This is a genomic window from Blautia sp. HCN-20427 (genome assembly GCF_037890365.1).
Classification (GTDB): Bacteria; Bacillota; Clostridia; order Lachnospirales; family Lachnospiraceae; genus Blautia.
Map to the genome: position 1 here is coordinate 1 of NZ_JBBKBX010000015.1, position 57,671 is coordinate 57,671.

Genomic DNA, 57,671 nt, shown 5'->3' on the forward strand with positions numbered 1-57,671 from the left:
AGATACAAAGAATAGACTGCTATCTCTCGACGGATTTACGGACAGCGAGGGGAATCCTCTGGACTTTATCACTGATGAAGCGGTGGACATTGCAGAAACCGTTGTCAATGCGGTCATGGTGGACAGGCTGAAAGCCGCCCTGCCTTTGCTGTCGGATAGTGAACAGGAGCTGATACAGGCAATCTTTTTTGACGGACTTTCCGAGCGTGAAGTCGGGGCGAGGTTGGGCATAACCCAGAGCGTTGTAAACAAACGCAAAGCCAGAATCCTAATAAAACTAAGAAAGATAATAGAAAATTAAAATTTAAGGCGTTCAGCCCCCTTGTTTTTTCCTTTGGGAAGATGAGGGGGCTTTTCTCTGCCCTCTCAATCAATTCTGATTGGAGGAAGTAAGAATGGCATACAACCACGGACGGGAGGACAGGAAATGGCGTATCTGGAAAGAAGCGGAGGAAAAGCTGCTGCGTGAGTGCGGCGTTGATGAAGCGACCATTGAGCAGATACGCATGGCGGACAGGGCAGACTTCAATTCCAACAGGCGGTTTTACCGATGGACGAATGACGTTGCGGAATATCTTGAGGACATGGCAGGCAGGGAGCGGCAGGCGGAAGTGGGTACGGTTGCGGAGTTACTGGAAGAGATTGAGAGCGAAAATCTCTATCAAGTATTAGTCACGGTGGACGGGCGTACCTTGAAAATCGTCCTGCTGAAAATGCAGGGGTATTCCACAAAGGAGATTGCCCCGCTTGTGCATTTGACGACTGGTGCCATCTATGCGAGGTTAGACCATCTGCGGAAGAAGCTGCGGAAAATTTTATAGCTTCTAAAACAGCCTGCCATCCTGCGGGCTACTGGGTGAGGGATGGAAATCCCCTCACTCATTTTTTGCAGGAGGACAACAGGATGGCATACAGGGTTAAGGCATACACGCTTCGGGAGGAATCCACGGAAAGCGGCACAAGGTATTTTATCAGCTTTAAGGACGGGCAGGGCAAATCCCACGAGTTGGAAGTGTCGGAACAGTTCTTTATGGAGTTTCGGCAGATGGAGCGCAGGAACAGGAATCTTTTCTAATGGGACGAGCGGCACAGGGAGTTTAACGAGGTATGGGACGAAACCCTTTACAGACGGGCGTTGCGTGTGCCTAAGAGCCTTGATGAACGCATGGTTGAGGAAGAACGGAATGAAACGCTCTATAAGGCGGTTGGGAGCCTTCCAGAGATACAAAGGCGGCGTTTCCTGCTCTACTACGAGTATGAGTTCAATTTTTACCAAATCGCCGCTATGGAGCATTGCACCGCTTCGGCAATACAGAAATCTGTTGCGATTGCAAAGGAGAAAGTAAAGGCGGAAATTGAAGAAATATCTCCAACCGTGACCGACACCGCCCGAAAAAGAAATCTGTTTTTTATTTGTGTGGGATTGGCGGCATTACATACTCTCACTTTTTTCCGTGGGAGTAAATCTATTTTTAAGGAGGTCAACGCCTATGTGCAACGAAAACAAAGACACCGCCCGAAAGGAGGAAAGCCATGCAGAAGTTACAGACAGTCAACGCCGAAACGCTCCTTTATGAACCGCTTGAGAAACCATCCTTTGTGGTGGACAGCCTTATCCCGACAGGCTTATCGCTGTTCTGCGGCTCACAGAAGATAGGCAAAAGCTGGCTCATGCTGAAGCTATGCTTATGCGTGTCGCAGGGAATCCCTTTATGGGATATGCCGACAATGGAGGGCGATGTGCTTTACCTCTGCCTTGAGGACACGTTCTGTCGCATACAGGACAGGTTATTTCGTTTGACGGACGAAGCAAGCGGGCGGCTCCACTTTGCCGTGGCAAGCTGCAAGCTGTCAGACGGTCTTATCGTGCAGCTTGAAGATTATCTGAAAGATTACCCAGACAGCAGGCTCATTGTCATTGATACCTTGCAGAAAGTCCGTACAGCTTCAAAAGACAATGCCTATGCAAGCGACTATGGGGACATCTCCCTCATCAAAGACTTTGCCGACAGGCACTCTCTGGCGGTCATTGTCGTACACCACATCCGAAAGCAGAATGACAGCGACGTGTTCAACAAGGTGTCTGGGACGACAGGATTAACGGGGAGTGCGGACGCTACCTTTGTTCTGGAAAAGGAGAAACGTGCGTCTGACACCGCCAAGCTGTATGTGACGGGCAGGGACACGCCTTATCAGGAATACACGCTGCGTTTCCGTGATTGCCGTTGGGAGCTTGTGGAGCGGAAAACGCAGGAGCAGCTTGCGAAAGAAACGATACCAGATGTCCTTTTTCGGTTGGTGGATTTTATGAGGGATAAGGAAGAATGGATAGGCACGGCAACGGAACTGTTAGCCGCTATGGGGGAAACGGAAACCATACCCACGGTGATTACGAAATGGCTGAATGAATACCGCACCACATTTTTAAGCGAGAACCGTATCTGCTACCAGTACAGCCGCAGGAAAGACGGCAGGCGGATTGCCCTTGCAAGGAGGGCGGGTGACAGCGGTGATGGTGGTGACAGCGATATTAGGATACCCCCCTGTTACTGTCATTGACGCTTAAAGCCATGTAAAGCTGGCGGCTCTGCCCTGCGGGTGACAGCAGTGACGGTGGTGACAGTGATTTTAGGATACCCTGCCGCTGTCATCCCTACGGGAGAACACCCCGTAAACGCAAAATGCAGGCGTGAGATTTACTCGCCCTTTTCGGTCGTGTAAAACCACCCCTGCGGTCAGAAAAATCATTCCGATTTTTCCGACTGCGTTTACAGGGTGTAACACACTACACTTTGCCCTGCAAAGTCGTGTGCCAGACGTTCCCTCTGGACTCCCTTAAGGCAGGGCTGTGCCCTGCTATCCTACGCCTTACGGCTTCGGATAAAAGAATGGCGGCATGACGGTGACGGCTCTTGCGAGGGGGGTATCCCAAAAACACCGTCATCATCGACATGACCGTCATGCAGGGGGTGAGGGTGACAGTTGCGGCAGTCGGCAGGGGGTATCCCAAAACTGCTGTCACCACCGTCACCGCTGTCACCCCAAAGGACGGTCACCCGCCGAAAGAAAGGAGGAATCCGCCTATGCCTTATGCAATCCTGCGTTTCCAGAAACGAAAAGCGGGCGGCGTTGCGGCTTGTGAACGCCACAACGAGCGGAAGAAAGAAGCCTACAAAAGCAACCCAGATATAGATATGGAACGCTCTAAAAACAATTACCATCTCATAGCACCACCAAAGTACACCTACAAGAAAGAGATTAACCGCATGGTAGCCGAAGCGGGGTGCAGGACAAGGAAAGACAGCGTGATGATGGTGGAAACGCTCATCACAGCTTCACCAGAATTTATGAACCAGTTACCGCCCGAAGAACAAAAAGCGTATTTCCAGACGGCTCTTGACTTCATTTCGGAGCGTGTTGGAAAGCAGAATATCCTCTCCGCTGTCGTCCATATGGACGAGAGAACGCCCCATATGCACCTCTGCTTTGTGCCGATTACGCCAGACAATAAGCTGTCAGCGAAAGCTATCTTAGGCAACCAGAAATCATTATCCGAGTGGCAGACCGCCTACCATGAGCGGATGTCCTCACGGTGGAATCAGCTTGAACGGGGGCAGTCCTCAATGGAAACCAAGCGGAAACACGTCCCCACATGGCTCTATAAATTAGGCGGCAGGCTTGATAAACAGTATGAAGAAATCGTGTCTGCCCTATCCGACATCAACGCCTTTAACGCAGGGAAGAAAAGGGATAAAGCGTTAGATTTACTCTCTGCATGGCTGCCAGACGTGGAGAAATTCTCTAAGGAAATCGGGAAACAGCAGGCGTATATCGACAGTTTGAAAGAGAGAATTGGGCAGGAATCAGACTATGCGGGGCGTATGCGTGATGAAAAGTACGAGCAGGAACTAAAGGTGCAGAAAGCGAATCAGAAGATATTTGAATTGCAGAGAACCAACGAGCAGATGGGGCGGCTGCTGTCAAAAATACCGCCCGAAGTGTTGGAAGAATTGCAGAAAAATCATAGAAGCAGAGCGAAAGAAAGGTAGATATGTGAATGAAGAAACAGGATTTTAAGGTGTTAAAGACCAAAGACTTGTACCCGTTCCCCGACAATCCGTTTCATGTGGCAGAAGATGAAACACTGTCAGAGTTAGCGGAAAGCATCAAGGAATTTGGCATTGTCACGCCGATAATCACACGCCCGAAAGAGGACGGGGACGGTTATGAAGTGATTGCAGGACAGCGGCGTGTCCGTGCTTCTGAACTTGCAGGGATAAATACCGTGCCTGCGTTTGTCCTGCCCTTAGACCGTGACCGAGCCATCATCACCCTTGTAGACAGCAATTTGCAGCGTGAGAATATCCTGCCATCGGAGCGGGCGTTTGCTTACAAGATGAAATCCGAAGCCATGAAGCGGCAGGGTTTCCGCACAGACTTAACCTCGTCACAAGTTGTGACGAAGTTGCGGACGGACGACAAGGTGGCACAGGGCTTCGGCGTGGGCAGGATGACCGTGCAGCGTTTTATCCGCCTGACGGAACTGATACCGCCGATTTTGCAGATGGTGGACGAGGGGAAAATCGCCCTCACGCCTGCGGTGGAACTGTCCTTCTTGAAGAAAGACGAGCAGGAAAACCTCTTTGCCACGATGGAGAGCGAAGAAGCAACGCCCTCACTCTCACAGGCACAGCGGATGAAACAGTTAAGCCAGAGCGGGCGGCTTGACATGGATACGATATTTGCGATTATGACGGAGGAAAAGGGCAACCAGAAAGAAACCTTGAAAATCAACACAAGCAAGCTGAAAAAATACTTTCCGAAGAACACAACGCCGAAGCAGATGGAGGAAACCATCATCAAACTTTTGGAGCGTGAGTTGCAGAGGAAACGCAACCGTGACAGCCGCTAATCTTCTTTTTTCGGGAAGTAAATACAGAGAGTTGAGGTATGGAGAATGAGAGAAATCCAGTATGAAATCGTAAAGGAAATCGCAGTATTGTCTACGGGCGACAGTGGCTACACAAAGGAAATCAATCTCATTTCATGGAATGGGAAAGAGCCGAAGTATGACATCCGCAGCTTTTCCCCGAACCGTGAAAAGTGCGGCAAGGGAATCACGCTGAACGCTGATGAAGCGGCGGCACTCCTTAAAGCATTACAGAAAGAATTAAACAGCGAGGATTAATGGTATCTGATTGGCAGGGCGGGGACATTTCCAAACTCTTCCCTGCCCTGTCTGGAAAGGAAGATTTAAGTATGGGCGAGGATAAGAAAGCAGATAAAAAGAGAAAGCGTATCGTGCCAAAAGCACCAGTGCAGATGATAATCAGCCGTGAATATGTCGGCACACAGACCGTTACAGAAGCGTTTGTCCCGATTATCTCCGAGGATATTCGGAAGAAGATTGCCGAGGGCGACACCTTCGACAATGAGGGGCTGTCCGCTTAGAATGTACGCAATGGGACATGAAAACAGATAGGACAGATACGGAGGTTTTACAGTATGGCAGGAATCAAAGAAGAAAAGAAAATCTATTTAGTCGGCATTTATTGCCGCTTATCTAAAGACGATGGTACGGATAACGAGAGTGCGAGCATTGCGACACAGAAATCCATCCTCACGGATTATGTGAAAAAGCAGGGATGGCACATAGCAAAAACGTATGTGGACGATGGTTATTCTGGTACAAATTTCCAAAGACCAAGTTTCCAGAATATGATAAAAGACATTGAAAGCGGTCTGATAAACTGCGTGATTACGAAAGATTTATCCCGTCTGGGGAGAAACTATCTTGATTGTGGGTTATATCTGGAAGTTTTCTTCCCAGAGCATAACGTGAGGTATATAGCGGTCAATGACGGCGTAGATACCTTGAATAAATCTGCTATGGACATCACGCCTTTCCGCAACATTTTAAACGAAATGTATGCCGCTGACATATCTGTTAAGATAAAATCGGCATATCGGGCGAGGTTTCAACAGGGGAAATTCATGGGAACTACCGCCCCTTATGGCTATATCAAAGACCCTGCCGACCACAACCATCTGCTGATAGATGATAAAGTGGCACATGTTGTAAAAGAGATATTCGACCTTGCATTAAAAGGGAATGGAGTTGCCAAAATTTGCAGACATCTTAATAAACAGCATATCCTACGCCCTGCCGCTTATGCGGCGGAGCGTGGCGAAACAGGCTTTGAACGTCATTTTGAGGGGAACGAGGACAAACGCTATATTTGGAGTGGGAACAGCGTGAGGAGCATTTTAAGAAGCCCGATATATGCGGGAAATCTTGTAGGCTACAAACGGATTGCCGCCAATATGAAAAGCAAGAAACGCCCCTCTAAGCTGCCCGAAGAATGGGAAGTGATACCCAATACCCATGAGGGAATAGTCACGCAGGAGGAATTTGATATTGTCCAACAGCTTATTACAAGTCGTAGGCTTCCACAGAACAAGGGAGGATTTGTAAATATTTTTGCAGGCGTTATCAAGTGTGTGGACTGCGGATGTGCTCTGCGGGCAATGAACGTACACAGGAGGAAACGCCCAGAGATTATCGACTGTGTACAGTATTCATGTAATAATTATGCAAGAAACGGAAGAAGCGAGTGTAGTGCCCACAATATAGAAGCAAGGGATTTATTCAATGCCGTTCTTGCCGACATCAACTGTTTTGCGGATATGGCAGTGAATGATGAAAAGGCGGTCAGGGCCATAGAAAAGCGGCTCACGGAAACAGACCAGAGCAGGGCGAAAGCATTAGAGAAAGAACGTAAGAAGCTGAACAAACGCCTTGCGGAACTGGACAGGCTGTTTTCCTCTCTCTACGAGGATAAGGTCATGGAGCGTATTACCGAGCGGAATTTTGAGATGATGTCGGGGAAATACCAGAAAGAGCAGCTTGAAATTGAAGCAAGGCTGAAAGAGGTGACGGAAACTCTTAATGAAAGCTACGAGAAATCACGGGGAATCCGTGACTTCCTCGCCCTTATCCGAAATTATCAAGGCTTAAAAGAACTGGATGCAACAGTTATAAACGCACTCATAGACAAGATACTTGTTTCGGAGCGTGAGAAGATGGCAGACGGAACAGTGAAGCAGGAAATCAAGATTTACTATAAATTCATCGGCTTTGTCGATGAATTACATATCATACCTACAAAACGGTGGGCAGCAATGCCCGCTAAAAATTGTACGGTGTGCGGCGTTGAATATGTCCCGGGCTCTGGTGCATCAAGGTATTGTCCTGCTTGTGCCAAGAAGATACGGAGGGAGAAATCAAACGAGAGCAAACGCAGGAGCAGAGAACAGAAAAGGATAGCATGTATGAACTGTCCGCAAAAAATGACCGACTGAAGCGGCTCAGCCTGTACCGGTGATTCGGGAGAGCATTTCGCTGCAGGACATAGACAGAAAGAAATGCTATTTCAATCCGGGCTGCGCTTTAGGGCTGTACAAACCGGAGGTTCCTGAAAAAATGCTGAAACTTCTGCAGAAATATTTCGGAGAAGTAAAAATGCACAATATTTGCTGCAGAAACAATCCGAAACTGGAAGAAGGTTCTGTTATCATTAATAATTGTGCAGGATGCGACCGCCGCTTTCGTTCTTTGTATGAAGATATCTGCACAATTTCATACTGGGAAGTGTTGAATGGCATTGCAGACTTGCAGCTGCCGGATTATACAGGCCTTACAGTGTCTGTTCATGATTCCTGCGGTTATCGGCATAAGCCGCAGGTACATCGCGCAGTCAGAAATCTTTTGCGGAAAATGCATGTGGAAATCGTGGAAGAGGGGCTTACAGGGACTAAATCCGTGTGCTGCGGTGACAACTTTTACGGACTGGTTCCTAATGAGCAGGTGGAGAAACGGATACAGCTGCGGGCTTCCCAGCTATCCTGCCAGGATGTGGTGGTATATTGCATTGGCTGCGTGCGGGGGATGAATGCGGCGGGGAAAATCCCCCATTATCTGCCGGATATGCTGTTTGGCCGCAAGACAGAACTGATGTCGGATTCTCTGAACCAATATCACACAAAGCTTGCAGATTATATTGCGCGGCATTAAGAGAGGAATCATTTATCTGGTTTTGATAAGCGATGTCCATGGAGAAGCAAGGAGAGAAAAGCAATGATTCTTTTAATTACAGGCGCCTCTCACACAGGAAAGACCCTGTTGGCACAAAAACTTCTTGAAAAATACAAATACCCGTATCTGTCCATAGACCTTTTAAAGATGGGCTTAATCCGAAGCAAAAATACAGAGTTGACGCCCGAAGACGACGAAGAACTGGAGACATATCTGTGGCCCATTGTGCGGGAAATGGTGAAAACAGCCATTGAAAATAAGCAGAATCTGATTGTGGAGGGCTGTTACATTCCTCTTAACTGGAAAGAAGATTTTTCAGAAAAATATGCCAGGGAAATTCAGTGTTATTGTCTGGTGATGAGCAGAGATTATATCGAAAAAAATTTTTCGGATATAAAAAAGTATGCGAATGTGATTGAACAGCGCATGGACGACTGTGCGTGTACCAAAGAAATGGTCATGGCAGACAATAAACACTATTTAGAACAATGCAAAAAGTATGGCTGTAACTATATTTTGATTGAGGACGATTATCAGATAGAGGTAAGGCTGTAAAGACAGAAACGAAAATTTGGACAGGAAAAGGAGGTGGCTCTATATGAAAGAGCGGGAAGAAATCATTCGTCTGTGGTTTGCCATGTGGGTTCAGCAAAAAGATATGGGAATTCATAAAATCTTTACGGAAGATGTAGTATATATTGAAAGCTGGGGACCAAAATACACAAATTGCACTACGGTAAAGCACTGGTTTCAGGAGTGGAATGCCAGGGGACGAGTGCTTATATGGGAAATAAAACAATACTTCCATAAAGACAATCAAACGATTGCAGAATGGTATTTTAAAAATGAGATGAAGAATGGCAGCATAGACGAGTTTGACGGAATGTCTCTCATAGAATGGACAGCGGACAACAAAATCAAACTGCTGCAGGAATTTGGGTGTAACCGCAATCATTATAATCCTTATGAAAACAGCGCAATACCCAGATTCCGGAATGAAAAAGTGAATTGGTTTTAGCAAGGCAGGGAAAGAATAAAACATGAAAAAAGGCTTGATTTCCTCTTGACAGAACTTCTAAATGGGTTCATACTAAAAACACCTTTAAAACATTTTCTGAGTCTGTCACATTTAGTACATATCGAGAATATGGCTTCCTGTAACAGCTCCAACCTTTCAGTTTCAGACGGCATTCGCCGCAAAATCCACCTTATAAAAATAAAAGACAGGCAGGTGATTTCTGTGAAAAACAGTTGACAAGCAGGGAAAAGTGTACTATCATGAAATATATAAACGAACATAAGTTCGTGGTTTGAGAGCAGCAGGAAAAGGAGATTAAATATGGCACAGATGGTCAAAGAAGATAAATTAAAGGCTCTGGATGGAGCACTGGCACAGATTGAAAAGCAGTTTGGAAAAGGTTCTGTGATGAAACTGGGAGATTCCACAGCCAATATGAATGTGGAAACCGTTCCTACAGGTGCGCTGAGTCTGGATATTGCCCTTGGTCTGGGCGGGATTCCAAAGGGAAGAATTGTAGAGGTTTACGGACCGGAGTCCAGTGGTAAGACAACCGTAGCTCTTCATATGGTAGCAGAGGTACAGAAAAGAGGAGGAATTGCAGGATTTATTGATGCGGAGCATGCTCTGGATCCTGCTTATGCAAAAAATATCGGAGTAGATATCGACAATTTATACATTTCCCAGCCGGACAATGGCGAGCAGGCTCTGGAAATTACAGAAACCATGGTGCGTTCCGGCGCTGTGGACATTATCATTGTGGACTCTGTAGCCGCACTTGTGCCAAAGGCAGAGATTGAAGGCGATATGGGAGATTCCCATGTGGGGCTTCAGGCACGTCTTATGTCACAGGCTTTGAGAAAGCTGACAGCTCATATCAGCAAATCCAACTGTATTGTTATTTTCATTAACCAGCTTCGTGAAAAAGTGGGTGTTATGTTTGGAAATCCGGAAGTTACTACGGGTGGACGTGCACTGAAATTCTATTCTTCTATCCGTATGGATGTGCGCAGAATTGAGACACTGAAACAGGGCGGAGAAATGGTAGGAAACCGAACCAGAATCAAAGTCGTAAAAAACAAGATTGCGCCTCCGTTTAAGGAAGCCGAATTTGACATTATGTTTGGAGAAGGAATTTCCAGAGAAGGGGATATTTTGGATTTGGCGGCTAATATCGGCGTAGTGAATAAAAGTGGTGCATGGTATGCTTATAATGACGGAAAAATTGGACAGGGACGTGAAAATGCCAAGAAATATTTAAAAGAAAATCCGGAAATTTCCGAAGAAATCGAAAAGAAAGTGAGAGAATTCTATAGTCTGATTCCGAAAGAAGAAGGCGCGGAGGCGCAGAATGCAGACAGTACAAATACGGAGAAATCCGTAGAGGGTCTTCAGCCTGCAGAGCGTAATAAAGAAGATTAAGGAGGGGAACTTCCATGACGGTTACAGAGATAAAAGCTGTAACAAAACAGAAGTTTCAGGTGGAACTTGACGGGCAGGAGACCTTTGTTTTATACAGGGGTGAGTTGTCCCGCTATGGAATTGAGGAGGAGAGGGAACTTTCTCCGGAAGTATACCGGGAATTGGTGGAGGAGGTGCTTACAAAGAGGGCAAAGCTTCGAGCCATGCACCTTCTTCAGAAAATGGACCGGACAAAAGCAGATTTAAGAAGAAAACTGGAGCAGAGCGGTTATCCCGTCCAAGCCGTGGAAGCGGCTCTGGATTATGTGGAATCCTTCCACTATATTGACGATGCCCGCTATGCAGCCATGTATATAGAAAATCAAAAGAGCCGAAAAGGTATGGCGAGAATCCGCATGGAACTTGTACAAAAAGGCGTATCCTCAGAAATTATACAGCAGGCCTTTGAAGAAGCAGAGGAAAAGACAGATTCCAGGAGTGTCATCCGGCAGATGCTGGAGAAAAAACGAAGAGGGGAAGGCCCTTTGGAGGAAAAAGAGAAGCAGCGGTTATATGGCTTTTTTATGCGGAAAGGTTTTTCTTCTTCTGATATTTTGGCAGTTTTTCGCGAATTGTGAAATTACACAGAAATACGGTTTTTACTTCATGGTTTTCTGTTGACTTTTTTCAAAATTCAGTATAAAATTATACTGTTGTATCCGTACAATGAAAACTAAATAAGGAGGTGCTCCTGTGATAAGCTATGTAATAATTGCAATTGTTGCTGTAGCTGTTTCACTGCTGATTTCCATTCCGGTGACTGCAAATATTTCAGTGAAGAAAAAAGCGGAAAAAGATGCGGAAACTATCGGTACAGCGGAAGTGAAAGCAAGAAGCATTATAGATGAAGCATTGAAGACTGCTGAAACAAAAAAACGTGAAGCTCTCTTAGAAGCAAAAGAAGAAAATCTCCGAACCAAGAACGAGTTGGAAAAAGAGACAAAAGAGAGAAGAAACGAACTTCAGAAGTACGAAAAACGTGTTTTGTCGAAAGAAGAGGCTCTTGATAAGAAAGCAGATGCTTTGGAGAGAAGAGAAGCCGAGTACACAGCAAAGGAAGCAGAATTAAAGAAAAAAGAAAAGAAAGTCGATGAATTACAAGGACAGAGAGTACAGGAACTGGAAAGAATTTCAGGTCTGACCTCCGAACAGGCAAAAGATTATCTGTTGAAAACTGTTGAAGACGAAGTAAAAATTGACACCGCCAAGCTTTACAAAGAATTGGAAAGCAAGGCAAAAGAAGAAGCCGATAAAAAGGCGAAAGAGTATGTAGTAACTGCGATTCAGAAATGTGCAGCAGACCATGTGGCAGAAGCGACAATTTCTGTTGTACAGCTTCCGAGTGATGAGATGAAAGGTCGTATCATCGGACGTGAAGGACGAAACATCCGAACACTGGAGACGCTGACAGGTGTGGATTTGATTATTGATGACACTCCTGAGGCTGTGGTGTTATCCGGATTTGACCCTATCCGAAGAGAAGTCGCCCGAATTGCTCTGGAAAAATTGATTGTAGACGGACGTATTCATCCGGCAAGAATTGAAGAAATGGTTGAAAAGGCTCAAAGAGAAGTTGAATCTATGATGAGAGAAGAAGGAGAAGCAGCGGCACTGGAAGTTGGTGTCCATGGTATTCATCCGGAACTCATTCGTCTTCTGGGCCGCATGAAGTTCCGCTCCAGCTACGGACAGAATGCATTGAAACATTCTATCGAAGTGGCACAGCTGGCAGGTTTGCTGGCAGGCGAAGTAGGAACAGATATACGAATGGCGAAAAGAGCAGGTCTGCTCCATGACATTGGTAAGTCTATCGACCATGAGGTAGAAGGCTCCCATATTCAGATTGGTGCTGACTTATGTAGAAAATATAAAGAATCACAGATTGTGATTAATGCTGTAGAGTCCCATCACGGCGATGTGGAACCTACATCCCTGGTTGCCTGTATTGTACAGGCTGCAGACGCAATTTCTGCGGCAAGACCAGGTGCGAGAAGAGAAACTTTAGAAACTTATACCAACAGATTAAAACAGTTAGAAGACATTACAAACTCCTTTAAGGGAGTAGATAAATCTTTTGCTATTCAGGCAGGAAGGGAAATTCGTGTTATGGTAGTACCGGAGCATGTTACAGATGCGGATATGGTACTTTTGGCCAGAGACATTTCCAAACAGATTGAAGCAGAACTGGAATATCCGGGACAGATTAAAGTAAACGTAATCCGCGAATCAAGAGTTGTAGATTATGCCAAGTAATAAAATCGACTGAAACGATGAAAAAGAAAAGACCCCAAGGGAGAGTAATCCGGGGTCTTTTTTCTTTTGGGAAAACATAGACTGTAATGGGTGAAGAGAATGAAAAAATATAGTAAAATGTTTTCCATATTATATATGGCAGGGTTTGCAGCGGGAATTGTGTGCACGAATCTGCTTTTTGAGAAGACGGGCTATCAGAGCAGTCTTTTGTCCATATATCTGGCGGATGCAGTGCAGAAGGAGACAGAAAAGGCAGGTCTTTTCGGAGAATTGCTGGTAAGAAGAGGAGTCTTTTTTGGATTTGGAACCATTTGTGGTCTGACTGCGGTGGGAGTTCCGCTGGTTGCCATGAGTCTTATCTGGTTTGGATTTCTGGCGGGAAGTCTTATGACAACATTTTTGCTGGAATACGGTATTCGGGGAATTTTCCTGGGAATTATATCCTTTGTGCCCCAGATGTTTTTTTATGTTCCGGGTTGGTTGATTTTTTTCTTTTCTGTAATACAGATGAGTCAGAAATTTTGGGGAAACCGGAAAAGAGAGTCGGCAGACTATCGGGCCTATTTCTTTTTTCTTTCCTTGGCAGCCGTGTGCCTGCTTTTGGGAATCTGGCAGGAAAGTTATGTTAATCAAAATCTTTTAAACTATATTTGGAAAAAATGGGTTTGAGTTCATAAAAAATTAATATTTAGCAACTTACCACATGTGGTATTTGAGTAAAAATAATCGTTCGATATGTTGTGTAAAAGGGGAAAACCTTTTAAAAACAGGGATTTTTGTTAAATTAAGGTTTGATTTTTGTGTGATATATGATATATAATCAAACTATGCCTACAGAAGGGGAATGAAATATGAAGTGCGAAATAGAAGAGTTTATTGGCTATTTACATAATACCAGAGGCACTTCCAAAAATACAGAAGTTTCATATGAACGTGATTTGAAAAAGCTGGAGCGTTTTTTGACAGAGGAGAAAATAGAGAGTGTAGAGCAAGTCAATGCCACACTTTTGAACTCTTATGTTATGTACATGGAGAGAAAGAATTTTGCAGCGTCATCTATTTCCAGAAGTATTGCTTCTATCAGAGCGTTTTTTCATTTTTTATGTCAGACAAGAAGCTGGAAAGAAAATCCGGCTGAGCATTTGAAAGCACCGAAGATAGAGAAAAAAATGCCTGGTATTCTCACGATAGATGAAGTGGATTTGCTTTTGAAGCAGCCGCGGGAAAACACGGCAAAGGGAATCCGGGACAGAGCTATGCTGGAACTTTTGTATGCCACTGGTATCAGAGTAAGTGAATTAATCAGCCTTACCTTAAAAGATATTAATTTGAAACTGGGATATATTACCTGCAGCAGCGGGGAGAAGGAGCGAGTGATTCCATTTGGAAGTGCTGCGAAAAGGTCTGTGGAACATTATATGGAAGGGGCCAGGGCAGAACTTTTAGGTTCTCAGGAAAGTGAAATGTTGTTTTTAAACTGTTCCGGGAAATCTATGAGCCGTCAGGGGTTCTGGAAGGTACTGAAAAGCTATGCGGAGGCAGCAGGTATTCAGCAGGACATTACACCTCATACCCTGCGCCATTCTTTTGCCGCCCATCTGGTACAGAATGGTGCGGATTTAAAAAGTGTTCAGGAAATGATGGGACATTCAGACATTTCCACCACCCAGATTTACATGAATATGAACATGAATAAGATTCGGGATGTGTATATGAAAGCGCACCCCAGAAGATAAAAAGCAAGAAAAAGCCCTTTGGGGTATGCCAAGAGAAAGGTATACGCTCAAAGGGTTTTGTTTTGTACGGATATCAGCAGAGTTCTGCAATGGTATAGATGAGTTTTTCGGTATCTTCCCAGCCAAGGCAGGGGTCTGTGATAGATTTGCCGTAAACGTGGTCAGGACCGATTTTCTGGCTTCCTTCTACCAGGTAACTTTCAATCATAACGCCTTTTACCAGATTACGGATATCCGGGGAGACCAGACGACTGTGGAGTACTTCTTTTACAATGCGAATCTGCTCCTTGAATTTTTTGCCGGAGTTGGAGTGGTTGGCATCAATGATGGCAGCAGGATTTGCCAAGTCTTTTTCCCGGTACATATCCAGAAGACGCTGCAAATCTTCGTAATGATAGTTGGGAATCGTATTGCCATGTTTGCTGACGGCGCCTCTTAAAATGGTGTGGGTCAGAGGATTTCCCTCAGTAGCCACTTCCCAGCCTCTGGAGATAAAATCGTGTCCGGCTTGTGCTGCAATCACAGAATTTATCATAACGGAGAAATCACCGCTGGTAGGGTTTTTCATACCTGCCGGAATGTCCAGGCCGCTGACCATAAGGCGGTGCTCCTGATTTTCTACAGAACGGGCGCCGATGGCAACGTAGGAAAGTAGGTCAGAAAGATAATGCCAGTTATCGGGATAAAGCATTTCGTCAGCGGAAGTCAGACCTGTTTCGGCAAGAGAACGCAGGTGCATTCTGCGAATAGCCAGAATACCGGCCAGAACGTCAGGCTTAGCTTCCGGGTCAGGCTGATGCAGCATGCCTTTATAGCCCTCGCCTGTGGTGCGCGGTTTGTTGGTATAAATACGGGGTACCAGTACCACACGTTCTTTTACTTTTTCCTGCAGACGGGCCAGGCGGTTGGTGTATTCGCAGACAGATTCCTCGTTGTCTGCAGAGCAGGGACCTACAATGACAAGAAATTTGTCTGATTTTCCGGTGAAAATATCCTGAATCATGGTATCACGGATGGCTTTCGCTTTTTTTAATTTTTCGGGTACCGGAATTTGTTCTTTGACTTCATCCGGGGTGGGGAGTTGTTTGATGAATGAAAAACTCATGGCAGTCTCCTTTGTATTTCGTAATCAATATTCTTCAAAACCAAATTATAATACAAGAAAACAGTATTGTCGATAGTTTTGCACAAAATACTTCAAAACTTTAAAGCGATTATGTGTGAAAATAATCGCGAAGAAAATAAACAGACAAAAGTGTGGACAAAAGTTCGCTGACAATCAGTCCCCAAAGGTATCCGATAATGCCGTATTTTGGAATGACCAGGCAGACAAATGCCAGACGGACTCCAAGCCCCAGGGTATTCAGCAGGAAACTTTGGTTTACCAGCCCCAGACCATTTAAAATGCCGCCCAGGGTACCGGAGAGGTACAGGCAGGGACAGATAAAGGACAGGATTTTGATAAAGGTTCCGGCAAACTCGCTTTTGAAAAGAAGCAGCCCCAGGAAATTGCCTGCAAAATAGAAAAAGGCAGTAGACGCTGCCCCTAAAAGCAGACAGTATTTCATAGAAAGAAAGATACTGCGCCGGATGTGGTTGCGGTTGCCAACAGCCTGCTGCTCGGCTACAGAGGGAAGCAAAACCGTAGAAACGGCGTTGGTAATAGCAGAGGGAAAGAGTATCAGCGGCAGAGCCATTCCGGTGAGAGTCCCATAGACAGAAAGGGCAGAGGCATTGTCCAGTCCATACAGCCTAAGATGTCCGGGGATGAGCACAGACTCGATACTGTGCAGCAGATTGACTAAAAGCCGGTTGCAGGTCAGAGGAAAGGAGAGACAGACAATGGCTTTTATATCTGCAAAAGGCGATTTCATAAAGCGCAAAGAATATTGCTGTTTCTTATAATCCAAAAGAATAAAAAATCCGGAGAACACCATGGAGGCCAGTTCTCCGCCCAGAAGTCCGCTGACAGCCAGGGCGGGTGTAGGGGAAATTCCTTGTTCTGTCTGAATAAGAAAAAGAAGATAGGAAGTGCCAATACGAGCGCACTGTTCCAGAAGCTGCGCAGCAGCCGGAACGGCCAGTTTTTTCCGGGCAAAGCAGTAGCCGTTGACACAGGCATGAAAAGTTCCCATGGGAATGGAAAGAGCCATGATTTTTAAAAGGGGAGTACAGCTTTCTTCCAAGAGAATGTGCACTGCAAACCAGGAGGCATGACGGTACAGGAAAAAAGAGGACAGCAATGCAATCAAAACGGACAGGAAGGTGGAAAGGAGAAAAATATCTCTGGCTCCCTGCTCGTCTTTTAAGGCAGCTCTTGCGGCTGTAAATCTGGAGATTGCGGTCTGAATCCCTCCTACAGAGAGGGCAAAACACAGGGTATGGATGGGGAAAATAAGCTGGTAGATTCCCATGCCCTGCGCACCAATCACCTGGGAGAGGAATATTCTATAAATAAATCCCAGAATTTTTGTCAGGAATCCGGAGAGGGTTAAGAGCAGGGTTCCTTTTAAAAGCAGATGCCTGTCGTTCATAGTTTCACCGATTTTTCCTTTTTCCTAAATATATTCCCAAAAGGTGCTTGACAGAACAGAGGAAAGGTGATATTCTACTTCCAGATTAGAAATCCGACTAAAATAGTAGGAATTGAAAAGAGGCGATAAATTGAAACTTTCCACAAAGGGCAGGTATGGTCTGCGGGCGATGATTGACCTGGCGCTGTATAGTGATGAAGAGGCAGTGTCCATACAAAGTATTTCTGCCAGACAGAACATTTCCGACAATTATCTGGAACAGCTTGTGCGCAAGCTGAAGAAAGAGGGACTGGTGGTCAGCGTCCGGGGAGCCCAGGGTGGTTACAGACTGGCAAAGCCGGCAGATGAAATTTCGGTAGGAGATGTGCTAAGAGCTTTGGAGGGCAGCCTGGAGGCAGTTTCCTGCGGCGAGGGAAATAACCTTCACTGTCAGGGAGAAGACTTATGCGTGACCCGGTATGTCTGGCAGAGAATTAATCGAAGTATTCAGGAAACAGTGGATTCCATTATGATAAGCCAACTGGTAGAAGAAAGCCGCAAGGTGCGGGAAAAAGGACAAATTAAAGTGCAAAAATGTGATTAATAGGAGATGAAGATTATGAAGACGAGAATTTATCTGGATAATGCAGCAACTACAAAGACTTCTAAAGAAGTAGTAGATGCCATGCTTCCTTATTTTACAGAGGATTACGGAAATCCTTCCAGTATTTACGAAATTGGACAGAGAAGTAAAGAGGCTATTACAAAGGCCCGTGAGCAGATTGCACAGGTGATTGGCGCAAAAACGGAAGAAATTTATTTTACCGCAGGCGGCAGTGAGTCTGACAACTGGGCGTTAAAGGCGGCTTTTGAAGCATATTCAGGCAAGGGCAATCACATCATTACTACGAAAATTGAGCACCATGCGATTTTGCATACCTGCGAATATCTGGAAAAACAGGGCGCCAGAATCACCTACCTGGATGTAGATGAAAACGGTCTGGTAGATTTGGAGGAACTGCAGAAAGCCATCTGTCCAGAAACAATTCTGATTTCTGTTATGTTTGCCAACAATGAAATCGGAACCATTGAGCCGGTGAAGGAAATCGGTATGATTGCAAAAGAACATGGGGTACTTTTCCATACCGACGCAGTACAGGCATTTGGTCAGGTTCCCATTGATGTAAACGAGATGAACATTGATATGTTAAGTTCCAGTGCCCATAAGATTAACGGACCCAAGGGAATCGGCTTTCTCTATATCCGCAAGGGCGTGAAAATCCGTTCTTTTGTACACGGCGGTGCCCAGGAAAGAAAGAGAAGAGCCGGAACGGAAAATGTACCGGGAATTGTAGGTTATGGTGTGGCTGCCAAAAGAGCGGCAGAGAGCATGGAAGAGCGCACAAAAAAGGAAAGAGAACTGAGAGATTATCTTATTGAGAGAGTCTTAAAAGAGGTTCCTTATGTAAAATTAAACGGAGACCCGGTAAAACGTCTTCCGAATAATATGAATTTCAGTTTCCGGTTTATCGAAGGGGAATCCCTGCTGATTATGCTGGATATGAAAGGAATTGCAGGTTCCAGTGGTTCTGCATGTACTTCCGGTTCCTTAGACCCTTCTCATGTACTTCTGGCTATCGGCCTGCCTCATGAGATTGCACACGGTTCTCTGCGTCTGACTCTTGGGGAAGACATTACGAAGGAAGACTTGGATTACACTCTGGAGCAGATAAAAGAAATCGTGGGAAGACTGCGGGAACTGTCCCCGTTATATGAAGATTTTGTAAGAAAACAGGAAAAACAGAAACAGTAAGAAAAATAAGAGAATTTTTTGAATAAACGGAGGAATTTATTATGTACAGTGAAAAAGTTATGGACCATTTTCAGAATCCAAGAAATGTAGGAGAAATCGAAAATGCCAGTGGTGTGGGTACTGTAGGCAATGCAAAATGTGGAGATATTATGCGTATCTATCTGGATATTGACGAAAACCAGATTATCAGAGACTGTAAGTTCAAAACCTTTGGATGCGGTGCAGCAGTGGCCACTAGCAGCATGGCAACAGAACTGGTAAAAGGAAAAAACATTCAGGAAGCACTGCAGATAACCAATAAAGCGGTTATGGAAGCGCTGGACGGACTTCCGCCAGTGAAGGTGCACTGTTCTTTGCTGGCAGAAGAGGCTATTCATGCAGCATTATGGGATTATGCGGAAAAGAATGGAATCAAAATCGAGGGACTGACCAAACCGAAATCTGACATTCATGAGGGCGAAGAGGAAGAAGAGGAAGAATATTAATGGCAAAGAAAAAGGTAGTGGTAGGGATGTCCGGCGGTGTGGATTCCTCTGTGGCAGCCTGGCTTTTGAAACAGCAGGGGTATGATGTTATTGGCGTTACCATGCAGATATGGCAGGAGGAAGACCGGGAGTTTCAGGAAGAAAACGGGGGCTGTTGCGGTCTGAGCGCCGTAGACGATGCCAGAAGAGTAGCTCAAGTGCTGGATATTCCCTACTACGTCATGAATTTCAGAAAAGAGTTTAAAGAAAATGTCATTGATTACTTTACCAGAGAGTATCTGGAGGGCAGAACACCCAATCCCTGTATCGCCTGTAACCGTTATGTGAAATGGGAGTCCCTTTTAAAGAGAAGTCTGGATATTGGCGCCGATTACATTGCTACCGGACATTATGCCAGAGTGGAACAGCTGCCAAACGGCAGGTATGCTATCCGCAATTCGGTTACTGCAAAAAAAGACCAGACCTATGCGCTTTATAATCTGACACAGGAACAGCTTTCCAGAACATTGATGCCGGTGGGAGACTACACAAAAGACGAAATCCGCCGTATGGCAGAGGAAGCCGGACTTCCCGTGGCACATAAAAAGGACAGTCAGGAAATCTGTTTTGTGCCGGATAATGACTATGCAGGTTTTATTGAGAAGCATACAGGCAGAAAAACAGAAAAGGGTAATTATGTCCTGGAAGACGGCAGTGTTATCGGGCAGCACCAGGGAATTATCCATTACACCATTGGCCAGAGAAAAGGTTTGAATCTTGCCATGGGTCATCCCGTTTTTGTGACGGAAATCCGTCCTGAGAGCAACGAGGTAGTCATTGGAGAAAATGAAGATTTATTCGTATATAGTCTGCTTTGCGACAGGGTGAATTTTATGGCCATGGAAAAGCTGGAGGAGGGCAGAAATCTTACAGCAAAAATTCGTTATAATCATTCGGGTGCACCTTGTACACTAAAGGATGCAGGTGACGGAAAGGTAATAGTGACTTTTCAAGAACCTCAAAGAGCCATCACGCCGGGACAGGCTGTCGTCTTTTATCAGGGCGAATATGTGGCAGGAGGCGGCATTATTCTGGGAAAAGCATAAAGAATAGGCAGATAAGAAAAAGGGCTGCTGTATCAGAGGAAAATCGTCTGATACGGCAGCCTTTTTGAGACTGGAAATCTGGTTTTTAAAGCTTTATAAATTCCGGTTTTCTCTTTTTAAAAATGGTATAATACCGGAATCCACAGGCTTTTAACAGCTCGCCCATTTTTGGAAAATCGTAAGCCATATGTTCCGGTGTATGGCCGTCAGAGCCCAGCGTCAGAATTTCCCCTCCCAGTTCCCGGTAGCGAGTCAGAATATCCTCTGTGGGGTTTGGGTGACCCAGTCCATATTTAAAGCCCGCACTGTTACATTCCAGTCCAATGCCCTTTTCAATCAGAGTTTTGAGAATTTCGTCCAGAATATCCCTGTAAGCCCAGTAAGAATAATCTTTGTTTTTCTCAGGGCCGTAGCGTACCACATAGTCAATATGCCCACAGGTATCAAAGCAGGAGAAAGTTTTCAGGTTTTCCAGAACCACTTCAAAATACCGATGGTAGGCCTGGTACTGGGTTCTGCCCTCATAAAAATCTTTCTTATAGGGGTCCAGACGGTCGGCTACATGGACGGAGCCGATGAGAAAGTCAAAGTCAGAAGAAGTGGCAAGGGTCGGAATTTCCTTTTTTAAATGAGGCTGAAGTCCCATTTCGAGACCGAAAAACACAGAGATGGTATCTGCGTATTTTTCTTTCAGTTCCCGGCAGGTTTTTTCGTAGGCAGGCAAATCAACCAGAAAGTTCAGCTCTCCCGGGGGAAAATCCAAATCCATATGTTCTGTAAAGCAGATACCGGGAAGCCCCAGGGCAATGCCTCTTTGAATCATGGACTCCATAGGAGCCTGGCTGTCACTGGAAAAAGAGGTATGCAGATGAAAATCATAATACATGGCAAAACTCCTTTACTGTAAAATATGCTTTTTTCTACATTATAAACGCTGATTTGCAGGGGTTTCAAGTGGTATTACAGGAAATTGCTATTTCATAAAAAGGAATTTTGAAAATAGACTTGAATTTTTGGATAAAAACAGGTACAATATGGACAAGGTTGATGTTTCTTTAACGAAGTTAGGCTTTAAAGCTAAACTCTGTTAAAGAACTCCCATATAAATCAATCACTTTTAGGAGGAATGAAAATCATGGCAGTAAAAGTAGCAATTAATGGTTTTGGACGTATTGGACGTCTTGCATTCAGACAGATGTTCGGAGCAGAAGGATTTGAAATCGTTGCAATCAACGACTTAACATCTCCAGCTATGTTAGCTCACTTACTGAAATATGATTCTACTCAGGGTAGATATGAATTAGCTGATAAAGTAACAGCAGGTGAAGATTCCATCACAGTTGACGGAAAAGAAATCAAAATTTACGCAAAAGCTAATGCAGCTGAACTTCCTTGGGGAGAAATCGGTGTAGACGTAGTTCTGGAGTGTACAGGATTCTACACATCTAAAGACAAAGCACAGGCTCACATTGATGCAGGCGCTAAGAAAGTTGTTATTTCCGCTCCGGCTGGAAACGACCTTCCTACCATCGTTTACAATGTAAACCATGAAACATTAACAGAAAATGACAACATCATTTCTGCAGCTTCCTGTACAACAAACTGCTTAGCTCCTATGGCAAAAGCATTAAATGACTTAGCTGAAATCCAGTCCGGTATTATGTGCACAATTCACGCTTACACAGGCGATCAGATGACACTGGACGGACCACAGAGAAAAGGTGATTTAAGACGTTCCCGTGCAGCAGCAGTAAACATTGTTCCTAACAGCACAGGTGCTGCAAAAGCTATCGGATTAGTTATTCCTGAATTAAACGGAAAATTAATCGGCGCTGCTCAGCGTGTACCGACACCTACAGGTTCTACAACAATCTTAACAGCAGTTGTAAAAGGAAACGTTACAAAAGAACAGATTAACGATGCTATGAAAGCAGCAGCTACAGAATCTTTCGGATACAACACAGATGAAATCGTATCCAGTGATATCGTTGGTATGAGATTCGGTTCTCTGTTCGACGCTACACAGACAATGGTTCTTCCATTAGACAACGGCACAACAGAAGTTCAGGTTGTATCATGGTATGACAACGAAAACTCTTACACAAGCCAGATGGTTAGAACAATCAAATACTTCGGAAAATTATTAAACAAATAATTTCAAGTATTTATAAAGGCTCAGGAAGGGGTCCGGTCTATTGTGGGCCGGACCCCTTTCGTTTTTTCAGACCCGAAGAATAAGGAAAAGGAGGCATTTTTTAATGCTCAATAAAAAATCAGTTGACGATATTAACGTAAAAGGAAAAAAAGTCCTGGTTCGCTGTGACTTTAACGTACCCTTACAGGAAGGTAAAATTACAGATGAAAACCGCCTGGTAGCAGCTCTTCCTACGATTAAAAAATTGATTGCTGACGGCGGCAAAGTAATTCTCTGCTCCCATCTTGGGAAACCGAAGGGAGAAGCAAAACCGGAATTATCTCTTGCCCCGGTTGCAAAACGTCTGTCTGAATTATTAGGACAGGAAGTAACATTTGCAGCTGATCCGGAAGTGGTAGGACCAAACGCAAAAGCAGCGGTAGACGCTATGAAAGACGGCGAAGTTGTTTTGCTGGAAAACACACGTTACAGAGCAGAAGAGACAAAGAACGGAGAAGCTTTCTCAAAAGAACTGGCCTCTCTTTGCGATGTATTTGTAAACGACGCATTCGGTACAGCACATCGTGCACACTGCTCTAACGTAGGTGTTACACAGTTCGTTGACACAGCAGTAGTAGGCTACTTAATGCAGAAAGAAATCGATTTCCTGGGAAATGCAGTGAACAATCCGGAAAGACCATTTGTTGCAATTCTTGGAGGCGCAAAGGTTTCCAGCAAGATTTCTGTTATCAACAATCTGCTTGATAAAGTGGATACTTTAATCATTGGCGGAGGAATGGCTTATACTTTCTCCAAAGCAGCAGGCGGAAACATTGGTATTTCTCTGTGTGAAGATGATTATTTACAGTATGCCCTTGATATGCAGAAAAAAGCAAAAGAAAAAGGCGTGAAATTACTTCTTCCTGTAGACCACAGAATCGGAGATGCTTTCTCCAATGACTGCAACATCCAGATTGTTAAGAGCGGCGAAATCCCAGAAGGATGGGAAGGTATGGATATCGGACCTGAAACAGAAAAACTTTTCTGTGACGCGGTAAAAGACGCAAAAACAGTTGTATGGAATGGACCAATGGGCTGCTTTGAAATGCCGAACTTTGCACACGGAACAGCAGCAGTGGCAAAAGCACTGGCTGAAACAGATGCAACAACTATCATCGGTGGCGGTGACTCTGCAGCAGCTGTAAATATTCTGGGATATGGCGACAAAATGACACATATTTCCACAGGCGGCGGTGCTTCTTTGGAATTCCTGGAAGGAAAAGAACTCCCAGGCGTTGCAGCAGCAAACGATAAATAAGTCAGGGTCGGGCTTTAAAAGACACCAAATATAAGAAAGAAGGTTATTCCCATGGCAAGAAGAAAAATTATTGCTGGAAACTGGAAAATGAACATGACTCCAAGTGAGGCTGTTGAACTGGTAAACACATTGAAACCACTGGTGGCAAATGAAGAAGTAGACGTGGTATTTTGTGTTCCTGCTATTGATATTGTACCGGTTGTAGAAGCTGTAAAAGGCAGTAACATTCAGGTGGGTGCAGAAAATATGTACTTTGAAGAAAAAGGCGCTTACACAGGCGAAATTTCACCAAACATGTTAGTAGATGCAGGTGTAAAATATGTCATTTTAGGACATTCCGAGAGAAGAGAATATTTCGGTGAAACAAACGAAGACATTAACAAAAAAATGCACAAAGCATTTGAGCACGGTTTAGTACCGATTATGTGCTGCGGCGAAACTCTGGAACAGAGAGAGCAGGGCGTAACTATGGACTTTATCCGTCAGCAGGTAAAAGTTGGATTCCAGGGAATTACTGCAGAGCAGGCGAAAGAAGCGGTTATCGCTTATGAGCCAATCTGGGCTATCGGAACAGGCAAAACAGCAACTACAGAGCAGGCACAGGAAGTTTGCAAGGCTATCCGTGCATGTATTGCAGAAGTGTATGACGAAGCAACTGCAGAAGCTATCCGTATTCAGTACGGCGGTTCTGTAAATGCTGCAACAGCTCCGGATTTATTTGCACAGGCAGATATCGATGGCGGTTTAGTTGGCGGCGCTGCATTGAAACCAGATTTCGGTAAAATCGTAAACTATAAATAATCAAAAGCGATGGATATTATGTAACAACGGAAAGAGAGACCTTGTATGGAAAATTCTGTGCAGGGTCTTTTTTGTATAGCAGAAAAGTTTTTTCAAGAACTCTTACACCCCTTCCAAATCAAAAGGCGGTGTATATTCCTCCTTTGCGCTGCTTTTCTTCTGCATAAACCCTTCGGTCAGTCCCAGGGCGATGGCAGTGTCCAGGACTTTGTTGTATTCATAACTGGTAATGCGCCGGTTGATTTCAGGATAATCGCTGCTTTTATAAAAAGGCGTGTACTGGCTTAACAGGCTGAGCAGGAAGCTGTGTTTGGGAAGTGTTTCCTGCAGCCAGGTAAGGAGTCTTATGGAATCTTCTTTACAGCCCGGAAGTACCATATGGCGTATAATAACTCCTTTTTGCAGAATGCCCTGACTGTCAAAAACAGGAGAGGGACATTGCTGTACCATTTTGATAAGGGCAGGACCGGCAAAGGCAAAATAGTCTTTTGCTTTTGAGTAGCGCAGGGAAAGTGCTGAATCAAAATATTTTAAATCCGGCAGCCAGATGTCCACATAGTTTTTCAGTAAATCAATCATTTCCGGTTTCTCATATCCGCTGGTGTTATAGACAACAGGGATGGTCAGACGATTTTTTACCAGTTCCAGAGCAGGAAGAATCTGAGGCAGAAAATGGGTAGCAGTTATCAGATTAATATTGTGCGCGCCCTGTTCCTGAAGCGAAAGAAAAATTTCTCCCAGACGTTGGGGCGTCAAGTCTTTTCCGATTTGTCCGCTGCTGATGGCGTGATTTTGGCAAAAGCAGCATTTTAAGGTACACCCGGAAAAGAAAACGGCTCCGCTGCCTTTGGTACCGCTGATACAGGGCTCTTCCCAGAAGTGCAGGGCAGCTCTGGCCGCTTTCACGGTGGAGAAACAGCCGCAGTAGCCAACACGATGGTTTCTGTCAATTTCGCAGTTTCTGGGGCAGAGCCGACAGTGGGAAGTGGAAAGAAGAGGATGTTCAAGTACTTGTTTCATAAAATAGATGGTCACCTTTCCTGATAAATTTTGTTTTATGCTTTTTTCATCATATAAAAACTTTAGGGATATTTCAAGAGAAAACCAGAAAAGGGTTTCTTTTTGGGATTTTTTGGAGTAAAATAGCGTATGTGAACCGGAGAAATTTGGAAAAGCAGAGAAAAAGGATGTTTATATTCATGTCAGGGAAAAAAGACAATAAGAAAGAAAAATTGAAAAGCTTGAAAAAAGCGGATGAAAGACTGAAAAAAGAGAAAAAAGGTGTAAAGAAAACAAAAAGGAAGAGGGGTTCCGGCAAGAAAATTGCTGTGGGAACAGCGGCGGCAGCGGTATGCATTCTGGCAGCAGGTTATGTGGCTGGGGCTGTGTACTATCAGAATCGATTTTACCCCGGAACGGAAATTAACGGCGTGAAATGCGGCGGACAGACTGTGGCAGAAGTGAAAAAGGACGTTAAGGAAACTTCCGAAACTTATACGCTTACCATTCAGGAAAAAGACGATAAAAAGGAAATCATCAGCGGGGATACGATAAAGCTCACATATAAAGACGATAAAGGTCTGGAAAAGACCAAGGAGAAGCAAAATTCCTGGATTTGGCCTGTGCAGATTTTTGGAGACAAAACTTATAAAGTCAGTATGGACAGTTCTTATGATGAGGCCAGCCTGACCAGTGCAATCGACCAGCTGCAGTGTCTGCAGGATGCCAATGTGACCCAGCCCCAGAATGCTTCCATAGAAGATAACGGAACCTCGTATGTGATTGTTCCGGAAGTGTTGGGAACGGCACTGGATAAGGAAAAGACGGTTGCTGCTATTAAAGAGGCAGTGGATACACGAAAGGAAACTCTTTCTTTGGAAGAGGCAGACTGTTATTTGAAGCCGACAGTGCTGCAGACAGATGAAGCGCTGAAACAGGAGGCGGACAGACTGAATACGCTGACCAGTGTACAACTGAGTGTGAATTTTGGCAGCGGTACGGAAACCATTACCAGAGACATGCTGAAATCCTGGCTGAAAAAAGGAGAGGACGGCAGTTACAGTTTTGATGAAAGTGTCGTAAAACCAGTAGTTATCGGCTGGTCTGAAAAATATAATACTTACGGCAAGGCAAGGGACTTTCAGACTTCCGGAGGCGCCACGGTACATCTGACCGGCGGGGACTATGGCTGGAGAGTGTGGCAGGACAAGACGACAGAAGCGCTTATGGCTGCTTTGAATGAAGGCAAGAGCCAGGAACTGGAAGCTACCTGGCTGTACAAGGGACAGACTCATGGCGGAAACGACATTGACGGAACCTATGTGGAAATTTCTATCAGTAAGCAGCGTATGTGGTTTTACAAAGACCATGTATGCCTGGTAGATACTCCTGTAGTAACCGGAAATCCAAACAAAGGAAACGGAACCCCGGCAGGAGGTGTCTGGAGGCTGAAAGATAAAGCCAGTCCCTTTACGCTGGTTGGAAAGAAGCCGGATGGAAGCATTGATTATGAAGAACCCGTGAATTACTGGATGCCCTTTAACGGAGGAATCGGGATTCACGATTTGACCAAGCGAAGTGAATTCGGAGGTGATATTTACCTCTACAATGGTTCTCATGGCTGTATTAATACACCTCTTGAGAATGTGAGAACGATTTATGAAAATATTGAAGTGAATACGCCTGTTGTTGTGTATTAATATTATGCATCATTCTATGCATAAAAATAGGTGAAAAAGGCCGCTGTGCAGCTGATATGTATATATTTGATATTTACAGATTAGAAATGCACAGCGGTTTTGGCATATTTTTCGCTTGCAAAGAGAGAGAAAAGCTGATATAATGCATAGCAGTTGAATAAATATGCATTATATACAGAATAAATGAATATTATATGAATAAAGGAGAGGCAATTATGAAAAAGAAAATTTTAGTTATGGCAATGACCGCCGCTATGCTGGCGGCAGCAGGATGTGGAAGTGGAAAGAGCGCAGAACCGGTGGAGATTTCTTCAAAAGAAGACCTGGCAGATTTAAAGATTGGTGTGCAGATTGGTACTACAGGAGACAGCCAGGCGACAGAAGCGGTCAAAGAAGATAAGCAGGTAAGCCGTTTTAACAAGGGAGCCGATGCGATTCAAGCGTTGAAAAACGGAAAAATTGACTGTGTGGTTATTGACTCTCTCCCAGCAGAAAAATTTGTGGAAGCAAACGATGATTTGAAAATTGTAGACGGCATTTTTGATAAAGAAGAATATGCTATCTGTCTGAAAAAAGGCAACACAGAACTGAAGGAAGAAATGAATCAGGCGTTGAAAGAGTTAAAGGAAGATGGAATCTTAGAGCAGATTCAGAGCAATTATCTTGGAGATGAAGTGGGAGAACACCCCTATGAATCTCCTGCGGACGCAGACCATTCTAAAGGAACGCTTACTATGGCTACCAATGCAGAATTTGAGCCATGGGAATACAAAGAAGGCGATGAAATCGTGGGAATTGATGCGGATATTGCAAGAGCGATCTGCGATAAAATGGGATATGACCTGAAGATTGAGGATATGGCATTTGAAATGATTCTGGCTACCGTAGATACCGGAAAAGCAGATTTCGGTGCTGCTGGTATGACCGTCAATGCAGAGCGTGAAAAAAGTGTGGACTTTACGGACACTTATGCGGAAGCTACTCAGGTAGTCATTGTGAAGAAATAATAAGGAGACAGAAGATATGTTGGAAAATTTACAGGCATGGTTTCAGCGCTACTTTGTGGATAACGGCGCAACCTCTTGGTGGCTGGAAGGTTTGAAAACAACCGTTCTGGTTACCCTGCTGGCCCTTTGTATCGGTGTGGTGCTGGGATTTCTCATTGCCATTATCCGTACCACTCATGAGCAGACAGGAAAGCTGAAACTCCTGAATCTGCTGGCAAAGATTTATCTGACGGTTATCCGCGGTACACCGTCCATGATTCAGATTTTGATTTTCTATTCCGTGGTTTTTGCCAGTGTGAATCTGAATAATATTATCATCGGCGGAATTGCCTTTGGTATTAATTCCGGCGCTTATGTGGCAGAAATTGTCCGTTCCGGTATTATGTCTATTGACAAGGGACAGACAGAAGCGGGCAGAAGTCTGGGACTTTCTGCAGTGCAGACTCTGTGGCTGATTATTATGCCTCAGGCATTTAAAAACGTGCTTCCTGCGCTGATTAATGAGTTGATTGTACTGTTAAAAGAAACAGCTATTATTGGTTATATCGGCACTACAGATATTACAAAAGCGGCAACTCTGGTACAGAGCCGTACTTACAGTGCGTTTGTGCCTTTGATTTCAGCGGCTGTATTCTACCTGGTGCTGGTTATGCTGCTGACCCACTTTATGGGCAAACTGGAAAGGAGGCTGCGCAAGAGTGAACACTAAAGGAGAAGTTTTGATTCAGGTGCAGAACCTGCAGAAATCTTTTGATGGAAATGTGGTTTTGGATGGAATTTCCACCGAAATCCACAAAGGAGAAGTTGTGGCTATTATCGGACCTTCCGGTTCCGGTAAATCTACGTTTCTGCGCTCTTTAAACCTTATGGAGGAACCTACAGGGGGAAAAATCCTGTTTGAAAACGTGGATATTACAGATCCCAAGGTGGATATTAACCGTCATCGTCAGAAAATCGGCATGGTATTTCAGCAGTTTAATCTGTTTCCACATAAGACCGTGAAGGAAAATATTATGCTGGCGCCGGTGACTTTAAAGCTGATGACCCAGGAAGAGGCTTCTAAAAAGGCCGATGAACTGCTGGAGAGAGTGGGACTGCCGGATAAAGCAGGAGCCTATCCGGGACGCCTTTCCGGAGGTCAGAAGCAGCGTATTGCCATTGCAAGAGCCCTGGCTATGAATCCGGACGTTATGCTTTTTGACGAGCCTACTTCTGCCCTGGACCCGGAAATGGTAGGGGAGGTTCTGGAAATTATGAAGGAACTGGCCCATACGGGTATGACCATGGTAGTGGTAACTCATGAAATGGGATTTGCAAGGGAAGTAGCCAGCCGTGTGCTGTTTGTGGACGGAGGAAACATTCAGGAGGACGCAGAACCTCAGGAATTTTTCGGCAATCCGAAGAATCCCCGTCTGAAAGAATTTTTATCAAAAGTACTGTAATGGAAAACTGCCAAAAGAACAGTTGTCATCCCCAAAGACCGCTTGTTCTTTTGGCAGTTTTGTTGTTTGAAAAATTTTGTGGGAAATATTTGGAAGAGGCAGAAACGGAAATCTTGGGATTGAAAAATCTGGGATTTCTGTTAAAATATAAACGGGTAAAAAGTTAGTAAATCAAATTTTATATAAGGGAGAAATTACTATGAGTAAAAAACCAACCGTATTAATGATTCTCGATGGCTATGGATTGAATGACAAGTGTGAGGCAAATGCGGTCTGCGAAGGAAAAACACCGATTATGGACCAACTGAAAGCACAGTGCCCATTTGTAAAGGGAAATGCCAGCGGTATGGCCGTAGGTCTTCCGGAAGGGCAGATGGGAAATTCAGAGGTCGGACACCTGAATATGGGGGCAGGCCGTATTGTATATCAGGAACTGACAAGAATTACAAAAGAAATTGAGGATGGAGACTTTTTCAAAAATGAAGCTCTGTTAAAAGCTGTGACAAATGCAAAAGAACAGAACAGCGCCCTGCATTTATTCGGTCTGATGTCAGACGGCGGTGTGCACAGCCACCTGACTCATGTATTCGGTCTTCTGGAACTGGCTAAAAGAGAAGGGCTGTCCAAAGTTTTTGTACACTGCTTCCTGGATGGAAGAGACACACCTCCTACAGGCGGCAAAGGTTATGTGGAACAGCTTTGTGCGAAAATGGAAGAACTGGGTGTAGGACAGGTTGCCTCCGTTATGGGACGTTACTATGCAATGGACCGCGATAACCGCTGGGATCGTGTGGAACTGGCTTTCAATGCCATGACAAAGGGCGAAGGCGTACAGGCTGAATCTGCTGTGGAAGCTATCCAGGCTTCTTATGACAATGATAAGACAGATGAATTTGTTCTGCCTACTGTCATTGTGAAAGACGGAGCACCAATCGGAACAGTAAAAGACAAGGATTCCGTTATCTTCTTTAACTTCCGTCCGGACCGTGCAAGAGAAATTACAAGAGCCTTCTGTGATGATGACTTCACAGGTTTTGCGAGAGACAAGAGATTGGATCTGACTTATGTATGCTTTACAGAATACGACCCGACGATTCCAAACAAAGAGGTTGCTTTCCATAAAGTATCCATTAACAATACTTTCGGAGAATTTCTGGCAGCAAACGGTCTGAAACAGGCTCGTATTGCAGAGACAGAGAAATATGCCCATGTAACCTTCTTCTTTAACGGTGGTGTGGAAGAGCCAAACGAGGGAGAAGACCGTATTCTGGTAAAATCTCCAAAAGTTGCAACTTATGATTTAAAACCGGAAATGAGCGCTTATGAAGTATGCGATAAACTGGTAGAGGCGATTAAATCTGACAAATATGATGTCATTATCATCAACTTCGCAAACCCGGATATGGTTGGACATACCGGTGTGGAAGCAGCTGCTATCAAAGCCATTGAAGCAGTGGACGAGTGTGTGGGAAAAGCGGTAGAAGCAGTGAAAGAGGTAAACGGACAGATGTTTATCTGTGCAGACCACGGAAATGCAGAACAGCTGGTGGATTATGAAACAGGCGCACCGTTTACAGCACACACCACAAATCCGGTTCCGTTTATTCTGGTAAATGCAGACCCGTCTTATGGCTTGAGAGAAGGGGGCTGTCTGGCAGACATTGCGCCAACCCTGATTGAATTAATGGGTATGGAACAGCCGGCAGAAATGACAGGAAAATCTCTGCTGATTAAAAAATAAAAAGTATACAAAGTTATCCTTTTAAAATCCACAGGATTTTGTGTAGTATTCCGGGTTGTATTTTTACAGCCCGGGTGCTATGATAAAGTCACATTTCAAAAGAAATCTAAAACATCAGGGCCAGTCGGCCGAACAATCCAAAACATGAAAAATCGAAAGCAGGAAAACAGATAAGACTGTTATATGCTATGTTTTTATGCTGCATGGCACATCCGTGTTCTTTTTCTGGATTCCTGGGAAAGGGGACACTATGAGCAGTCATGGAAAAAGAAAAATACGTATCTGGGGAGTAGTGCTTTCGCTGCTTCTCTGTCTTTGCACTTTTGTGCAGGCAGCAGAACTTGGAAAAGTAACTATGGAAAGAGGAAGATGGGTGGAATATCCCCATTATTGGGGTGTTCATGGCACCTATTTTTATACGGCTCACACGGAACAGGGAGATTATACCGCGTACTGTCTGGAGCCGGACAAAAATTTTGTGCCGCCCGGAGAGTATGAGCCGGAGATGCAGTCGGACAATGAAGGCCTAAGAGCAGCTCTTTATTATGGTTACGGAGGACCAGGACAGGGAGCCTATATTGATCAGTCTGCCTATGAAGGTCTGGGAGATTCTTCGCTGGAGGATGCCAAATATGTGCGTACCCATCTGGCGGTTTCTTATTTTTTTGACAGAGAAAATGCATTTCACAACATGGATGAAGCAGATGTGAAAAAATCCGGTGTGTGGGAATTTATTGACTGGCTGGAGGGAAGAGAGATTCCTTCCGTTTCTTCCCGGTTTTCCAAAACTTCCTTGTCTGCTTATTATGAAAAGGGGACAGATTATCAGAGAACAGAAAGTATACAGTATCTTTCTGAAAATGGAGAAAACAGGATTTCTTTTACCTGTCCGGAGGGTGTAAAGCTGCATAAGGAATCTACCGGAGAAATTCAGACCGGACAGGTCAGCGTAAGCGCAGGGGAAAGCTTTTATTTTTCCGCACCTTTGGATACAGCATCTAAAACAGGCGAAATCTGGCAGTCCGGAAAATTGTATGGGGAAAAGGATGGCAGATGGGAAGCCATGGTATTGCCTGCAAAAGGCGATTCCCAGACCTCCGGTTATGGATGCTTCCATATAAAAAATGCACAGCCCACAGAATTTCAGGTGAAGTGGACAGTTCTGGGAAACCTGGAGATACAGAAAACCGATGCACAGACAGGGGAAGCCGAGGCCCAGGGAAATGGAAGCCTGCAGGGCGCTGTCTATACGGTGAGTAAAGACGGACAGGAAATCGGAAAGATTGAGACAGACGAAAAGGGCTACGGAAGATTGGAAAATCTTGCAGCAGGAACTTATACGGTAAAAGAGACAAAGGCCCCTGCAGGATACGAACTGGATGCCCAGACGTATACTGTGGCGGTACCAGGGCAGGATGGCAGTACGGATGTAAAAATTCATTCAAAAGAAAAACCCATAAAAGTGCGGCTAAAACTGCAGAAAATTGACCATGAGACAGGAAAGCCCGTACCACAGGGAAACGGGTCTTTAAAAGGCGCAGAATATACGGTTTATGCGGCCGAGAACATTGGCAGTCTGAAAAAGGACAGTCCGGCCGGGAAAATCGTAACGGATGAAAAGGGAATGGGTGTGTTGGAAAATCTTCTTCCTGGAAGTTATTATGTCCGAGAGACGAAATCCTCCCCAAAATATTTTTTAGATGAAACCAGATATGAAGTTACTTTTCCACTGGATGGAGGAAAAACAGAAGAAGTGATTACCAGCAGAGAGAAGCCCGTAAGAGGACAGATTGAACTGCAGAAACAGGATGCAGAAACCGGGGAACACAAGCCGCAGGTCACAGGAGCTGTGTTTGAAGGGGCTGTTTACGGTATTTATGCAGAAGAGGACATAGGTTCCTTGAAGAAGGGTGAGAAGGTGACTGAAATCAAGACCGATAAAAAGGGGTACGGAAAAGCGGAAAACCTCTTTTGCGGCATTTACCGGGTAAAAGAATTATCTGCGCCGGAGGGCTATCTTACAGATGAGAAAGAATATGTTGTTACCATACCAGAGGCGGAAGAAGACAGTACACAGCTGAAAATTCTCATAAACAGTAAAGAAAAACCCATAAGAGGAGATGTGTCCCTTACAAAACTATTAAAAGAGGACCAGGAGGAGGATGGTTTCAAGAAGCCCGGGGCAGGCATTTCATTTACTTTTACTGAAGTGGGAAACGAGAAAAACCAAGTGACGATTACTACGGATAAAAACGGCTATGCGTCTACAAAAGACGAAAAGTATCCACAAGGGCGGCTTCTCTATGGGACTTATCGGGTAAAGGAATCCAACACACCGCAGGGTTATACACCGGCAGCGCCTTTTGAAATCACAATAAAGGAAAAAAATCAGACTTTATATTATATTCTGGAAAATGATGAGATTCTGTGCCCGGTAAAAATCGTGAAGACGGCAGCGGATACGGGAAAAGTAATAGCTAAAGAAGGAACGAAATTTAAAATTCAGAAACAGACAGAAAAAGGATGGGAGGACCAGGAATTTTTAGTTTCCATGTATCCCCAGGAAACCAGACAGACGATTTTTGAGACCGATGAAACCGGAAGTTTCCACTTGCCCCAGAAGTTAAAGGCAGGACAGTACCGTGTGGTGGAAATACAGCCGCCCAAAGGCTACGCTCTAAACCCGGTGCCCTTGGAATTTTCCGTATATAATGGGATGAATCAGGGAGAAAATCTGGAAGTCCTTTTTGCAGATAAACCACAGCAGGGAAAAATTCGTCTTGTGAAAAAAGATGAGGATACCAAAGAAAATGTGGGAACAGGGTTTGTATTTTCCGTTACTGCCGGGGAAGATATCTATACTGCAGACGGAACGCTTCGGATGAAAAAGGGAGTAGAAGCTGAGCGGATTACCACAGGAGAAGACGGGACAGCAGTGACCGGGCCTTTGTATCCGGGAAAATATATTTTAAAAGAAGAACAGCCGGGAGAATATTATGCAGCCAGTCAAAAGGTTTACGAGGTACTTTTGGAGGCGGGAGAGGGAGAAGAAATTTTCCAGGTGGAGTGTGAAGCAAAAAACAGGAAAACCAGAATTGAAGTTGTGAAGACCGAAGCAGGAGAAGCGGGAAAAACGCTTCAGGGAGCGGAGTTTATACTGTTTGAAGAAAAACAGCTGACACAGGAACAGATTGCGGGAACGGCAGAATTACCAACAGAAGGCGGACAGGTGCTGGTGACCGATGAAAAGGGAACATGTACGGCCGTGAATCTGAAACACAAAACCATTTATTATCTGGTTGAGACAAAGGCGCCGGAAGGGTATGCGCATAATGGGAAGCGCTATAAACTGGCGGTAGATGAAAAGGGGCTGATAGATGGAAAAGAGACTTGCAGACTGGAAATTGAGAATTATCCCATTGTTTTGGAAGTTTCCAAAAAAAGCCAGGAAAGCAAAAAGGAATTAAAAGGTGCCAAACTGACATTGGAAGAAGAAAATGGTGCTGTACAGGAAACCTGGGAGACCGGAGAGAAACCTCATGTTATAAAATATCTGAAGCGGGGGAATTATATTATAAGGGAAGAAAAAGCGCCCAAAGGATATAAAACGGCGGCGGAGATACGGCTGGAGGTAAAAGATACGCCAGAAGTCCAGAAAGTCGAGATGACAGATGAATTTTTAAAAGGAAAATTGTGGGTTACAAAAAAGGATGAAGAAAGCGGAAAGATATTGGGCTCTGGTTTTGTGTTTGTGGTAACGGCAGCAGAAGACATCTGCAGCCCGGAAGGGGAAATTGTGTGGAAGAAAGGCGATACGGTGCAGGAGATTGTCACAGATGAGAAGGGCATGGCCTGTGCGGAAAATCTGTTTCCAGGAAAATATCAGGTTGAAGAGAAGCAATCCGGGGAATATTATGCAGTAGACAAAGGAAAACATGAGGCAGAGATACGAGTGACAGAAGGAAACAGTACAGAAGACTGCAGTTTTACGGTATTCAACAGCAAAACCAGAATTACACTGGAAAAAACAGATGCCCGAAAGAAGAATCCCATGGAACAGGTAGTATTTGTCGTTGCAGAAGCAGAGGCGTCACAAAAGGAAATGACAAGAAAAGAACTTTTAGAAAAGGGAAAAGAAATAACAACTGACAGAGAAGGAAAAATTTCCCTTACAGAATTGAAACATCAGAAAGCGTATTTCTTTACAGAAGTAAAGACAAGAGACGGGTATCAGTTGGACGAAACAGTATATCGGATTCCGGTAGATGAACAGGGATTGATAGACGGGAAAAAAGAGAAGACCTTAAAGTTGGTAAATGAACCTGTTGTGAAAAAAGAAACACCAAAAGCTGCAGAGGCGGTAAAAACGGAAGATGAGAGCAGAGGTGTGCTGTTTCTGTTTCTTTTAGCAGGCAGTGCCGGTATTTTGGGGGCAGCTTTAAGAGGCAGAAAGAAGAAAAGACACTAGAACCAGAATTTGGCATAAAGTCAGGAGGTATTTGCCATGAACCGCTATTTACCTATCAGAAAGGTTTACGCCAGAGAAGTGCTGGATTCCAGAGGGAATCCCACAGTAGAAGCAGAAATTACGGTAGGAGAAGGTATTGTGGGAAAGGACGGATATACCGGAAGGGCTATTGTTCCCTCCGGTGCATCCACAGGAAAGTTTGAAGCTTTGGAACTGCGGGACGCAGAACCGCGTTACAGAGGCCTGGGAGTACAAAGGGCAGTAGAGCATGTCAATACCGTGCTGGCAGACGCAGTGCTGGGAGAAAATGCACTTTGCCAGAGCCGGATTGATTGTCTGCTTCTGGAGGCAGACGGCACAGAGAAAAAGGAGCATATGGGAGCCAATGCCATACTGGCTGTATCTCTGGCGGTGGCAGATGCGGCTGCAAAGGCTATGCGCATGCCTTTGTACCAGTATCTGGGAGGCTGCAAAAGCACACAGCTGCCAGTACCTATGATGAATATTTTAAATGGCGGGAAACATGCAGACAACACTGTAGATTTTCAGGAATTTATGATTATGCCTGTAGGCGCCTGCTGCTTTAAAGAAGGACTTCGCATGTGCGCAGAGGTTTACCATACGCTGAAAGAGTTTTTAAAAGAGCGAAAATTGTCTGCAGCTGTAGGAGATGAAGGTGGATTTGCGCCGGATGTACAGGGGGCAAAAGAAGCTTTGGCTATGATGGCAGAGGCTGTAAAGCGCGCAGGCTATACCCTTGGGAAGGATATCTGTTTTGCCATAGATGTGGCAGCCAGTGAGCTGTACGAAGAAGACAAAAAGGCTTACTATTTTCCGGGAGAATCTTTTATGACTGGCACAGAAGTCTATCGCACAGCAGAAGAGATGACCGCTTACTACGAAGAACTGACAGAGACATTTCCCGTTTTATCCATTGAGGATGGGTTAGACCAGGAAGACTGGGAAGGCTGGCAGAGGCTGACGCAAAGACTGGGGCAGAAAGTACAGCTGGTGGGGGATGATTTGTTTGTTACCAATACAGAACGGATTGCCAGGGGAATCACTATGGGCGCCGGCAATGCGGTGCTGATAAAAGTTAACCAGATTGGGACTTTGACAGAGGCCATGGAGGCTGTGGAACTGGCTCATAAAGCGGGATACCGAACCATTCTTTCCCATCGTTCGGGAGAGAGTGAAGATACGTTTCTGGCTGACTTGGCTGTGGCAGCGGGCAGCGGACAGATAAAGGCAGGTGCGCCCTGCAGGGGAGAGCGGACGGCAAAGTATAACCGCCTTCTTGCCATTGAGGATATGCTGGGAGAAACTGCCTGCTATGATTATAAGGGGATAAATGGGAATCTGCGAAAATAACAGTTGAAATCATGCTGCGCCTGTGTTAAACTTTAGATGTTTAGCAATTAGGAGGTGTGAACGTGGAAATTTTGAGAATTGTTTTGACCGTACTTTTCGTTATAGATTGTATAGGCTTATCTGTTATTATTCTGATGCAGGAAGGAAAGTCCCAGGGACTGGGAAGTATTGCCGGAATGGCAGATACTTACTGGGGGAAAAATAAAGGACGCTCCATGGAAGGCGCAATGGTAAAAGCAACCAAAATTATGGGGATTTTATTTTTTGTGCTGGCGTTAGTATTGAATCTGAACTTTTAAACATGGCACTCTTGCATTGCAAGGGTGTCATCTTTTTAACAGGAAAAGGAGAAAATTTGAAGAAAAATCAACAGCTGAAAAAGAGGAAAAAAATTTTATATGAGTTGATGTGCTGCAAGGAATATGAGCCTATGAGAGCCAGAGATTTGGCAGTGCTTCTGCAGATTCCTTCGGGAAAAAGGGAGGAACTGCACAAGGTACTGGATATACTCCTGAAAGAAGGGAAAGTCACCATCAGCAAGCGCGGCAAGTATGAGGCTGTGAGAAAGCCGGAAAAAGACCGCAGAAAACAGACAGAAAAACAGGAGAAAAAAGAAAAGACCGGTTTGGGATATAAAAAGGGCCATGTTTATACAGGAACCTTTATCAGTCATCCCAGAGGCTTTGGTTTTGTAGAAATTCCCGGTGAGGAAGAGCGACAGGATATTTTTATACCGGAAGAGCAGGTAGGACGGGCCTTGCATGGAGATACGGTGCAGGTAACGGTACAGAAGGAAGAAAAGAACGGACGGCGTTGTGAAGGTGCAGTGACAAGGATTCTGGAGCATGGAATCGAAGAAATCGTGGGAACTTATGAGCAGTCGGCAGGTTTTGGCTTTGCAGTGCCGGACAACCAGCGGTTTGCCAGAGATATTTTTATTCCCCAGGGAAAGGCTATGGAAGCCGAGGACGGAGATAAAGTTCTGGTGAAGATTAAGGATTATGGTCGGGGAGGAAAATCTCCGGAAGGAATCGTGACAGAAATCCTGGGAAAGCCGGGAGAAAAAGGCGTAGATGTCCTGTGTGTGGCGAAAAGCTATGATTTGCCCATGGAATTTCCGGAAAAGGTGGCCAATCAGGCCCAGCGCGTAAAAGAGACGTTAAATGAGGGAGATTTTTATGGCAGAGAAGATTTGAGGGATGTGGTTATGGTTACCATTGACGGGGAAGACGCCAAAGATTTGGATGATGCGGTTTCTCTTACAAAGGAAAACGGCCTGTATCATCTGGGGGTACACATTGCAGATGTAAGCAATTATGTGCAGTACAGCAGTGCTTTAGACAGAGAAGCACTGAAAAGAGGCACCAGTGTCTATTTGGTGGACCGGGTAATTCCCATGCTGCCCAAAAAACTTTCCAATGGTATCTGTTCTCTGAACGCAGGAGAGGACAGACTGGCGTTAAGCTGCCTGATGGATATTAATGAAAAAGGAAAAATTGTGTCTCACCGCATTGTGGAGACCGTCATCCGGGTGAATGAGAGAATGACATACACAGACGTAAAAAAGATTCTCCTGGGTGAAGACGAAGCGGTGACAGAGAAATACAGAGAACTGGTTCCCATGCTTTTGGAAATGGGCGAGCTTTCCGGACTCCTTCGGAAGAGAAGAAAGAAGAGAGGAGCCATTGACTTTGATTTCCCGGAAAGCAAAATTCGTCTGGATGACAGTGGAAAGCCAGTGGAAATTTATCCTTATGAACAGAATGTGGCTACCCGGCTCATTGAAGACTTTATGCTGGCTGCAAATGAAACGGTAGCAGAAGAATATGCGCTTTTGGGCCTGCCTTTTGTATACCGGACACACGATACTCCCGATGGGGAAAAGATGGAAGCTGTACTGGAAATGGTTCATCAGGCAGGAGTAAAAGTGAAGAAAGCAAAAGAAGAAATCAGCCCAAAAGAAGTGCAGAAAATTTTAAAAGAGCTGGAAGGCATGGAATGTGAGCCGTTTTTTGCCCGGCTGCTTCTGCGTTCTATGAAACAGGCCAGGTATACCACCCAGTGCAGCGGACATTTTGGCCTGGCTGCCAAGTATTACTGTCACTTTACGTCTCCTATCCGCAGGTATCCGGATTTGCAGATTCACAGAATTATCAAGGAACATCTGCGAGGCAAGATGACAGAGGCAAAAATTCGCCACTATGCGGAAATTCTGGAGGAAGTGGCAGGACAGTCCAGTGCTATGGAGAGAAGAGCCGAAGAGGTAGAGCGGGAAACCGTTAAAATGAAGAAGGCAGAGTTTATGAAGCAGCATATTGGCGAAGTCATGGAGGGAACTATTTCAGGCGTGACGGAATGGGGACTGTATGTGGAACTGCCTAATACGGTGGAAGGTCTGGTGCATGTGAATTCCATGCGGGATGATTATTACACATATGAGAAAGAAAAGTACCGCTTTGTGGGAGATATGACGAAAAAGGTATATTCCATGGGGCAGAAAGTAAAGGTTCGGGTAGAACAGGCGGACATTGCCACAAAAACCGTGGATTTCAGTTTGGAAAGGGAGGATTAAGTCATGGCAAAAGAATTAGGGATTCGTCTGATTGCAAATAATAAAAAGGCATACCATGATTATTTTATAGAGGACACTTATGAGGCAGGGATTGAACTGGCGGGTACAGAGGTCAAATCCCTGCGCATGGGAAAATGCAGTGTTAAAGAGTCTTTTATTCAGATTGAGAAGGGCGAGGTGTTTATTTATGGTATGCATATCAGCCCTTATGAAAGAGGCAATATTTTTAACAAAGACCCTTTAAGGGTGCGTAAGCTTTTGCTTCATACCTATGAAATTCGGAAAATAGAAGGCAAAATCAGAGAAAAAGGGTATACTTTGGTACCTTTGAAGGTATATTTTAAAGGCAGTCTTGTGAAAGTAGAAATGGGCGTGGCGAAAGGCAAGAAGCTTTACGATAAGCGGCAGGACATTGCAAAAAAGGACCAGAGAAGAGAGACAGAGAGAGAATTTAAGGTGAAAAACCTGTATTAACTGCAGGGCAGGAGAGGAGAACAGACCATGATGAAATTTAAAGATATGCCGTATGAAAGAATTGATTTTGTACAGGTAAAAGAGCAGCTGAAAAAATTGATGAAGAAGCTGGAAGAAGCGGGAAGCGGGGAAGAGCAGTTTGCTGTTCACAAAGAGTTTTATAAACTCAATGACAGGGTGCAGACCCAGGTGACGCTTTGTTCCATTCGCCATACCATTGACACCACAGACGAGTTTTATGAGAAGGAACAGAATTACTATGATGAACAGGTGCCCGAGTATTCCAACTTATGTGTGGAATATCAGAAGCGGCTCTTTGCTTCCCCGTACAGGGACGTTCTGGAAGAAAAAATAGGGCCTGTGGCATTTAAAAATATGGAAATTGCCATGAAGTCTGTGTCCGAGGAAGTCATTCCACTGATGCAGGAGGAGAATGCACTGGTGACAGAATATGAAAAACTTCTGGCCAGCGCTAAAATTGACTGGGAAGGGGAAACCCTGAATCTTTCTCTTTTGACTCCTTATCTGAAAAGTAAAGATCCTGAAGTGAGAAGAAGAGCAGCCCAGAAACAAAATGCTTTCTTTGACAGTATTGCCGATAAATTGGATGAGTTGTATGACAAACTGGTAAAAAACAGAACAGAGCAGGCAAAAACACTGGGATTTGAGACGTATACACCTCTGGGATATCTGCGCATGCAGAGGAACTGTTATGGAAGAAAAGAAATTGAAAATCTGAGACGTCAGGTGAAGGAAGTATGGGTTCCTTTTGCAGAAGAGCTTTTTGAAAAAAGGAGAGAGCGTCTGGGACTTGAGCATATGACTTATACAGACGAACAGGTATACGGACCAGAGGGAAATCCCCAGCCGGAAGGAACGCCGGAGGAAATTCTGGCAGCAGGACAGGAGATGTATGAAGAATTGTCTCCGGAGACAAAAGAGTTTTTTGATTTTATGATGGAAAACGAACTTTTAGATGTCTTTGGCAGAAAGACAAAAGCAGTGGGCGGATATATGACGTACCTTCCGGACTATAAGGCACCGTTTATTTTTGCCAACTTTAACGGCACCAGCGGAGATGTGGACGTTATGACTCATGAGTGCGGCCATGCGTTCCAGGGATACCTGGCAGCAGAAGACCCTATCCGGGAACATGCAGATATTGGTATGGAAACTGCGGAGATTCATTCCATGTCCATGGAATTCTTTACAGAACCTTGGTATCATCTGTTTTTCGGAAAAGAGAAGACAGCCGATTACACCGGTATGCATTTGGAGGATGCTGTGATTTTTGTACCGTACGGCTGTATGGTGGACGAATTTCAGCATGAAGTGTATGACCATCCGGAAATGACGCCTCAGCAGAGGAAAGAGGTGTGGAAAAAGCTGGAGAAGGAATATAAGCCTCATATGGATTATGCAGGGCTGGACTTCTTTGAAAGAGGCTGTTTCTGGCAGAAACAACACCATATTTACAGTTTCCCTCTCTACTATATTGATTATGTGATTGCCCAGCTTTGTGCTTTTGAGTACAAAATCTGGATGGATAAGGACCGCCGGGGAGCGTGGGAGAGTTATCTGAAATTATGCAGGATTTCCGCTTCCGAGTTTCATACTGATTTGTTACAGCAAAGCGGCATAGAGTCTCCCTTTAAAGACGGAGTTATCCGTAAAATTGTGGAGAATTTAAAAGAAATTGCTTGAAAAGTTTCGGCCAGAAAGATATTTGTCTTTGTGCAAAAAACACAAATGCGAGAATTTTGCCAGAAACAGTTGACAAAACTTCATAATTTATTATAATAAAGAAGATTGATTCACAACATTAAGAAAACAAAGTATTAAAGTTTTCAGTGTGAAATTCTAGCAGAGAGGAAGGAAATCAATATGAAAATGAAGAAAGTATTGGCAATGGCCCTTGCAAGCGCAATGATTTTATCTTTAGGCGCATGCGGAAGTTCTTCAGGAGACAAAAAAGCAGAAGGCACTTCTGACGGTGGCGCAAAAACAGAAACAAGCAGTACAGGTTTTGCAGGAACACCGGAGGAGGATTCCTACACAATCGACTTACGTGCAGAACCGCCTGAATTAAACAGTATGCTCACTACAGACGTGGCATCAGGAGATATTCTCCGTATGGTTATGTCCGGTCTGTATAAACTGGATGAAAATGATAAACCGGTGCCAGACCTTGCCGAAGAAACTACTGTAAGCGATGACAAACGTACTTACACTATGAAACTTCGTCAGGATGCAAAATGGACAAATGGAGAACCTGTAACAGCAAATGACTTCGTGTTCGCTTATCAGGCAGTTTGTAACAAAGAGACAGCTTCTTCCTACGCATTTATTATCTATGATAATCTGTTAAATGGTAAAGAAGTATATGAAGGAACAAAAGACCCTTCTGAACTGGGTGTAAAAGCCATTGACGACTATACTCTGGAAGTTACTTTCGTAAACCCGATTCCATATGCAGAGCACCTGTTCTCATTCTCAACCTACTATCCTGTAAACCAGAAGGCTTACGAGGAAATCGGTGCAGAGCACTACGGAGATGAAATGGATCAGCTGGTAACAAACGGTGCGTACACCATCAGCGAGTGGGTACACAATGACCACATTACACTGGCAGCAAATGAAGATTTCTATGACCCGGACAGAGTTGCAGTAAAAACCGTTCGTTATAATATGATGAATGATTCCAATGCACGTATGAACGCATTCCAGGCTGGACAGATTGACTGTATCAACCTGACAGGTGACCAGACCGTACAGGCAGAGTCTCTCGGCATTCATGTAGAAAACTATGTAAACAACAGCAACTGGTATATTCAGTTTAACACAAAGAAAACAGACAAAGGCTTGGACAATGCAAATATCCGCCGTGCACTTGGTCTTGCTCTGGATACACAGAGTCTGTGTGACAATATCTTAAAAGATGGTTCCGTACCGGCTACAGGTCTTGTACCAACCGGTATTGCAGGAGCAAATGATGTGCTGTATCGCGAAGCGGCTGGAGATATCACCGGATACAATGCAGAAGAAGCAAAGAAAGCTCTGGAAAAAGGTCTTCAGGAAACAGGACTGAAAGCAGAAGATTTGAAATTATCTTTCCTCTGTGATGATTCTGACGGAGCTCAGAGAGATGCACAGTTTATGCAGGAACAGTGGAAATCCGTACTTGGTCTGAATGTAGAAATTACACCACAGCCATTTAAGTCACGTCTGGCTTCTATGGATTCCGGTGATTTCGATATGGTATACGCAGGCTGGTCTCCGGACTACAACGATGCCATGACATTCCTTGACCTGTTTACTACAACAAATGGAAACAACTATGGTAAATACAGCAACACAGAATATGATAAACTGATTGCTGACGCTATGGTGGAAGCAGACCCGGCAGCTCGTCAGGATTTACTGGTTAAGGCAGAAACTCTGGTAACACAGACAGACGCAGCAGTTTACCCAATTTACTTCAGTGCTGTTTCTTATGCCGTGTCTGACAAGGTGCAGAATATGACTCGTACCGGTTTCCAGGAATTTGACTTTACAGACGCTAAATAATTTCGGAAAGCGGAAAGAAAAAATTTTATAAGGTTATTTTAGATAGGAGCTGTTGTTCTGGAATCAGAGTGGTTTCTCACACGGCTCCTGTCTGTTTATGTAAAGCGCAAAAACTTTTGCGCTTTACATAAACAGAACATAAAAATAATAAAGTAAAGAAAACAAAAGAAAGGAGCTGTCTATTTTGTCTAATCGGATACGCTACATTTTAAAAAGAATTATTTATTCTTTTATTACTATTTTAGTTCTGGTAACTATCACCTTCCTCTTAATGCAGTTACTTCCGGGCGAACCGTTTACAGCCGGAAAAGCGTTGCCGGATTCCGTTATGCAGGCCCTGGAAAAGAAATATGGACTGGATAAACCCGTGCTTCAGCAGTTATTTATTTACATAGGAAATGCCTTAAGAGGTGATTTCGGAATTTCTATTCCGGACGGAAGAGCGGTGACAGATGTTATCGCAGAAGCTTTCCCGGTATCCTTTAGTCTTGGTATCCGCGCCCTGCTGTTTGCCTTTATTATGGGTATTCTTCTTGGTGTTGTGGCTGCTGTTAAGAGAGGAACTGTATGGGACAGCGCAGCCATGTTTTTTGCACTGGTTGGTGTTTCTGTACCTTCCTTCATTATGGGTGCAGTTTTACAGTATTTCCTGGGATTGAAGCTGTATCAGGCAACGGGAGTTCAGGTGTTTGCCGTTATTGGCTGGTCTGACTTTAACAGTAAGATTCTTCCGGCTTTTGCTCTGGCTTTTGGCTCTATGGCAACGGTAAGCCGTTTGATGCGAACCAGTATGCTGGATGTACTCAGCCAGGATTATATCAAAACAGCAAAAGCAAAGGGCCTCAGCCAGCGTCAGATTGTTTGGAAACATGCGGTACGTAACGCAGTTATGCCGGTTGTTACCGTTATGGGTCCCCTGGTAGCAGCTGTTTTGACGGGTGCTTTCGTTGTAGAGAATATTTTCTCTATTCCGGGACTTGGAAAATACTTTGTAACCAGTGTGCAGACTCTGAATTATACTATGATTGCAGGTACTACAGTCTTCTACGGTATGTTCCTGATTCTCGCCAATCTGGTTGTAGATTTGATTTACGGATTTATCGATCCACGTATTAAACTGACAGGCGGAAAGGAGTAAGGAACACATGAGAAAAAAGAATAATAAGACAACCGTACAGACAGAACAGTACACTCCTTATGATGTCAGCGGCAAAATTTCTTCGGATGCCTTTGAGGTGTTAGGAGCCGATGCAAAAAGTATGGAATCATTGGCAAGACCTTCTGTCAGCTTTATGAAAGATGCCTGGAACCGTATTCGCAAGAGTAGGGTTGCAGTGATTTGTATGATTATTCTGGGTCTGATTATTCTGGGTGCTATTTTCTGTCCTATGTTGACACCGTTCAGCTATTCTGAGCAGAATGTAGCATTTCAGAATAAACCCATTATGAGTCCGGACTCTGTGACCGGTCAGATGCATATTTTTGGTACCGACGCCCTGGGACGCGACGTATTCTCCAGAGTCTGGTACGGAGCAAGAGTTTCTCTTACCGTAGCGATTGCGGTTGCGCTGATTGACTGTCTGGTAGGTGTTATCTATGGCGGTATCTCCGGTTACTTCGGCGGTGCAGTAGATAATGTGATGATGCGTATTGTGGAAATCATCAGCGGTATTCCTTACCTGATTATCGTTATCCTTCTGATGACGGTTATGGAACGTGGTCTGGGAACTATTATTGTGGCCTATTCCCTTACCGGATGGACCGGTATGGCTCGACTGGTGCGAGGACAGGTTGTTGGTTTGAAGGAGCAGGAATTTGTTATTGCGGCAAAATCCATGGGCGCTTCTCCGGCAAGAATCATTGGCAAACATCTGGTACCCAATGTGCTTAGTGTTATTATTGTCAATATTACGTTGGATATTCCCAATGTTATCTTTACAGAAGCATTTCTGTCCATGTTGGGTCTGGGTATTGCGCCTCCGAAGTCTTCCTGGGGTATTATGGCCAATGACGCCATTAAGGTTTTCCAGATGTTCCCCACACAGCTTGTTATTGTAGCGTTATTTATCTGTGTTACCATGTTGTCCTTTAACCTGCTGGGTGACCAGCTTCGTGACGCATTTGACCCGAAATTAAGGAGGTAAGGAAATGGAAGAAATATTAAAAATAGACAATCTTCATGTTTCTTTTGATACTTATGCAGGTGAAGTACACGCTGTCAGAGGTGTCAGCCTGGAGGTAAACAAAGGAGAAGTGCTTGCTATTGTAGGAGAATCCGGCTGCGGAAAGAGTGTAACGGCTCAGACAATTATGAAACTGAACCCTATGCCTCCTGCAAGAATTAAAGAGGGAAGCATTAAACTTTGCGGTAAAGATATTGTAGCGGCAAGTGAAAAGGAAATGCAGGATATCCGTGGTCAGATGGTCAGTATGATTTTCCAGGACCCTATGACTTGTATGAATCCTACTATGCGTGTAGGCAAGCAGCTTACGGAAACTCTGGTAAACAAGAAAAAAATCAGTAAAGCAGATGCGGAAAAAGAGGCTGTCCGTCTTTTACAGATGGTTCAGATTCCAAATGCCGAGGAGAGAGCAAAGCAGTATCCTCATGAATTTTCCGGCGGTATGCGTCAGCGTGCCATGATTGCTATGGCTTTGGCCTGTAACCCGCAGCTGTTGATTGCGGATGAACCAACAACAGCTCTTGACGTAACCATTCAGGCGCAGATTATGCAGCTGATGGGAAAAATTAAGGACGATACCAAAACAGCGATTATTCTGATTACCCATGACCTTGGGGTTGTGGCAAATCTGGCGGATCATGTGGCTGTTATGTATGCCGGTAAAGTAGTGGAAAAAGGTACCGTAAGAGATATCTTCTACAATCCGGGACATCCTTATACAAAGGCTCTTTTAAAGAGTCTTCCAACGATTGATACAAAGAAAGAGGAGCAGCTGGTATCCATTCCGGGTACCCCTCCTGACTTATATGCTCCGCCGCAGGGCTGCGGATTTGCCAGCAGATGTGAATGCTGCATGAAAATCTGCCGTTCCAATCAGCCGCCGGTATTCCAGGTGAGCGAAGGCCATACGGCGTCCTGCTGGAGACTTCACCCTGATTTTCCGGGAGACAAGGAGGAAAAGGTAAATGGATAAGCTGGTTACTTTAGACCATGTGTCAAAGCACTTTCATGTAGGAAAGGGAAAGAATCTGGTAGCAGTCAATGATATTTCCCTGGACATTTATAAAGGAGAAACGCTTGGTGTGGTAGGTGAGTCCGGATGTGGAAAATCTACATTGGGAAGAGTAGTTATGGGAATTTATCCGGCTACCAGTGGAAAAATGCTTTACAATGGAAAGCAGGTAAATTTAAGACACACCAAAGACCGCTATGTGTATTCTCAGAAAGCACAGATTATTTTCCAGGATCCTTATGCGTCTTTGAATCCCCGTATGACAGTGGGAAGTATTATTGCAGAAGGTATGGAAATTCACAATATGTATGACAAAGAGAAACGTATGCAGCGTGTTTATGAGCTTCTGGAGACAGTAGGTCTGAACCGGGAACATGCAAACCGTTTCCCGCATGAGTTTTCCGGCGGTCAGCGTCAGCGTATCGGAATTGCCCGTGCTCTGGCTGTAGAACCGGAGTTCATTGTGTGTGATGAGCCGATTTCTGCTCTTGACGTATCCATTCAGAGTCAGATTATAAATCTGCTGAAAGACCTGCAGGCAGAACACGGATTTACTTATATGTTTATTGCCCATGACTTAAATATTGTCAAATATATTTCAGACCGTATTGCGGTTATGTATCTGGGAAATCTGGTAGAACTGGCAGATAGTGATGAGATTTATGCTCATACACTGCATCCATACAGCCAGGCGTTGTTGGCATCTGTGCCGATTCCGGACCCGGATAAAGAAGCGCAGAAGGAATCCAGCGTACTGTCCGGAGACGTACCAAGCCCTATCAATCCAAAGCCGGGCTGTCCTTTTGCAAACCGTTGTAAGCATGCAACAGAAAGATGTAAGATGGAATCTCCGAAATTACAGGAAGTTCGTCCGGGACATTTTGTAGCATGTCATTTACATAAATAAAATTCAAATACAAAGAGCCATTGCCGGATGATTTTGGGAATGGCTCTTTTATCAATTATTTTTCTGAAATTAACTCTTGACAAAAATACAGAAACCAGATAGTATGTAATAAGTTTCCTAATGTACTTACATTGGGAATGGGAAATCTACTCGTTTGTGTACCATGCAGTGCTTATTTTATATGAGGGCTTGTACTGGTTTCGACGGGGGTTTTGAAGTTGAGGAAGCCATCTGCAGACTCCGGGACTGCATATCAACCTGGAAACTAAATATAAACGCAAACGATAACGTAGCGTTAGCTGCCTAATTGCAGCTTGTCAGCCTCAGGTCACCCGCTGCTTGAGAATCTGGCATCGACTTTGCGGGGCACTTCGTTTTCAAAGCTTTGAGAAAATGGAAGATTTTATGAAGCTACCAAGTGTAACAGCCTGTTATTCGGCGGCTGCATAAGGGAATGTTAAAAGAATAACTGTGATGGGAGATGCCGCAAGGGATAGACTTTCGGACAGGGGTTCGATTCCCCTCAGGTCCATAGGGAAAGGAGTTCGTTCTAAAAGAGATTAGTACGGATTCCTTTTTTGTTTTTGGAACGGAAACCATGCGAAGAAATTTCACATTTTTGACAAATTTGTCTGCTATACTATACATTACAGTGCGAAGGAGGAAAAGACCATGGATAAATGCAGAATACTGGTTGTGGATGACGAGAGCAGAATGAGAAAACTGGTAAGGGATTTCCTTGTAAAACAGGATTTTGAGGTATTGGAAGCCGGAGACGGGGAAGAGGCTCTTGATATATTCTATAAAAAGAAAGACATTTCCTTGTTGATTCTGGACGTGATGATGCCCAAGATGGACGGCTGGGAGGTATGCCGGGAAATTCGGAGAGAGTCCAAAGTGCCGATTATTATGTTGACAGCCAGAGGCGATGAGCGGGACGAACTTTTAGGATTTGAACTGGGAGTAGACGAGTATATTTCAAAACCTTTCAGCCCGAAGATTCTGGTAGCCAGGGTGGAAGCTATTTTGCGGCGTACCAGTTCTATCGGTGCAGATGAACTTTTGAGCGCAGGCGGTATTGAAATCAATAAAACTGCCCATATTGCGGCCATTGACGGTACCCCTATAGAATTAAGCTACAAGGAATTTGAACTGCTCAGCTATTTTTTGGAAAATCAGGGAATTGCCCTTTCCAGAGAAAAGATTTTAAATTCTGTATGGAATTATGATTATTTTGGCGATGCCAGAACCATTGATACCCATGTAAAGAAACTGAGGAGTAAAATGGGCGATAAGGGAGAGTACATCAAAACCATTTGGGGTATGGGATATAAATTTGAGGTGTCATGATGAAAAAATCCATTAAAATCAGACTGGCAGTTACTTACATTGTGATTATGTGCCTGTCTCTGGCGGTAATGCTGGGGGTGAATTCTCTGTTTTTAGAGAAATACTACCTTGCCAGGAAAACAGACAGTCTAAAGAATGTTTATCAGGCCTTAAACAATGTGGACAATTACCAGTACAGTGCTTTGAATGATGATGACGCATTTAAGAAATATCTGGCAGAAAAAAATTTCCGTTTGATTGTGGTAGACCCTTTTGGAAATTGCTACAGTACCACAAAGGATGAGGCGGAAATGCTGGCTTACATGCAGTTTGAGTCTCAGTTTTCCAGGGGAAAACGGGTGATTATGGAGCAAAAGGACAATTATGTAGTAACGAAAATAAGCGGAGACGCCAGTACCATGGACGTGGTCTGCATGTACGGGAATCTGGACGATAAGAGCAGTTTTATGATTCGTACACCGATTCAGAGTATTCGGGACAGCGCACAAATTTCCAACATGTTTTATCTGTATATTGGCCTTGCTACGATTTTGATCAGTTCAGTGATTATCTGGATTATGTCGAGACGGATTATCAGACCGCTGCAGACCCTCAGTGATATTTCCAGGGAAATGGCAGACCTGCATTTTGATGTGAAATATCACAGCACCAGCCAGGATGAAATTGGTGTTTTAGGAAATAATCTGAATAAGCTTTCTGAAGACTTGGAAAAAACCATTTCCGAACTGAAAACAGCCAATAATGAGCTGCAGCAGGATATTGCCAAAAAGGAAGAAATTGACGAAATGCGGAAGGAATTTCTGGCGAATGTGTCTCATGAGCTGAAAACCCCCATCGCCCTGATTCAGGGGTACGCAGAAGGTCTGCAGGAATGTATCAATGACGACGCCCAGAGCCGGGAATTTTACTGCGAGGTCATTGTGGATGAAGCCGGAAAGATGAATCAGATGGTAAAGAAATTGCTGACACTGAACCAACTGGAATTTGGTAATGATACAGTTGCTATGGAGCGTTTTGACCTGACAGATTTGGTGAGCGGGGTCGTGCAGTCTGCGCGGCTTCTGGCAGAACAAAAGGGGGCAGAAATTCATTTTAACCAGACAGAACCTGTATATGTATGGGGCGATGAATTTAAAATGGAGGAAGTTGTTACCAACTATGTGTCCAATGCTTTGAATCATGTGGACTATGAAAAGAAGATTGAAATTAAGACGGAAATACGTCAGGATACCGTAAGACTCTCTGTTTTTAATACAGGGGACGTCATACCGGAGGAGGATTTGGATAAGGTCTGGGTAAAATTCTACAAGGTGGATAAAGCCAGAACAAGAGAATACGGCGGCAGCGGTATCGGGCTGTCCATTGTCAAGGCTATTATGGACAGTATGCACCAGAAATGCGGAGTGAAAAATTACAGCAATGGTGTAGAATTCTGGTTTGAGCTCTCCTGCGCAGACGGTCAAAAAACGGAGTGTCAAAAAATGTAAAAACAGATAAAAAAAGGTAAAAAATCCCTGGGTTGGATTTGCATTTTAAAACGTATTCTGCTAAACTAAGAAAATGTAAAAAAACAAAGGAGGGAATACGAATGCCGCCTTTACAGGGACAATGGCTGGAGGCTTTAAAGCCGGAATTTAAGAAAGCCTACTATAAAGAATTGTTTGACAAGGTGGGACAGGAATATCAGCAGAGAAAGATATTTCCTGCACCGGATGATATTTTTAACGCGTTTCATTTTACGCCGCTTGATGAAGTGAAGGTTGTGATTTTAGGGCAGGACCCGTATCACAATGACGGACAGGCTCATGGACTTTGTTTTTCCGTGAAGCCAGATGTGGAAATTCCTCCTTCGCTGGTAAACATTTACCAGGAACTGCATGAGGACTGCGGCTGCTTTATTCCGAATAATGGCTATCTGGAAAAATGGGCAAAGCAGGGCGTACTGCTTCTGAATACAGTGCTGACTGTGCGGGCCCACCAGGCCAATTCTCACAGAGGGATTGGATGGGAACAATTTACGGATGCGGCTATCCAAATACTGAATGAGCAGGACAGACCCATGGTTTTTCTGCTTTGGGGACGCCCGGCACAGATGAAGCGCAGCATGCTGACCAATCCCAAACATTTGATTCTAGAGGCTCCTCATCCCAGCCCGCTGTCTGCCTACCGGGGCTTTTTCGGGTGCAGGCATTTCAGCAAAGCCAATGCATTTCTGGAAAGCCAAGGGCTTTCGACCATTGACTGGCAGATAGAAAACAGATAGAGGATGAAAATACATGGGAAAGAAAAATGACAATACTTTAGTAAAAAATGCTTCGTTTCTGATGGTGGCTGCGCTGATTTCCAAGATTATCGGACTGATTTATAAAAGTCCTCTTTCCAGTACTATGGGAAAGGAAAGTTTTGGCTGCTTTCAATTTGCTCAAAATGTGTACTTTATTTTGCTGATGATTGCCTCTTTCAGCATTCCCCAGGCTGTGTCTAAGATTATGGCGGAACGGCTGGCCTTTAAACGATACCGGGACGCCCAGAAAATCTTTAAAGGTGCGCTTTTATATGCAGTGGTGGTAGGAGGCGCAGTAGCCATTGTCTGTGTTGCAGGCGCACCGATTCTGGTGCCGGAGCGTATGGCAAATGCCAGACTGGCATTGCAGTTTTTAGCGCCTACGATTTTTCTCTCAGGAATTTTGGGAGTGTTCCGGGGTTATTTCCAGGCTTACCGCAACATGCTGCCGACTTCTATTTCTCAGATTGTAGAGCAGACTGCAGTGGCTGTTGTGGCCCTTGTTATGGCTAACTTTATGGTACATCATTTTGCCGATGCACCCGAAAATACCCTGCGAAGCTGGAGTGCGGCAGGTGCAACCATGGGAACAGGGGCCGGAGTGCTTACCGCCCTGTTGTTTATGCTTTTTGTTTATCAGGTAAACCGCAGAGGGATTCAGAAAAAAATAGCCAAAGACAGGGTTTCGGTAGATGAAAGCTACAGGGCGGTCATGAAGACGCTGATTCTGATTATGGCGCCCATTTTGCTCAGTGCCTTTTTGTACAATGTAAACGGATACATTAACAGTATGATTTATACCACGATTTCCGGATTGAAGGGAATGAAAAGCAGCGTGGTGGAAGGACTTTATGCAGAGTGCGGTTTCTTTCTGACAATTATTAATATTCCGCTGACCCTGTCCAGTACAGCCCCTACTTCTATGATGCCGGAGGTATCCGCAGCGTATGCCAGAGGAGATATTTTGACTGTAAAGGAAAAAATCAATAAAGCAACCTGGCTGAGTATGTTTATTTCTATCCCCTGCAGCGTAGGGCTGTTTGCGCTGGCCGGACCTGTGACGAAGCTGTTGTTTTCTACCACAGACGGTACAGCGGGGCGCCTGATGATGCTGGGTGTCATTACGGTAATCATGAACGGAATGTCTAATATCTCCAACGGTGTGCTGCAGGGGATTGGCAAAGCCAATTTACCCATGATTCACGCGGCCATTGCCCTTGGGGTTGATGTGGTTGTTATGACTGTGCTGATGTTTGCCACAAACTTGGGGATTTATACGGTGGTTATTGCTATGATTGTCTACGCGCTGGTGATGTGTGTGTTAAATGACCGCTCTATGAAAAAAGAACTGGGATATGAAAATCCCTGGAAGGAAGCCTATCTTCCTCCTTTTCTGGCCTCTGTACCTATGGGGCTTGCAGCATTCCTGTCATACCAGGGACTGCATGCTGTGCTGAAATCCAATTTCCTGGCTCTGATACCGGCCATTGTACTGGGAGCAGGCATATATTTTGTGGTATATCTTGCAGCGGCAAAACCTGACGCAGAGACACTGGCAGGAGTGCCGGGAGGTGTGGTTCTGGCAAAAATAAGCCGGAAACTCCATTTAGTGAAATAAAAAAGTGAAATGAAAAAGAGAGTTGCTTTTCTTGTCCATGCAACTCTCTTTTTCCATAGAAAAAAATAACCGTTTTTAAGGCTGCAGCTTCTTAAATGCAGTGGAAAGCATCAGTTTGATACGGTTTAGCTGATTCACTTCGCTGGCTCCGGGGTCGTAGTCTACGGCTACAATGTTGGCTTCCGGATAATCGCTGCGAATGGCCTTGATAACGCCTTTACCTACAATGTGGTTAGGCAGACAGCCGAAAGGCTGAATACAGACAATATTTGGCACGTTTCCGTGAATGAGCTCCATCATTTCTCCGGTGAGGAACCAGCCCTCGCCCGTCTGATTTCCGAGAGAAACAATGGGTTCTGCCATTTTTGCCAAATCTTCAATTCTGGCAGATGGCGTAAAGTGTTTACTCTTTTCAAACTCTTTGTTTGCTGCACTGCGGATAAATTCAATAGCAGAAATTCCCAGCTTTCCTTTTTGGGCCAGCGATTTCTTAAAGCCCAGATAATCGGATTTGAAATTCAGGTTATAGAAGCAGTAACACATAAAGTCAATCAAATCCGGACAAACCGCTTCGGCTCCTTCCTTTTCCAGCAGTTCTGCCAGATGGTTGTTGGCCGCAGGCAGGAATTTTACCAGAATTTCGCCTACAATGCCGACTCTTGGCTTTTTCTCGTCTGTAATAGGCAGAGCGTCAAATTCTCGAATCATTTCCCGGCAGATACGGTTAAACTGTGCGAAAGCCGTATGTCTGCTGCTTAAGAAAGAGATACAACGTTTTTCCCATTTGCGGTGCAGGGCATTGGCAGAGCCTTTTACCACCTCGTAGGGGCGCATACGGTACACACATTTCATAAGAATATCGCCGAATACAGCGCCGTAAGCCAGACGTGTGGCCAGCTTTGGCGTAATCTTAAAGCCCGGGTTGGATTCCAAACCGCTTAAGTTGATGGATATAACCGGAATATAGGACATATCTGCTTTGGCAAGAGCCCGGCGGATAAAGCCGATATAGTTGGAAGCACGGCAGCCGCCCCCTGTCTGGGACATAATAATCGCCACCTTATGTAAGTCATATTTTCCCGAAAGCAGCGCCTGCATAATCTGTCCGACTACCATAAGGGAAGGGTAGCAGGCGTCGTTGTTTACGTATTTCAGTCCCACATCCACGGCTTCTTTGTTGTCGTTTGGCAGAACCTCCAGGTTGTATCCGCTGGCACAGAAAGCTGCCTGCAGAATGTTAAAATGAATGGGCGACATCTGGGGACATAAAATGGTGTAATTCTTCCGCATTTCCTCTGTAAACGGCACACGCTCTATAGAGGAGGGCAGGATATTTCTCTGTTTGTGCTGTTGTTCCTTGGCCTTGATGGCAGCAATCAGGGAGCGGACGCGGATACGGGCAGCTCCTAAGTTGTTCACCTCGTCAATTTTCAGGCAGGTATAGATTTTTCCGCTTTGGGAAAGAATTTCATTTACCTGGTCTGTGGTAACGGCGTCCAAACCGCAGCCAAAAGAGTTTAACTGAATCAAATCCAGATTCTCCCGTTCTTTTACAAAGTTTGCGGCAGCGTAAAGCCTTGTGTGGTACATCCACTGGTCATTGACACGGAGAGGGCGCTCAAGGGGAGCCAGGTGGGAAATGGAATCCTCTGTCAGCACGGCCAGTCCATAGGAATTAATCAAATCCGGGATACCGTGGTGGATTTCCGGGTCAATGTGGTAAGGGCGTCCGGCAAGCACAATCCCCCGTCTGCCGGTTTTGTCCAGGTAAGCCAGGGTTTCTTCGCCTTTTCTTTTGATGTCTTCTCTGCAGGCAGACAGTTCTTCCCAGGCTAAATGTGCAGCTTTGCGGACTTCTGCAGCGGGAATATCCGGAAATTCCTGTACCAGCCGATCGGTTACAGTGTCTTCCCCGGTAAGAGAGAGGAAAGGATTGTGGAACCGGATGGACGGGTCTTTTAATTCATCCACATTGTTTTTAATATTCTCCGCATAAGAGGTTACGATAGGGCAGTTGTAGTGGTTGACCGAATCGTCAAACTCCTGTCTTTCGTAAGGAATACAAGGGTAGAAGATATATTTCACTCCTTGTTTTAACAGCCAGGAAACGTGTCCGTGTGCCAGCTTTGCCGGGTAACACTCGGATTCGCTGGGGATGGATTCAATGCCCAGTTCGTAAATTTTCCTGGTAGAAGTGGGAGACAGCACCACCTGATATCCCAAATTGGTGAAAAACGTATACCAGAAAGGATAGTTCTCAAACAGATTCAGTACACGGGGAATCCCCACCTGTCCTCTGGGGGCCTTGTCAGGAGTAAGCGGCACATAGGAGAACAGCTTTTTATATTTATATTCGTATAAGTTGGGTATATGGTCTTTGTTCTTCTCTTTGCCGATACCGCGTTCACAGCGGTTGCCGGAAATATACTGGCGTCCGCCGGAAAATTTGTTAATGGTCAGACGGCAGTTGTTGGTACAGCCTTTACAGTTGGCCATGGTGGTTTTGTATTCCAGGGTATTGATTTTCTCTATAGGTAGCATGGTGGAAGCTTTCTCTTTGTCATAGCGTTCCCTTGCAATCAGGGCAGCGCCGAATGCGCCCATAATGCCGGCAATATCCGGACGGATGGCTTCGCACTGTGCAATTTTTTCAAAACTGCGCAGCACTGCGTCATTATAGAACGTTCCACCCTGTACTACAATGTGTCTGCCCAGTTCCGAGGCGTCAGAAACTTTAATAACCTTGTAAAGGGCATTTTTGATAACAGAATAAGCCAGTCCGGCGGAAATGTCCGCAACAGAAGCGCCTTCTTTTTGAGCCTGTTTTACTTTTGAATTCATGAAAACCGTACAGCGGGTGCCTAAATCAATGGGGTGTTCGGCAAAAAGAGCGGCTTTTGCAAAGTCCTGTACACTGTAATTTAAGGATTTCGCAAAGGTTTCGATAAAGGAGCCGCAGCCGGATGAGCAGGCCTCATTTAACTGTACGCTGTCTACGGTCTGGTCTTTGATTTTGATACACTTCATATCCTGGCCGCCGATGTCCAGAATACAGTCTACCTCCGGATCGAAAAAGGCAGCGGCATAGTAATGGGAAACGGTTTCTACCTCACCTTCGTCCAGCATTAAAGCCGCTTTTATCAGTGCTTCTCCGTATCCGGTAGAACAGGACCAGGCAATTCTGGCTCCGGCGGGAAGCTGTTCATAGATTTCCTGGATAGCCCGGATAGACGTAGCCAGGGGATTGCCGTTGTTATTGCTGTAAAAAGAGTAGAGCAGAGAGCCGTCTTCCCCTACCAGCGCGGCTTTCGTGGTGGTAGAACCGGCATCGATTCCCAGATAGCAGTTTCCGCGGTAAGTGGAAAGCTCCCCTGTTTTTACGTTGTACTTGCTCTGGCGGCGGTTAAAGGCCTGATAATCTTCTTTGGAAGCAAAGAGGGGCTCCATACGGTCTACCTCAAAGTCCATCGCAATGGCAGCTCTGAGACGGTCACGCATGGAAAGCAGGCTGACATTCTTTGCGTCCTCTTTGGAATTCAGAGCGGAGCCTATGGCTGCGAACAGGTGGGAATTTTCCGGAACAATGGTATGTTCTTCGTCCAGATTTAAGGTGCGGATAAAAGCGGTCTTTAACTCAGAGAGAAAATGCAGGGGACCGCCCAGAAAAGCCACATGTCCACGGATAGGCTTACCACAGGCCAGACCGCTGATGGTCTGGTTTACCACAGCCTGGAAAATGGAGGCAGCCAGGTCTTCCTTGGTAGCGCCTTCATTAATCAGAGGCTGAATGTCTGTTTTGGCAAATACACCACATCTGGCTGCAATGGGATAGAGCGCCTTGTAATTTTTGGCATATTCGTTCAAACCCGGTGCGTCAGTCTGCAGAAGAGAAGCCATCTGGTCGATGAAAGAGCCGGTTCCTCCGGCGCAGATACCGTTCATACGCTGCTCTACATTGCCGCCTTCAAAATAGATAATTTTTGCATCCTCTCCTCCAAGTTCAATTGCCACATCTGTCTTTGGGGCCAGTTTTTCAAGAGAAGTGGAAACTGCAATGACTTCCTGTACAAAAGGAACTTCCAGATGATTGGCAAGGGTCAGTCCTCCGGAGCCTGTAATGACAGGTGCCGCAGAAATTTCACCCAGGGAATGGCAAGCTTCGTCCAAAAGGTCCGCCAGCGTATTCTGGATATCTGCAAAATGCCGTTTGTAATCAGAAAAAAGTAAATGAGAGTCATGGTCTAAAATGGCAATTTTGACAGTG

The 57,671-nt window shown here is 44.8% G+C and carries 47 protein-coding genes, 1 other RNA gene and 2 pseudogenes (1 of these 50 running past the window's edge); 45 read left to right on the top strand and 5 right to left on the bottom strand.

Annotated elements, in window-relative coordinates:
- From WKT17_RS10165 to xerD, 17 genes and pseudogenes are all read left to right on the top strand, one after another.
- The coding region (locus WKT17_RS10165) for a sigma-70 family RNA polymerase sigma factor (protein ID WP_340272676.1) at positions 1-301 on the top strand (301 nt) is incomplete at its 5' end.
- A 94-nt stretch (positions 302-395) separates the two neighbouring features.
- Positions 396-821 (top strand): sigma-70 family RNA polymerase sigma factor, encoded by a 426-nt coding sequence (locus WKT17_RS10170; RefSeq protein ID WP_000323895.1) that lies wholly within the window; start codon positions 396-398, stop codon positions 819-821.
- 83 nt (positions 822-904) lie between these two features.
- A pseudogene (locus WKT17_RS10175) lies at positions 905-1,379 on the top strand (RNA polymerase sigma factor).
- Between the two features lie 154 nt (positions 1,380-1,533).
- A pseudogene (locus tag WKT17_RS10180) lies at positions 1,534-2,566 on the top strand (AAA family ATPase).
- 517 nt (positions 2,567-3,083) lie between these two features.
- A complete protein-coding gene (gene mobV / locus WKT17_RS10185; protein ID WP_001820668.1) occupies positions 3,084-4,049 on the top strand; it encodes a MobV family relaxase in 966 nt (321 codons plus the stop codon).
- An 8-nt stretch (positions 4,050-4,057) separates the two neighbouring features.
- A complete protein-coding gene (locus tag WKT17_RS10190; protein WP_000743700.1) occupies positions 4,058-4,912 on the top strand; it encodes a ParB/RepB/Spo0J family partition protein in 855 nt (284 codons plus the stop codon).
- A gap of 45 nt (positions 4,913-4,957) precedes the next feature.
- The gene (locus WKT17_RS10195) at positions 4,958-5,188 is read left to right on the top strand and encodes a YdbC family protein (RefSeq protein WP_001206986.1); all 231 of its coding nucleotides are present in this window, start codon (positions 4,958-4,960) and stop codon (positions 5,186-5,188) included.
- Between the two features lie 71 nt (positions 5,189-5,259).
- Positions 5,260-5,451, top strand: coding sequence for a hypothetical protein (locus WKT17_RS10200; RefSeq protein ID WP_001820669.1), 192 nt, complete (start codon positions 5,260-5,262; stop codon positions 5,449-5,451).
- Positions 5,452-5,505: 54 nt separating this feature from the next.
- Positions 5,506-7,362 carry a recombinase family protein gene (locus WKT17_RS10205; RefSeq protein WP_001820670.1) on the top strand — a complete coding sequence of 619 codons (1,857 nt, stop codon included), beginning with the start codon at positions 5,506-5,508 and terminating at the stop codon, positions 7,360-7,362.
- Positions 7,363-7,483: 121 nt separating this feature from the next.
- Positions 7,484-8,074, top strand: a complete 591-nt coding sequence (locus tag WKT17_RS10210) for a heterodisulfide reductase-related iron-sulfur binding cluster (RefSeq protein ID WP_294542883.1) — start codon at positions 7,484-7,486, stop codon at positions 8,072-8,074.
- A 63-nt stretch (positions 8,075-8,137) separates the two neighbouring features.
- The gene (locus tag WKT17_RS10215) at positions 8,138-8,650 is read left to right on the top strand and encodes an adenylate kinase (protein ID WP_173747391.1); all 513 of its coding nucleotides are present in this window, start codon (positions 8,138-8,140) and stop codon (positions 8,648-8,650) included.
- Between the two features lie 43 nt (positions 8,651-8,693).
- Complete coding sequence (locus tag WKT17_RS10220) at positions 8,694-9,113, top strand: nuclear transport factor 2 family protein (protein ID WP_294542880.1); 420 nt, start codon at positions 8,694-8,696, stop codon at positions 9,111-9,113.
- Positions 9,114-9,443: 330 nt separating this feature from the next.
- Positions 9,444-10,535 (top strand): recombinase RecA, encoded by a 1,092-nt coding sequence (gene recA / locus WKT17_RS10225; protein WP_173747520.1) that lies wholly within the window; start codon positions 9,444-9,446, stop codon positions 10,533-10,535.
- A gap of 14 nt (positions 10,536-10,549) precedes the next feature.
- The gene (locus WKT17_RS10230) at positions 10,550-11,152 is read left to right on the top strand and encodes a regulatory protein RecX (RefSeq protein WP_173747393.1); all 603 of its coding nucleotides are present in this window, start codon (positions 10,550-10,552) and stop codon (positions 11,150-11,152) included.
- 115 nt (positions 11,153-11,267) lie between these two features.
- Positions 11,268-12,827 carry a ribonuclease Y gene (gene rny, locus WKT17_RS10235; protein WP_173747394.1) on the top strand — a complete coding sequence of 520 codons (1,560 nt, stop codon included), beginning with the start codon at positions 11,268-11,270 and terminating at the stop codon, positions 12,825-12,827.
- 99 nt (positions 12,828-12,926) lie between these two features.
- Complete coding sequence (locus tag WKT17_RS10240) at positions 12,927-13,496, top strand: stage II sporulation protein M (RefSeq protein ID WP_173747395.1); 570 nt, start codon at positions 12,927-12,929, stop codon at positions 13,494-13,496.
- A 182-nt stretch (positions 13,497-13,678) separates the two neighbouring features.
- Entirely contained in the window at positions 13,679-14,563 is an 885-nt protein-coding gene (gene xerD, locus WKT17_RS10245) for a site-specific tyrosine recombinase XerD (RefSeq protein ID WP_173747396.1), read from the top strand.
- Between the two features lie 73 nt (positions 14,564-14,636).
- Here the strand turns inward: xerD and WKT17_RS10250 are convergent, their stop codons facing one another.
- Positions 14,637-15,668 carry a 3-deoxy-7-phosphoheptulonate synthase gene (locus WKT17_RS10250; protein WP_173747397.1) on the bottom strand — a complete coding sequence of 344 codons (1,032 nt, stop codon included), beginning with the start codon at positions 15,666-15,668 and terminating at the stop codon, positions 14,637-14,639.
- 109 nt (positions 15,669-15,777) lie between these two features.
- On the bottom strand, positions 15,778-17,097 hold the full coding sequence (locus tag WKT17_RS10255) for a polysaccharide biosynthesis protein (RefSeq protein WP_173747398.1): 1,320 nt from the start codon (positions 17,095-17,097) through the stop codon (positions 15,778-15,780).
- Between the two features lie 130 nt (positions 17,098-17,227).
- On the opposite strand from WKT17_RS10255, the gene WKT17_RS10260 reads away from it, so the two are divergent.
- Genes WKT17_RS10260 through mnmA form a run of 4 tightly spaced genes read left to right on the top strand, consistent with a single transcriptional unit; the run spans position 17,228 to position 20,459 of the window.
- Positions 17,228-17,680, top strand: a complete 453-nt coding sequence (locus WKT17_RS10260; protein WP_173747399.1) for an RrF2 family transcriptional regulator — start codon at positions 17,228-17,230, stop codon at positions 17,678-17,680.
- Positions 17,681-17,695: 15 nt separating this feature from the next.
- Positions 17,696-18,889 (top strand): cysteine desulfurase NifS, encoded by a 1,194-nt coding sequence (nifS, locus tag WKT17_RS10265; protein ID WP_173747400.1) that lies wholly within the window; start codon positions 17,696-17,698, stop codon positions 18,887-18,889.
- A gap of 41 nt (positions 18,890-18,930) precedes the next feature.
- Positions 18,931-19,374, top strand: coding sequence for a Fe-S cluster assembly scaffold protein NifU (gene nifU, locus WKT17_RS10270; RefSeq protein ID WP_173747401.1), 444 nt, complete (start codon positions 18,931-18,933; stop codon positions 19,372-19,374).
- Complete coding sequence (gene mnmA, locus WKT17_RS10275; RefSeq protein WP_294542769.1) at positions 19,374-20,459, top strand: tRNA 2-thiouridine(34) synthase MnmA; 1,086 nt, start codon at positions 19,374-19,376, stop codon at positions 20,457-20,459. The genes nifU and mnmA overlap by 1 nt, the downstream gene beginning before the upstream one ends.
- Positions 20,460-20,544: 85 nt before the next feature.
- On the opposite strand, the gene WKT17_RS10280 is transcribed toward mnmA, so the two are convergent.
- Entirely contained in the window at positions 20,545-21,345 is an 801-nt protein-coding gene (locus tag WKT17_RS10280) for a histidinol-phosphatase HisJ family protein (RefSeq protein ID WP_294542767.1), read from the bottom strand.
- 249 nt (positions 21,346-21,594) lie between these two features.
- On the opposite strand from WKT17_RS10280, the gene gap reads away from it, so the two are divergent.
- From gap to tpiA, 3 genes are all read left to right on the top strand, one after another.
- Positions 21,595-22,614 carry a type I glyceraldehyde-3-phosphate dehydrogenase gene (gap, locus tag WKT17_RS10285; RefSeq protein WP_173747404.1) on the top strand — a complete coding sequence of 340 codons (1,020 nt, stop codon included), beginning with the start codon at positions 21,595-21,597 and terminating at the stop codon, positions 22,612-22,614.
- 103 nt (positions 22,615-22,717) lie between these two features.
- Positions 22,718-23,911 (top strand): phosphoglycerate kinase, encoded by a 1,194-nt coding sequence (locus WKT17_RS10290; RefSeq protein ID WP_173747405.1) that lies wholly within the window; start codon positions 22,718-22,720, stop codon positions 23,909-23,911.
- Between the two features lie 51 nt (positions 23,912-23,962).
- Entirely contained in the window at positions 23,963-24,712 is a 750-nt protein-coding gene (gene tpiA / locus WKT17_RS10295) for a triose-phosphate isomerase (protein ID WP_173747406.1), read from the top strand.
- A 102-nt stretch (positions 24,713-24,814) separates the two neighbouring features.
- Here the strand turns inward: tpiA and WKT17_RS10300 are convergent, their stop codons facing one another.
- Positions 24,815-25,732, bottom strand: a complete 918-nt coding sequence (locus WKT17_RS10300) for a radical SAM protein (RefSeq protein ID WP_294542765.1) — start codon at positions 25,730-25,732, stop codon at positions 24,815-24,817.
- A gap of 179 nt (positions 25,733-25,911) precedes the next feature.
- Here WKT17_RS10300 and WKT17_RS10305 point away from each other — a divergent pair, with 179 nt between their 5' ends.
- The 21 genes from WKT17_RS10305 (at position 25,912) to WKT17_RS10405 (ending at position 53,407) form a co-directional block, all read left to right on the top strand.
- On the top strand, positions 25,912-27,411 hold the full coding sequence (locus tag WKT17_RS10305) for a peptidoglycan binding domain-containing protein (protein ID WP_340272690.1): 1,500 nt from the start codon (positions 25,912-25,914) through the stop codon (positions 27,409-27,411).
- Positions 27,412-27,626: 215 nt separating this feature from the next.
- Positions 27,627-28,418, top strand: a complete 792-nt coding sequence (locus WKT17_RS10310) for a transporter substrate-binding domain-containing protein (RefSeq protein WP_173747409.1) — start codon at positions 27,627-27,629, stop codon at positions 28,416-28,418.
- Between the two features lie 16 nt (positions 28,419-28,434).
- Entirely contained in the window at positions 28,435-29,127 is a 693-nt protein-coding gene (locus tag WKT17_RS10315) for an amino acid ABC transporter permease (RefSeq protein ID WP_173747410.1), read from the top strand.
- Positions 29,117-29,860 (top strand): amino acid ABC transporter ATP-binding protein, encoded by a 744-nt coding sequence (locus tag WKT17_RS10320; protein ID WP_291681982.1) that lies wholly within the window; start codon positions 29,117-29,119, stop codon positions 29,858-29,860. The genes WKT17_RS10315 and WKT17_RS10320 overlap by 11 nt, the downstream gene beginning before the upstream one ends.
- A gap of 199 nt (positions 29,861-30,059) precedes the next feature.
- Entirely contained in the window at positions 30,060-31,601 is a 1,542-nt protein-coding gene (gpmI, locus tag WKT17_RS10325; RefSeq protein ID WP_173747411.1) for a 2,3-bisphosphoglycerate-independent phosphoglycerate mutase, read from the top strand.
- 250 nt (positions 31,602-31,851) lie between these two features.
- Positions 31,852-36,069 carry a SpaA isopeptide-forming pilin-related protein gene (locus tag WKT17_RS10330; RefSeq protein ID WP_340272695.1) on the top strand — a complete coding sequence of 1,406 codons (4,218 nt, stop codon included), beginning with the start codon at positions 31,852-31,854 and terminating at the stop codon, positions 36,067-36,069.
- Positions 36,070-36,105: 36 nt separating this feature from the next.
- Entirely contained in the window at positions 36,106-37,440 is a 1,335-nt protein-coding gene (gene eno, locus WKT17_RS10335) for a phosphopyruvate hydratase (protein WP_173747413.1), read from the top strand.
- 62 nt (positions 37,441-37,502) lie between these two features.
- Entirely contained in the window at positions 37,503-37,739 is a 237-nt protein-coding gene (secG, locus tag WKT17_RS10340) for a preprotein translocase subunit SecG (RefSeq protein WP_173747414.1), read from the top strand.
- Positions 37,740-37,741: 2 nt separating this feature from the next.
- Positions 37,742-40,012: a ribonuclease R gene (gene rnr / locus WKT17_RS10345; protein ID WP_173747415.1), complete on the top strand. Its 2,271-nt coding sequence runs from the start codon at positions 37,742-37,744 to the stop codon at positions 40,010-40,012.
- A 3-nt stretch (positions 40,013-40,015) separates the two neighbouring features.
- Positions 40,016-40,486, top strand: a complete 471-nt coding sequence (gene smpB / locus WKT17_RS10350; RefSeq protein WP_291681977.1) for an SsrA-binding protein SmpB — start codon at positions 40,016-40,018, stop codon at positions 40,484-40,486.
- A 30-nt stretch (positions 40,487-40,516) separates the two neighbouring features.
- Positions 40,517-42,190, top strand: a complete 1,674-nt coding sequence (locus WKT17_RS10355; RefSeq protein WP_291682008.1) for a M3 family oligoendopeptidase — start codon at positions 40,517-40,519, stop codon at positions 42,188-42,190.
- 180 nt (positions 42,191-42,370) lie between these two features.
- Positions 42,371-44,053 carry a peptide ABC transporter substrate-binding protein gene (locus tag WKT17_RS10360; protein WP_294579699.1) on the top strand — a complete coding sequence of 561 codons (1,683 nt, stop codon included), beginning with the start codon at positions 42,371-42,373 and terminating at the stop codon, positions 44,051-44,053.
- 184 nt (positions 44,054-44,237) lie between these two features.
- Positions 44,238-45,191 (top strand): ABC transporter permease, encoded by a 954-nt coding sequence (locus WKT17_RS10365; RefSeq protein WP_226853440.1) that lies wholly within the window; start codon positions 44,238-44,240, stop codon positions 45,189-45,191.
- A 7-nt stretch (positions 45,192-45,198) separates the two neighbouring features.
- Positions 45,199-46,197, top strand: a complete 999-nt coding sequence (locus tag WKT17_RS10370) for an ABC transporter permease (RefSeq protein WP_173747418.1) — start codon at positions 45,199-45,201, stop codon at positions 46,195-46,197.
- A gap of 4 nt (positions 46,198-46,201) precedes the next feature.
- Positions 46,202-47,209 (top strand): ABC transporter ATP-binding protein, encoded by a 1,008-nt coding sequence (locus WKT17_RS10375; RefSeq protein WP_173747419.1) that lies wholly within the window; start codon positions 46,202-46,204, stop codon positions 47,207-47,209.
- Positions 47,202-48,155 carry an ABC transporter ATP-binding protein gene (locus tag WKT17_RS10380; RefSeq protein WP_173747421.1) on the top strand — a complete coding sequence of 318 codons (954 nt, stop codon included), beginning with the start codon at positions 47,202-47,204 and terminating at the stop codon, positions 48,153-48,155. Before WKT17_RS10375 ends, WKT17_RS10380 begins: the two co-directional genes overlap by 8 nt.
- Positions 48,156-48,340: 185 nt before the next feature.
- Positions 48,341-48,690: a transfer-messenger RNA gene (gene ssrA / locus WKT17_RS10385) on the top strand.
- A 137-nt stretch (positions 48,691-48,827) separates the two neighbouring features.
- Complete coding sequence (locus WKT17_RS10390; protein WP_173747423.1) at positions 48,828-49,505, top strand: response regulator transcription factor; 678 nt, start codon at positions 48,828-48,830, stop codon at positions 49,503-49,505.
- The gene (locus WKT17_RS10395; RefSeq protein WP_340272729.1) at positions 49,505-50,992 is read left to right on the top strand and encodes a sensor histidine kinase; all 1,488 of its coding nucleotides are present in this window, start codon (positions 49,505-49,507) and stop codon (positions 50,990-50,992) included. Before WKT17_RS10390 ends, WKT17_RS10395 begins: the two co-directional genes overlap by 1 nt.
- Before the next feature lie 101 nt (positions 50,993-51,093).
- Complete coding sequence (ung, locus tag WKT17_RS10400) at positions 51,094-51,768, top strand: uracil-DNA glycosylase (RefSeq protein ID WP_173747425.1); 675 nt, start codon at positions 51,094-51,096, stop codon at positions 51,766-51,768.
- Positions 51,769-51,781: 13 nt separating this feature from the next.
- Positions 51,782-53,407, top strand: a complete 1,626-nt coding sequence (locus tag WKT17_RS10405) for a putative polysaccharide biosynthesis protein (protein ID WP_291681970.1) — start codon at positions 51,782-51,784, stop codon at positions 53,405-53,407.
- Positions 53,408-53,482: 75 nt separating this feature from the next.
- Here WKT17_RS10405 and WKT17_RS10410 read toward each other — a convergent pair whose 3' ends face one another.
- On the bottom strand, positions 53,483-57,671 hold the 3' portion of the coding sequence (locus WKT17_RS10410) for a 2-hydroxyacyl-CoA dehydratase (protein ID WP_291681968.1). The gene runs 62 nt beyond the window's last position; only the last 4,189 of its 4,251 coding nucleotides appear in the window; its start codon lies beyond the right edge, outside the window; its stop codon occupies positions 53,483-53,485.

Bases quoted from the DNA above. Each gene is read 5' to 3' on its own strand.
- WKT17_RS10170 (WP_000323895.1), top strand. From the start codon at position 396: ATGGCATACAACCACGGACGGGAGGACAGGAAATGGCGTATCTGGAAA.
- mobV (WP_001820668.1), top strand. From the start codon at position 3,084: ATGCCTTATGCAATCCTGCGTTTCCAGAAACGAAAAGCGGGCGGCGTT.
- WKT17_RS10190 (WP_000743700.1), top strand. From the start codon at position 4,058: ATGAAGAAACAGGATTTTAAGGTGTTAAAGACCAAAGACTTGTACCCG.
- WKT17_RS10195 (WP_001206986.1), top strand. From the start codon at position 4,958: ATGAGAGAAATCCAGTATGAAATCGTAAAGGAAATCGCAGTATTGTCT.
- WKT17_RS10200 (WP_001820669.1), top strand. From the start codon at position 5,260: ATGGGCGAGGATAAGAAAGCAGATAAAAAGAGAAAGCGTATCGTGCCA.
- WKT17_RS10205 (WP_001820670.1), top strand. From the start codon at position 5,506: ATGGCAGGAATCAAAGAAGAAAAGAAAATCTATTTAGTCGGCATTTAT.
- WKT17_RS10210 (WP_294542883.1), top strand. From the start codon at position 7,484: ATGCTGAAACTTCTGCAGAAATATTTCGGAGAAGTAAAAATGCACAAT.
- WKT17_RS10215 (WP_173747391.1), top strand. From the start codon at position 8,138: ATGATTCTTTTAATTACAGGCGCCTCTCACACAGGAAAGACCCTGTTG.
- WKT17_RS10220 (WP_294542880.1), top strand. From the start codon at position 8,694: ATGAAAGAGCGGGAAGAAATCATTCGTCTGTGGTTTGCCATGTGGGTT.
- recA (WP_173747520.1), top strand. From the start codon at position 9,444: ATGGTCAAAGAAGATAAATTAAAGGCTCTGGATGGAGCACTGGCACAG.
- WKT17_RS10230 (WP_173747393.1), top strand. From the start codon at position 10,550: ATGACGGTTACAGAGATAAAAGCTGTAACAAAACAGAAGTTTCAGGTG.
- WKT17_RS10240 (WP_173747395.1), top strand. From the start codon at position 12,927: ATGAAAAAATATAGTAAAATGTTTTCCATATTATATATGGCAGGGTTT.
- xerD (WP_173747396.1), top strand. From the start codon at position 13,679: ATGAAGTGCGAAATAGAAGAGTTTATTGGCTATTTACATAATACCAGA.
- WKT17_RS10250 (WP_173747397.1), bottom strand. From the start codon at position 15,668: ATGAGTTTTTCATTCATCAAACAACTCCCCACCCCGGATGAAGTCAAA.
- WKT17_RS10255 (WP_173747398.1), bottom strand. From the start codon at position 17,097: ATGAACGACAGGCATCTGCTTTTAAAAGGAACCCTGCTCTTAACCCTC.
- nifS (WP_173747400.1), top strand. From the start codon at position 17,696: ATGAAGACGAGAATTTATCTGGATAATGCAGCAACTACAAAGACTTCT.
- nifU (WP_173747401.1), top strand. From the start codon at position 18,931: ATGTACAGTGAAAAAGTTATGGACCATTTTCAGAATCCAAGAAATGTA.
- mnmA (WP_294542769.1), top strand. From the start codon at position 19,374: ATGGCAAAGAAAAAGGTAGTGGTAGGGATGTCCGGCGGTGTGGATTCC.
- WKT17_RS10280 (WP_294542767.1), bottom strand. From the start codon at position 21,345: ATGTATTATGATTTTCATCTGCATACCTCTTTTTCCAGTGACAGCCAG.
- gap (WP_173747404.1), top strand. From the start codon at position 21,595: ATGGCAGTAAAAGTAGCAATTAATGGTTTTGGACGTATTGGACGTCTT.
- WKT17_RS10290 (WP_173747405.1), top strand. From the start codon at position 22,718: ATGCTCAATAAAAAATCAGTTGACGATATTAACGTAAAAGGAAAAAAA.
- tpiA (WP_173747406.1), top strand. From the start codon at position 23,963: ATGGCAAGAAGAAAAATTATTGCTGGAAACTGGAAAATGAACATGACT.
- WKT17_RS10300 (WP_294542765.1), bottom strand. From the start codon at position 25,732: ATGAAACAAGTACTTGAACATCCTCTTCTTTCCACTTCCCACTGTCGG.
- WKT17_RS10305 (WP_340272690.1), top strand. From the start codon at position 25,912: ATGTCAGGGAAAAAAGACAATAAGAAAGAAAAATTGAAAAGCTTGAAA.
- WKT17_RS10310 (WP_173747409.1), top strand. From the start codon at position 27,627: ATGAAAAAGAAAATTTTAGTTATGGCAATGACCGCCGCTATGCTGGCG.
- WKT17_RS10315 (WP_173747410.1), top strand. From the start codon at position 28,435: ATGTTGGAAAATTTACAGGCATGGTTTCAGCGCTACTTTGTGGATAAC.
- gpmI (WP_173747411.1), top strand. From the start codon at position 30,060: ATGAGTAAAAAACCAACCGTATTAATGATTCTCGATGGCTATGGATTG.
- WKT17_RS10330 (WP_340272695.1), top strand. From the start codon at position 31,852: ATGAGCAGTCATGGAAAAAGAAAAATACGTATCTGGGGAGTAGTGCTT.
- eno (WP_173747413.1), top strand. From the start codon at position 36,106: ATGAACCGCTATTTACCTATCAGAAAGGTTTACGCCAGAGAAGTGCTG.
- rnr (WP_173747415.1), top strand. From the start codon at position 37,742: ATGGCACTCTTGCATTGCAAGGGTGTCATCTTTTTAACAGGAAAAGGA.
- smpB (WP_291681977.1), top strand. From the start codon at position 40,016: ATGGCAAAAGAATTAGGGATTCGTCTGATTGCAAATAATAAAAAGGCA.
- WKT17_RS10355 (WP_291682008.1), top strand. From the start codon at position 40,517: ATGAAATTTAAAGATATGCCGTATGAAAGAATTGATTTTGTACAGGTA.
- WKT17_RS10360 (WP_294579699.1), top strand. From the start codon at position 42,371: ATGAAAATGAAGAAAGTATTGGCAATGGCCCTTGCAAGCGCAATGATT.
- WKT17_RS10370 (WP_173747418.1), top strand. From the start codon at position 45,199: ATGAGAAAAAAGAATAATAAGACAACCGTACAGACAGAACAGTACACT.
- WKT17_RS10375 (WP_173747419.1), top strand. From the start codon at position 46,202: ATGGAAGAAATATTAAAAATAGACAATCTTCATGTTTCTTTTGATACT.
- WKT17_RS10380 (WP_173747421.1), top strand. From the start codon at position 47,202: ATGGATAAGCTGGTTACTTTAGACCATGTGTCAAAGCACTTTCATGTA.
- WKT17_RS10390 (WP_173747423.1), top strand. From the start codon at position 48,828: ATGGATAAATGCAGAATACTGGTTGTGGATGACGAGAGCAGAATGAGA.
- WKT17_RS10395 (WP_340272729.1), top strand. From the start codon at position 49,505: ATGAAAAAATCCATTAAAATCAGACTGGCAGTTACTTACATTGTGATT.
- ung (WP_173747425.1), top strand. From the start codon at position 51,094: ATGCCGCCTTTACAGGGACAATGGCTGGAGGCTTTAAAGCCGGAATTT.
- WKT17_RS10405 (WP_291681970.1), top strand. From the start codon at position 51,782: ATGGGAAAGAAAAATGACAATACTTTAGTAAAAAATGCTTCGTTTCTG.